The sequence below is a fragment of the Phytohabitans maris genome, assembly GCF_031085175.1.
In the GTDB taxonomy this organism is placed as follows: domain Bacteria; phylum Actinomycetota; class Actinomycetes; order Mycobacteriales; family Micromonosporaceae; genus Phytohabitans; species Phytohabitans maris.
The window spans coordinates 1-55,243 of sequence record NZ_JAVHUY010000062.1; the positions used below are offsets into that span (position 1 = coordinate 1).

Sequence of the window (55,243 nt, forward strand, 5' to 3'; positions counted from 1 at the left end):
CTAGACGAGTAGTTCCGATGTCGGTCAGTGGTCGTAGGCGATCAGTGACCGGGTGATCGGTGCGCCGGTCTTGTTGTTGTGCCAGATCGCGGCGGCCATGGCCAGTAGGCGTTGGGCGATGCGGACGGCGACTCCGGTGAAGGTCCGTCCGCCGTGTTGTTCGAGGTCGAGTTGACCTTTGAGGGTGTCGTTGACCGACTCGATCAGCTGCCGGACCTTCTTGAGCAGCGCCTCGCCGTAGCGGGCTTTGTCCCGCTTGCGAGAGGGCCGCAGCAACTGGATACCCTGCTCGGCCAGGTCCCGCTCGAGTGTCTTGGACGCGAAGCCCTTGTCGCTGATCATCAGGATGCCGGTGTGCTCGGCGACCACGCCGGCTTCGACCTCGAGCATCGCGGCGAGGACCTCCCGTTCGCCGATCTTCGGGTTGGCCAGGGCCCACATGATCGGCATCCCGGTCGGGGTGCACACCAGATACAGGCGCAGGCCCCAGAAGAACCGTGAGTGGGAGGCGCAGTAGCCGTATCCGGCCCACCCGGCCAGGTCCGAGCGTTTCACCGTCGGGCGGGACATGCCGCACGGGATCGGGGTGGAGTCGACGATCCAGTGGTTGTCGAACCAGAAGTCGCTGTCACGGGCCAGGTCCCGGATGGTCTTCTTGATCAGCGGCAGGGCGGCACGGAGCCGCTTGTTGTAGCCGGGGCGTTGTGGCAGGTAGGGGAACCAGGCGCGTAGATGGATCCGGGCGTAGCGGATCCAGTGCGCCTCCGACCGGGCGCCGAGCAGGACCTGGGCCACGGCCAGGCAGACCAGCTCGGAGTCGGTCAGCAGCGGCGGCCGGCCCAACCATCGCGGCGTCCGGATCGTGTCATCGATCTTCACGTAAAGTGCGGTCAAGAGGGTGTCGAGGTCTTGCGTCACAACATGATCATCGACACCCTCCCTCATGCCCTCGCATCGACCCCCGACATCGGAACTACTCGTCTAGAAGGTGTGCAACGGACGCGCTTGACGCATCCTCAGCTAGTGGAAGGAAGGCCCTCGGAGGCCGGAGCGAAAGTCCCGTGGCCGCCCGAGGTGACGCGTCGTGAAAGGTCTGGCAGGCTACTGTCCTTGTGGACGTGCTTGATCTCGAGCAGTGGCTCCGAGGGCAATGTCAGGACTATCGGTTCGACCTTCGTGGTGTGTTCCGGCGAGACAGCGAGATGGCGGTCTGGCCAGTCCATGCGGCCGACGCGGCCGAACTCGAAGCACGACTAGCTTCAGGCGGCCACATCCTGCCGCTTCCGAAGGAGCCGGCGGCTCTTGCCAATGTGCTTGAGGTCTCCATTGTGGATTTCGTCCTGACGAGACTCCGTCAGATCGACGGCGCGGAGGCGTCACGCGGCTCAGAGCGAGGCTACCCGGACTTAGAGATCAGCGGAGCTGCCTTTGGCGGCGGCTTCCACGCGATTGATGTCAAGTGCGCGCGGCGATCGGCGAGTGGGAATACGACGCAGAGTGCAATCACCCTATATACGGGAAATACCTACTTTAGGCACCCAACCCTGCACTGGCCTGGGGTACCGAGACCGTTCGATGACTATGTGTCACACCTTGACCTGATTGCGATCTACACGTTGCGACCGGACCTACCACATCGCGTTGATGACCTTGAGATCATCGTCCAAGAGCCCTGGCGTATCGCCAGTCGCAGCCGGTCATCGAAGACGCGCGAGTACATCGGGGCAGTAAAGAACATCGATGATCTTCGCTTGGGGAGAGGGGCCTTCGAGACGCCGGCGGCCTTCTACGGCTACTGGCGGAGGTTTCACTTCACCATCTCCCAGGAGGTTCAGCGACAGTACGAGCTTGCCTTGGAGGCGACCAGGCAAGAACTCGCTGCGTACAGGGCCGCTTCCGAGGGCACGTCTACCACGGAAGGTCGCAGCATATGAAGGACTCGCCAAACTCGGTTCCTCGCGTGGCAGGGCGGGTCTGGCATGATCATGCCGTGGGAACCAGAGGCGTGGCCATATCTTTGTTCTCCGGGGCCGGCGGCCTCGACCTTGGCGCTCAGCGAGCTGGGTACGAGGTCCGAGCCGCTGTGGAGTGGGACCGCGATGCTGCCGCGACGATGGAGAAGAATTTCCCGCACCTCGTCGCCCCTGTCATTCAGTCAGACATCCTGACCGTGTCCACCGAGGAGATCCTGACGGCCGCAGGTTTGGGCACAGGGGAGCGACCGGACCTGCTCATTGGTGGCCCCCCTTGCACGCCGTTCTCCAAGTCAGGGTTCTGGCTGGACTGGAAGCGCGACGGCCTAGACCCCACTGCCTCGCTTCTCCAGGAATACACACGGGTACTGCGTGAGGCCAAGCCTCGTCGATTTGTTCTCGAAAACGTGTACGCGTTGACTTACAACAACAAGGCTAGCAAGCCGGCCTTCGAGCGCCTAATGCGAGAAATTGACGAGGCAGGTTACCACTGCGCGTGGAAGGTGTTGTTCGCAGCCGACTATGGCGTGCCGCAGGCAAGACCGCGGCTATTTGTAGTTGGGGCTCCGAAGAGTGAGCCAGTCCCAACTCACCCTGAACCCACGCATGGCGGAAAGTGGGAGAGCACACTTACTGGCAAGCTCGATCGTCCTCATGTAACTGCGGGCGAGGTCCTGGAGAACCTAGTTACGGAGCCGGAGCCGAGCGAGATCGTTGGAGGCAAGTACGGACATCTTTTGAAGGATATACCCCCGGGCGACAACTACCTCTTCTATACCGAGAATCGTGGTCACCCTAACCCACAGTTCAAATGGCGTGGAAAGTATTGGTCCTTCCTCCTCAAGCTGTCGCCGGACCGTCCATCCCCCACGATTCAGGCACAGCCAGGTCCCTATATTGGCCCCTTTCATTGGGACAACCGCCGCCTGCGAGTGCCTGAACTTAAACGACTGTTCACGTTTCCCGACAACTTCGAGTTTGTTGGCACCCGCAACTCCGTCCAAGCCCAGATTGGCAACTCGGTCCCGCCACTGCTTGCCGAAAGAGTCATTGGGGCTCTTACCAGGGTTTCTGCCGCGTACTAGGATCGACCCGTGACGAAGAAGTGGGCGTCTACGGTTGCCGGTCAGCATCTTCGCCAGCGTTCGAAAAAGAACACTGAGCCGGAGCGGCTGCTTCGGAGCGCACTTCATAGGATAGGGGCCAGGTTCCGCCTACACCCCAATATCGCCCCAGGATGTACGCCCGATATCACGCTTCCTAGGCGGAGGATCGCGGTATTTGTTGACGGCGACTATTGGCACTCTTGCCCGGTGCACGGCCGTAAGACTCCCTTTACTGGACCAAACGCGGTGTTGTGGGAAGAAAAGATGCGCCGAAATCGCGAAAGGGACGAACGAAGCTCACGGATTGCTGAGGCTTCTGGATGGCTAGTGGTCCGCGTGTGGGAATGCACTATTAGATACAACTCGGCATCGGCAGCGCGCGCCGTCCTAGCCGGAGTCTCACCGGCCCCAGAGCCGAGCGCGCGGCCTTAACGACCGGATGGCTATGCTGACTCCGAGCCGTATGCGATGAGCGGGGCTATTAGAAACGCCACACTTCCTCGTACGCTAGGGTCGCTAGACGTTTAGCTCGCTCTTCGATTTCCTTCGCGGTCCATTGTGACTCTGCAGTGATATCCGGTTCCATCTTCGCTCTTGCCAGGATGGTCCTCTTTGAGGCGAACGGCTTGTCGCCAAGTTCGTCATTTAGCTCGTTGCTAACCAGGATTAGGTTTCCAATACGCGCTGCATCAGCCGGCCGCACATCGACCTTCTTCCCGCCTTGAGGCGCGATATGCTCAACGGTCATCTGGTCATAGTCGACGGGCGGGGCCGAAAGCGACTGAGCGATATGAAGCCTTATTAGCGCGTATCGCACCAGTGGCGCCTGAAGTGGGAACAGTTTGCTGCTCTTAAGTTCGAGGAACGACGCCTCGAACTCTGCGTACGATGGAAGCCGCGTGCGGAGCTTATCGAGCAGCTCGTCGATCGCTTGAACTCGGGCATCAGCGTTCTTCGCATTTACTAGTGCACGAGCAGCTGCTGAGTACATCCGGCTTACGCCGCCAGAGCTAGGCTGGTTTGCCACGGCCGTTGCGACGAAGTGGTATCCCTCGAGTGCTCGAACGGCCTTGATGAGAGTCTTAAGCTTGATCTCGTCGGCCTCATATGCCCGCAATAACGAGAGGATCATAGGTAGCGGCTGCCGCATTCGGAAGAGGCTCAACGCACCAAGCGCGTGCTTTACGGGAAGCTGGGGTTTCTTCCAATCGCGATAACTGGGTTCCTGTGCCTGCCGATATAGCTCACCGTCGGTGATGAGTGAGTCGAGGAATTCCTGGGCGTTGTTGGACTTTACCTGAGCCTTAACCGACCGAAAAAGCTGCTTTTCGCCAACATAGTCCTGGCGCGACAGCCAGCTGTGCAGAAGAAAGCGGTTCATGCTGATGTCCGCTGAACTCTTGGCGAAGCTGTCTAGGATGCCGTTCCACCTATCGCGAATTTGGTCGAGATCCACGTTGGTGGGCTTGAGCAGTGCGAAGACGTGCGACTTGACCAGGTCCGAGACCTCAAGGTCCTTGCCGCGACTATTCATCGTCTGGAAAATCATGGTTGCGTCGTCCTCGTTATCAACCTCCACAAGGACAACGGTCAGCCCAAGAATCTTGTCACGGAGCTTCTTAAGCTCCATGACCTTCGTCGCCTTCCTCTTAGCCTCCGCTATGGTCGGATTAGAATCAATCGAGGTTACGACCGCCCGTACGCGTGCTCGGAGGAGCTGGAAAGCCGACTCGATGGCTTTTTCTTCTGGCTTCGCCGGCTGTTCCTTGTGGGCAGAGCCTGGCATTGCTTGCACTCGTGCTTGAAGGAACGGGTGCGACGTTTCGGTCTGTAGTACGAAGCGGGTGTTGCCCTGCGCGTCCACCCGCTCAATCATGGTTTGAAGACCGGTGGCCTCCTTGTCGGCTTCCAGGTCACGGAACGCATTGCGCAGCGCGGCGAGTAGCAGGGTGATCGTTGTGAGGCGCTGCTGGCCGTCCACCAGCCCAAACGCGCCGCTTCCTCCACTAGTATAGACTACCATCGAACCGATGAAGTAGTCGCCCTCACTTTCGACGACGTCGGTCCAGAACTCCTCCACATTGCTGCGGTCCCAGGAATACGGACGCTGGAAGCGAGGGATCTTGTAGAAGGCTCCGCCCAGAAGGTTGGCCACTGTTCGACCGTTGCTGGCAACTTGCATGTGATCCGTCCCGCCTTAACGCTCCGAAGTCTGACGCCGTTGGTTGCACCTTAGTCTTCCGTTGACGTTAGATCGACGTGGTTATGCCCCATTGCGGTGCTCGTGTTCGCTGGCGGGCGGACCGACGGCGAACCCACGGCGGACGCTTGCTGGCGTATTCATCTGGGGCCACACGCCGATGGAGTCGGGCACGGTTCGCGAGTGGCGAACCGGTGCTCGCCAAGCTCGTGGCTGTAGGTTTCCAGGCGCCTGTGGGATCGTGGACCAGTGGTGTCCGGGTCGGTTGGGGAGCGAATCGCGGCGTACCGGCGTCGGCGCGGGCTGAGTCAGGCGGCACTCGCTGGGCTGGTCGGCCGGTCTGAGTTATGGTTGTCGCAGGTAGAGCGCGGTATCCGCTCCGTCGACCCGGCTCTCGGTACTGCTGGATATGGCGAAGGTGCTGCGGGTCGAGGTCGAGGCGTTGACCGGTGTGCCGTGGCAGTACGCGCCCAACGGCGGCACGGTCGCTGGCGGGCTGGGTGAGGTTCGCCGGTTCTTCTCGCAGTTCGACAACCTGTTCCCAGCCGCGTCGGTCGAGCCGGTCGACCTGGCCGTGATGCGTGCGGAGGTCGTGGGTGCGCACCAGGCGTACCAGGCGGCCCGGTATGACGAAGTCATCGCCGGCCTGCCGGGGTTACTGGGCGCGTCTGATGTCTTGCACCGGTCGGCGGTCGGCGACATCCGGCGCGATGCTCTGTTGGAGTATGTGTCGGCGTACGCGGTAGCGGCAAAGCTTCTCACGAAGATGGGCGCCGGTGATCTGGCGCTGCTAGCGGCGGATCGGTGCGCGACAGCTGCCGTCGACGCTGATTCGCTTGCCGCGCGTGGGATGGCGGCATACCAGGTGGTGTGCGCGTTGCTGCGGAGCGACCGGCCCGAGGACGCCGAGTCGCTAGCCGTGCGGATGGCCGTGGAGATCCAGCGCCATACCAAGCGGGACGCGCCAACGCTGGTTTCTGTCGCGGGTGCGTTGTGGCTGATCGCGGCGGTCATCGCGTCTCGCCGGACCGATCGAGCCGAGGCGCTCCGCCGGCTCGACCTGGCCGACCAGCTTGCGGACATGCTGGGTGAAGATGGCAACTTCGCGTGGACGGCGTTCGGCGCGACGAACGTTGCCATTCATCGTGTGTCGGTGGCGGCCGAGCTGGGCGATCCTGCCGAGGCGTTGCGTCTGGCCGAGCCGGTCGATCCGGAGCGTCTGCCGGCTGGGCTGAATAGCCGGCGGGCGCAGGTGCACCTTGATCTCGCCTGGGCGCATGCCCAGCGCAAGCGGGATGCCGAAGCGCTGTTGCAGCTGATGGAGGCCGAGCAGCTGGCGCCGGAGTCGGTCCGGTACAACGTCATCGTTCGGGAGCTGGTACGCGAGATGCTGGGCCGGCAGCGGCACGGCGTGAAGAGCAGCGCGCTGCATGGCCTTGCCGTGCAGGCCGGGGTGCTGGACTAGCTGGCGATGAGCGACACAGACATTACGGTCGTGGTTTCCGGCGCGCCGCTTACTGGGCGGACGCCGGATCTGGTTGCGGCGCTGGGTGCGGAGGGGTGGCGGCCGACCGTGGTTGCTACGCCTGCGGCGGCTGCCTGGCTGGACGCTGATGCGGTGGCGGCCGTGACGGGCGAGGCGCCGCGGTTCGAGTTCCGTTCGCCGGAGCAGGCCAAGCGTGGCGGGCCGCCGTCTGCGGTCGTCGTGTGTCCGGCCACCTTCAATACGATCAACAAGGCGGCGACTGGTGCCGCAGATACCTATGCCCTGGCAGTGGTCTGCGAGGCGCTGGGCACCGGATTGCCCATGCTGCTGGTGCCGATGGTCAATAACAAGCTCTGGGGACATCCAGCCTGGGCGGGAAACCTCATGTTGTTGAGGAACGCCGGCGCGGTCCTCGTTGATATCCACACCGGACTCTTGGAGCCGGCTGCGGTAGCGTCGGGTACCGGTGGCGAGGTGGTCGAGCGGTTCGAACCCGCCTGGGTGACCGCGCAGCTCAAGCGGCTTCTGTCGCGTTAGCGAGACGTAACCCGGACTTTGTGCGGGTGCTCGTCCGCAATCTCGTGCGGGTCACATCTCGGTACGTGGTTGGTTGCGCCAACGCCTTCACGATGCGTAGCACAACGAAATCCCACGCGACCCAAGTCGATGGCTGGAGCTATTGGCGACGTGGGGACGCATCGACCGGGAAGGCAGACCACCAGTGGGTACAGCAGCGGCAATCGCGGCGCCTTCATGCCCGTCGTGTCGGGGTAACGGCTGGAAGTTCGCGACGCATCGCGCGGAGCTGCGCGCTCTGGCAGCGTCGTGCGCTGGGCGGGTGGTGTCGCGGCGGTCCTGTGTGGACTGTTCTGGTTCTGGTCGGTCGTCGGCTGGGTCGTAAGCGGGGTGTCGGGGCGGGTGTCAAAATTACGGCCGGGTGTGGCGTGACGCGCGGGAGAAGGCGCTCACCGCCGAGCAGGTCGCCTCGCCGCTCGCCGGCCGGCCGTACGACCTGCGGCACGCGGCCGTGTCGCTCTGGCTGAACGGCGGCGTTCCGGCAACCGAGGTCGCACGTCGCGCCGGTCACGGAGTGGCCGTGCTGCTCAAGGTCTACGCCGGGTGCATCGACGGCGAAGAGGAGCAGATCAACCGGCGGATCGAGCGGGCGCTGCGGGCGAGTCGGGGGCGGGGGCGCAACGGGGGGAAGGGACGATGACCGGAGACGAGCGGAGGAAGAAACAGCAGGTCACAGAGGCCAGACATCCAAAAGAGCGAGTGGACTTGAAAACCGCTATGGGTGGTGACACTCATCGTGGGTTCGAATCCCACACCCTCCGCTCCCGGCGTCACCACGCAGCGGCGGCGCGGCGCGGTGACATGTATGAAGTTCCGTGTCATTTTATGCCCATGGCTTCGTACGGGCGGGCCCTGAGCGCCCTCCACCCCACCTTCGCCACGATCTTCCACAGCCTGGAAGAGGGGCTCGAAGAGGCCCAGCGATACCACACCGAGATGCTCTACCGGCGCTCCGACGACCCGCACCTCTTCCTGCACCTCGCCCGTCGCCGGGCTTGCGCTGTCCTTGAGCGGGAGGGTCTGTCTGCCAGGCAGGTCGACGAGACCGCGGCGCTCAACCTGTCCGGGATCCTGATCCACCATCAAGGCTTCGCCGTGCGCGTCCTGCACGCCCAGCATGAAGGCGGCCGCGAGGTGGAGATACCGGTGCCGGGCTCCTCCAAGCCGCGGCAGGACTTTTGGCGGCAGGCGTCGGCGATCCCGGATCTGGAGACCGACAACCTGCTGCTGCTTTGGGGCGACGACGGTGGCGTTCTCACCGATCCGCTGACTCTCGTCCGTCCGCTGGGCGGTGACAACCTGAAGGCCAACCTGCGGGTGGAGTGGCGCGGAAAGATCTCCCGGGAGATGGCTAAGCTGCGGGCGGAAGACCTGGTTGACCTTGAGCCCGATTGGCAGGCGGAAGAGCTGGCCTAGGAGACGAGATGATCTACGGCGAGCGCATCAGGCAGGTGCGGGAGATGCACCGGCTGACGCAAGCCGACCTCGTCAAGGAGGTGCCTTCGCTCAGCCAGTCGCGGCTGTCGCGGATCGAAAAGGACCTGGCGCCGATCGACGATGAGTCGTTGGCGCTGGTGGCTGCCGTTACGGGCGTTGCGGTCGGCTTCTTTTCGCGGACCCCGACGCCCGGTTTCTCGATCCTGTCTCCGCAGATGCGGTCGCGCAGCCGGCTGACCCAGGGCGAAAAGTCCGCCGCGCTGCAGTGGGCGCGACTTGTCGACGAGGAGTACCAGAACCTGCGCCACGGGGCGCGCGCCCTGCCGGTCCGGCTGCGGCCGACCCCGGGTGCCACACCGGAGGAGGCGGCGGCCGAGGCGAGGAGGACGTTGGGGTTTTCCCCGCACCAGCCGCTTCCCTACCTCATCCTGGCGGCAGAGCGGGCGGGCGTGACCGTCCTCGGCCTGCCGTACGCGATCGAGACGCTCGACGCCTTCTGCGCCTGGCGCCAGGACGAGCCGGTCATCGCACTGCTCGATGGGGTACCCGGGGACCGAGTGCGGTTCAGCGTCGCGCACGAGATCGGTCACCTGATGCTGCACCAGCCCGGGCAGACCGGCCCGGAGATCGAGGCCGAGGCCGACAGGTTCGCGGCGGAGCTTCTCACGCCCCTCGCGGCCTTGCGGGGCGCCATGCCGCACAACCCCACGTTGAGTGCGCTGGTGATGCTCAAGACCATCTGGGGTGTGTCGGTGAAGAGCCTGGTGCGCCGAGCCAAGGAGCTGGGCACGGTGGACGGCGACCGGGCGCTGAGCCTGTACAAGCAGATGAGCTCCCGCGGTTGGAACAGGCGCGAGCCGGGCTACGTGCCGCCCGAAAAGCCACGTGCCTTGCGGAAGATGGCGGAGATCGTGCACGGCGCCGGGGTACGGACGGAGCGTTTCGCCGCGATGGCCGCCTGGTCCGAGGAGCTCGCCCTCAACGTCTTGGCCCAGCACGCCACCGCCGACGAGCTTCCCCACGAGCCCGCACCGGAGAGGCCGGACCCGACGAACGTGATCCCCCTCCGCCCCCGCACTCTCAAAGCCGTGCGTTGACGGTCGTCATGCGTGTACTCGTCACGGGTGGTCAGGGGTATCTCGGCCATGCCGTCTGCCACGCCCTGGGCGCCGCCGGCCATCAGGTCGCCGTGCTCGGCCGCCGTACCGGCGTCGACGTCCGGGACCGCGGGACGGTCGCCGAGTTTGTGAGGGGGGTGCGGCCGGACGCTGTCTGCCACCTCGCCGCGCTGACGCGGGCCCGCGACTCGTTCGCCGACCCGCTCGCCTTTTTCGACGTCAACGTCGGCGGCACCCTCAACCTCCTGCTCGCCCTCGACCGTCCGGTCCCGTTCGTCCTGGCGTCCAGCAGCATCGTCTACGGCGGCCGGCAGACCGGCGCGCTCGGCGAAGACCTGCCACCTAATCCGGAGAGCCCTTACGCCGCCTCCAAGGTCGCCGCCGAGCAGATGGTCGCCGCCCATGCGGCTACCGGGGCGGTCGGCGGTGTCATCCTGCGCTGCTTCAACATCTCCGGCGCGGTCGCCGGCGTCGGTGACGCGGACCCGACGCGGATCATTCCCAACGTCTTCCGGGCGATCACGGGCGAGCTGCCGCACGTGACGCTCAACGGCGACGGCTCGGCGACGAGGGACTTCGTGCATATAACGGACGTCGCGCAAGCCGTGACCAGCGCCGTCGACCGCGCGCGGCCCGGGGAGAGCCAGACCTACAACATCGGGAGCGGCACCGGCACCAGCATGGCCGCGATCATCGAGGCGGCCGAGGTGGTCACGGGCCGGCGGGTACCGGTCAAGCACAACCCGCCCAAGCCGGAGCCGGCGCACCTCATCGCCGACATCGCGCGGGCCCGGGCGGGACTGGATTGGGAGCCGCGCCACTCGACCCCGGACCGTATCCTCAACGACGCATGGGCGGTATGGACGGCGCCATAGGGTGCGAAATATGCAGACTCCCGACGAGGTGCCGGCGTCCTCCTCGCGCATGTGGGAGCTTCCCAGCTGGCTGCTCACCCAGACGGCCACCCACGCCGGCCGGCTGGTGTCGGAGGGGTTGGCCACCCTCGACGCGCGGGGGTACCACTTCCGCGTGCTGACCACGCTGGAGGAGCTCGGGCCGGCCAGCCAGGCGACGCTCGGCCGGCGCGGCGGTGTCCACCTCAGCGACCTGGTGGCGACGATCAACGAGCTGGCCGAGCGGGGCTACGTCGAGCGGGCGCCGGACCCCGAGGACCGGCGGCGCAATGTCGTCACCATCACCGCCGCGGGCCGGCGGCAGCTGCGGCGGTTGGAAAAGCAGTTGGTACGGATCCAGGACGAGCTGCTCGCCCCGCTGTCGCCGCAGGAGCGGGACGAGTTCGCCCAGCTGCTGACTCGGCTTCTCCGCCACCACATGCGCCGAGTGCGAGGATGACGGTATGAGTCTTGACCGTCCTATCGCACCGGACCCGTACGAGCTGCTCCCGGCCGTACCGTCGTTCACGCTCACCAGCAGCGACCTCGACGAAGGTCAGCCGTTCGACGCGGCCTTCGCCCACGACAGCGTCGGTGGCCAGAATCTCTCGCCCCACCTGGCCTGGTCGGGCTTCCCCACCGAGACCCGCAGCTTCGTCGTGAGCTGCTTCGACCCGGACGCCCCGGTCGTCAGCGGCTTCTGGCACTGGAACCTGGTCAACCTGCCGGTCTCGGTCACCGAGCTGGCCCGCGGCGAGGGCGCCGCCGACGTGCACGGTGGCTTCCACGTGCGCAACGACTACGGGACGCGGGCGTACGGCGGCGCCGCCCCGCCCGCGGGTGACCGCCCGCACCGGTACTACTTCGCCGTCCACGCGGTCGACGTCGAGGCGCTCGACCTGACGCCGGACGTCTCGAACGCGGTGGTCGGCTTCAACCTCGTCTTCCACACGCTGGCGCGGGCCGTCCTGGTCGCCACGTACCAGGTCAAGGCTTGATGCAGCAGCCTGCGCAGATCTTGGGCTGAGGCAGGGTGAACGCGAGGCAGCAGGTCTTGCGCTGCACCGTCAGCTCGCCGTGCTGCCCGGGCACCAGGTCGATCAGGTCTTCGACGCCCAGCGTCGTGAGCAGCGTGCCGATGTGCTCCGCCGTCGAACCGGGGAGCACGTCGGCCGCGCGCAGGATGCCGTGCGCGATGCCGGAGCTGACCGAGCCGAGCAGGGTACGGGCGCCAACGCGCACCTCGGCGTGGATCGCGTCGAGCATCGGGGTGAGGTGGGCGTCGAGCAGCGCGGCCCGCAGCGCGCCGAGCAGGGCCTCCTCGTCGCGTACCACCCGCACCTGGGGGAGGCCGGAGAGGGCCAGCGGGTCGGAGGGGAGCACCGCGACCGCGACCGAGCGGCGGTAGGCGAGCGTGAGCAGCGGCCGCTGGTCTTCGAAGTGCATCAGCACGTCGTCGGGGTAGAGCAGGGGGACCCGCCGCGCCGAGGCCCAGCCGAGCACCACGGGCAGCGAGAGCCAGTACGTATACGCCTTCCACGCCAGCGCGGCCGCCGCGTGCGGGGACGCCTGCCACCGTCGCTTGGCCGAGCCGAGCAGGTCGGGCAGGCGGCTGCCGTCGACGAGGCGGGACGCGGTGATCCACTCGGCGTCGGAGAACTCGGGCACCACGAGGCCCGGCGTGAGGCCCGGCAGGTCATCGGTGCCGAACATCGCGCGCAGCGTAGACGTGATCGGCGCGAGGAGGTCAGCGCCTGCGATCCGATGGGGCACGACGGTGGTCACTTTGCGTCGCCTCCCTTACGGAGTGCGACGTACGCGGTCAGGCAGGGGAAGTGCCCCATCCAGTGCCGCGTAAACGTGTCCACCACGCTGCTTCCCTTTGGTCTCAAGCCGACGGATCAATCTAGCGTACTAAGGCTAGGCTAACCAGAGGATCCGGCGCGCGTCTCTCTTTCTCCTCACAACATGTCTACAGTCACACTCCGTATGAGATTACGGAACGTAGCTGTCCGATACGACTGAGTAGCTGAACTGCCCGTTTGTCAAGGCTTTTGTCGGTAACGCGCCAGTTCATGTTGGGCCGAGCGGCTCGGAAAGCAGACTGAAAGTCCCGGCCCGAGGTACCCAAGAGATGACGACATCGCCCATCGAGCGGGCTGCGGACACGTTCGCGGCTGAGCTGGCCCGATGGCGGGTCGAGCGCAGCATGAGCAAGAAGCAGCTCGCGGCCCGCATGGGCTTCGACCCGTCCTACGTCAGCCATGTCGAGGGACGCCGCCACCGCCCCACCGAGGACTTCGCCCGGCGTGCCGAGGCGGTGCTCGGCGCGGGCGGCGCGATCTGGCAGCGCTACCAGGAGTACGACGAGCTGCGCCACGCCCGCTCCGCGGCGAGTCACCGCGACCCGCCGGTGCCCGAGCAGTGGCTGCCGCCCGGCACCGGCCTGATCGTGGAGCAGGAGGTGGCCACCCTCTCCTACCGCGAGGGGTCGTACCGGTGCGTCATCCGCCGGGCCCTCTACAACGCCGGCACCGAGCCGGTCACCCGCTACCTGATCCGGGTGGCCGTCGACCGATACCCGCACGATCCGGAAAAGTCCAACCGCCACCACCGCGAGCACCCGCTCAGCTTCGCCGAGCTCGACCTCCAGGCGTGGTGCGGCGAGGAGCCGGCTCGAGAGGCGATGGAGTACCGCAAGAAGCACGACCGGGACGCGTTCAAGGAGGTCTGGCTCCTCTTCGAAAACTCCGAGGGGCGCTTCCCGCTCTACCCCGGGCAGCGCACCGTCATCGAGTACGCCTACACGGTCAGTCACGACAAGTGGGGACAGTGGTTTCAGCGCGCGGTGCGACTGCCGACCCGGCGCCTCACCGTGCGGCTCGACTTCCCGAACTGGCTCGACTCGCAGGTCTGGGGCGTGGAGACCTCGCTGTCCGCCGAGGAGGCCCCGCTGCGCACACCGGTCAGCCGGCGCGCGGAGGGCGAGCGGATGGTCTTCGAGTGGACGACCGAGTCGCCGCCGCTCAACGCCCGCTACCGGCTGGAGTGGCGCTTCCGCGGCCACAACGGACCGCCCCCGTCCGGCCTCGCGATCGCGGTCCGGGCCAGCGACCGCATGCGCGCGGTCGGCATCGTGCAGCGCGGCGCCGACTCGCTCCGCCAGGCCGCCCGCCAGTTCGACCTGCCACATGACGAGGCGGACGCGCGTGACGTCGTCGACCGGCTCGTGGGGGCGCTCGACCGGGTCGAGGAGCTGCACACGTTCACCAAGGGGGTGGGCCTGGCCGCGCCGCAGATCGGGCTGCCCTGGGCGGCCGCCGTGGTGCGCCCCGCCGATCGCACCGCCGAGCCGGTCGTGCTGCTCAACCCCCGGATCGTGGAGTCGTCGCCGGAGACCGACGAGCAGTACGAGGGGTGCATGTCCTTCTTCGACGTGCGCGGCAAGGTCTCCCGGCCACTCACGCTGCAGGTCGAGCACGCCAAGTGGGACGGCGGCCGGGTGATCACGGCGTTCGAGCAGGGCATGGCCCGGCTGGTCGCGCACGAGATCGACCACCTCGAAGGCCGCCTCTACGTCGACCGGATGCCGCCCGGGGTCCCGCTCGTGCCCGTCGAGGAGTACCGCGAGGCCGGAAACCCCTGGCGATACTGACGACCCAGGATCCGTTTCAGAATCTGAGCTACCGCGACGTCCGCGGTGGTCCGGACCGTTGCTCCCGCGGCCTCACCCTGCGCGATCGCGGGGGCCGGCGCGGAACGCGCCGACCCCCTGACCAACATCCGCCGACCGGCTCCCGCAGGCCGCAGTGGGTTGTGAACCGCGGAGGGCGAGGCCGCGGGAACGCACCCCAAGAAAACGCTCCGCTGCGCTCCACGTTTCCCCGGGGACCCCGCGCAACGGTCCGCACCCCGACGGACGTCGCGGTAGCACTATGTTTCTGTCAGTGCTCGCTAAGCGCGTCGTAGCGGATGCGCATCGGCGGCACCTGGAGCTCGGCCAGCGTGCGCAGCGTCGCCTTGACCATGGTGGGTGAGCCGGCGACGAAGAAATCGTGGTCGATCCAGGGGCCGTAGCGGGCGACCACCTCGCTGACGTTGCCCTGCTCGCCGGCGTAGCTCGCGTCCTCGCTGCACGCCGGCACCACCGAGAGCCAGGGGTGGCGGGTGGCGAGCTTCTCCAGGTCGGCGAGGTCGTAGAGGTCCTCGCGGTCCTTCGCGCCGTAGAAGATGTGCACCCAGCGGTTGCGGTTGTAGCGGGCCAGTTCCTCGACCAATGCCTTGATCGGTGCCAGACCGGTGCCACCGGCCACGCACACGATGTCGCGGTTGGATTTGCGGTCGAGCGTCATCGAGCCCATCGGCGCGGCGATGCGCAGCAGGTCGCCGGGCTGCACCCGGCGGACCAGCGCGCTGGAGACCCAGCCGGCGCCCAGCGCCCGCACGTGGAAGTCGAGCGTCCCGTCTTTTCGCGGCGCGTTGGCGATCGAGTACGTGCGCCACAGCCGCGGCCGGTAGCGCGGTGCCTCCACGCTCACGTACTGCCCGGCGCGGTAGGAGAGCGGGTGCTGCAGCGGCCGCAGCGTAAACACCGCGATGTCCCGCGAACGCCGCTCGTGCGACACCACCTCCGCGTGCCAGAAAGGCGGGTTCGTGTCCGCGTCGGCGCCGGCCATCATCTTCTTGGCGATCACCGCGTAGGCGTCGCTCCACGCCTGCTCGTACTCGACACCCCACTGCTCACCGGCGAACGTGCGCAACGCCTCCAGCAGCGCACCGCCCACCACCTGATAGTGCTCCGGGCCGACGTGGAACTTGCGGTGGTCCCGGCCGAGAGCCCGCAGGTAGTCGTCGAACCTTTCCGGATCGTCGAGTGTCTGCACGGCGGTGACGATCGCGCCGAGTAGTCTGGCTCGTTGCACGTCCATATGAACCGGAAAGAGGGACCGCAACTCGGGATTCGATAGGAACATGCGGGCGTAGAAGTAGCCGGCGACCTTGTCCTGGTGCTCCTCGACGATGGTCCAGCTCTCCTTCAGCAGTCGCGAAAGATTTCCCATAGACGCTCTTTCCGTTCTGCGACGCGGATAAGCGGTTACGCGGTTGCGGGATGACATGGAGGTTTGCGCGAGAGTGTTCAGACTGCGCACTGAGCGTTGCCAAAGGTCGCACATCTTGTGCGATTCGGTTGATCTTGGAGTGATAGCAGCCGCCTCGCGGGTGCGTCGGGCACAGTTATCGGGTGACGGTTGAGCTAGCCCCGCCGACCACCGGCCGCGCCCAGACCACCCGCCGAAACGAGGTGCTCCTCGTCCTCGGCGTCTCGCTCGGACAGTCGGCGATCTATGCGATGATCTCCATCACGGCTCGGCTCACGGCCAGCCGCCCGCTGTCGCAGCAGACCGCCACGCTCAACGCCTCGCAGTCGCCGCGCCCCTACCTCGACCTCACCTACCAGCTGCTCGGCATCTTCTTCGCGCTGGTCCCGGTGCTGCTGGCGATACACCTGCTCAACCGCGACCGCGACGCCCGCACGACCCTCGGCCTCGACCGCCGGCACCCCGTCTTCGACCTGCTGAGCGGCATGGGACTGGCGGCGCTGATCGGGCTTCCCGGCATCCTCCTCTACGTCGGCGCGCGCGAGATCGGCATCAACGCCAACGTGGTGCCGGCCGCACTCCCAGACCTCTGGTGGGCGGTGCCCGTGCTGATCCTGGCCGCCGCGCAGAACGCGATCCTCGAAGAGGTAATCGTTGTCGGATATCTGGTGACCCGCCTGGAAGAACTGGGATGGCGGATTCGCACCATCATTGCCGCGAGTGCCCTATTGCGAGGCTCTTATCACCTGTACCAGGGTTTCGGTGGCTTCATCGGCAATGCGGTAATGGGCGTGATCTTCGCGTTTTTCTACCTGCGCACGCGCCGCGTACTCCCGCTGGTGATCGCACACACGCTGCTCGATGTGGTCGCCTTCATCGGGTACACGCTGCTGAAGGACCACTGGAGTTGGCTGAGGTAGCCCGGCTCGCCGGGGCATGCCCCATTTCGGGCGCTCGCCCACCTGGCGCGGCTCGCCCACCTGGCGCGGCTTGCCCGCCTGGTGGGGCTTGCCCGCCTGGTGGGGCTTGCCCGCCTGGTGGGGCTTGCCCATCTGGTGGGCTCGCCCGCCTGGTGCGTCGCTCGCTTCGGTGAGGGTCTGGTTTTCAGGCGGCGCGGTAGCGGGCCCGCGCCCGGTAGCCGAGCCGCTCCACCGCCGCGGCCGCGCCCGCCGCGGCCGTCACCGGCACCACACCCGGCAGCCGCCGCGCGAACATCCGCACCGCCAACCACCCCCGCGACTGCCCGGACAGCGGCATTGCCAGCCGCCACGCCGCCTCCGCCGCCCGCAGCGCCGGCGGCCCGTCGTCCTCCAGGTCGGTCGCGGTCGCCTCGGCCAGCGCGGCCCGGGCCGCCTCCGCCGACGCGTGCACCCCCAACAACACCAGCAGGTCGACCGCCCGCTCGTCGTCGAGCGGGTCATGCTCGTACGCCGCCGCGAGGTGCAACACCAGCGCCGCCTGCGCCCACGCCGTCGCGGTGAGCTCGGCCACCGGCGTCAACAGCCCGAACGCCGCCGACACCGCCCCACCCGCCCCCGCCATCCGCACGAAGCGCCGCGTCGCCAGCCGCGCCAGCCCGTCGGCCGTCGCCGCCGGGTAGGTCGCCCGCGTCAGCGCGGCCCAGTCGCGCGCCTGCGGCCCGATCGCCCGCACTGCCGCAAGAGCCAAGAGCTCCGGGGCATGTCCCGGCCGATCGAAAAGCCGCGGCCTGGTCGCGGGTCCATCTTCCCCTCTGGTACGCGTGACGACCGGCCCATTCACCAGGGCGACCGCCTTCCGGGCCGAAGTGCTGGCCGCGGCCGCCGCCCGCGAGGCACCGGTCACCGCCGCCTTCCGGCCCGCTGCCTTGGCCGCCTTCTTCGCTGCGCCCTTCTTCCCAGCGGCCTTGGCGTCCGTTGCCTCCGCGTCCTGAGTGGCGGCGTCCCCCTCCGCCGAGATCCGCTGCCTCGGCGCGCCCCGCGCGGGCTCCTCAGTTGGCTCGTTCCGCGTGGTGCTCTTTGATGGTGCGGGTCTTTGGGCTGCTGGCGTGCTCTCGGCTGGCTCGTTCCGGGTGGTGCTCTTTGTTGCTGCGGGTCTTTGGGCTGCTGGCTGCGCCGGCGTGCTCTCGGCTCGCTCCTTTCGCGCGGCGGCATCGGCCGGCGGGGTCACCGTGCGTGCCTCGTCGGCCGGCCTTTCCGGGGAGGTCTTCTCGGCGGCGACCTTGGCGGGCTGGCTCAGCGCCGGTGTATCGGTGGCCGGCTCCTCCGGCGCCGCGCTCTTGGCGCGCCTCGCCCGCGTAGGCGTCTCGCCAGCGGTCGCCTTCTTCGCCGCCCGACCCCGCGCGGTGGCCTCCGCGGCCGGCTCGTCTGCGGTCCTGCGCCCGGCCGCCCGAGTGCGCGGCGCCGCCTCACCCTCGGACGACCCATCGGCGCCGGCCGTCTTGGCCCGCCGTGCGCGCGGTGGTGGTGTCTCCCCGGCCGCCGGCGCTGTCTCCGTAGCGGGCGCGCCCGGGCTGGCCCCGCCGCGAGGCCGTGCTGTCCCCGCTCCTGCTCTGTCCGCGCTGGTTCCCCTGGTGACCCGTGCAGGCGGCGCCGCGGTCTCCGCGACCGGCGCGTCGGTGCCAGCCCTCCGACCCGGTCGTGTGGTCTCCGCCTCCGCCGTGTCTGCGCCGGCCGGTCGTGTGCGCTCCCTGGCTGGGGTGTCTGGGCTGGTCTCCTCAGCGGCTCGTGGGCGCTCTCCGGCTGGCTCGTGTGCGCTGGTCGCCTCAGGGTCTCGTGCGCGCGTTGGGCGCGCCTCCGCGGCGCGTGCGTCCCGATCGGTCCGTCTGTCTGGCCGGGCGCGCCGGGGTGGCTCGTCAGGTGGCTCGTCCGGCACCGCGGGCGCCTGGAAGAGCACCGAAGGCGCGGGCCGACTGGCCGGCGGCCGGCGCGGCGGAGGCGCCGCTGCCGGATCCTCCTCGGGCGGCGTGAAGGCAGCCTTGGAGGGGCGCGACCGCTCCCGCCGGCCGCTCGGGCGCTGCTCCTCCTCCATGACGAGGGAGCCTAGTCCCGATGAGGCCGGCGCACCTCCCGTAAACCCCGCCGCCACGGCCCGCGCCGCTTTGCCGGCACGGACGACCGCACGGTATCCTCGGCGAGCGGTGGTCTACGACGGCCACCTGGGAGACTTCGCCTAGTCTGGTCTATGGCGCCGCACTGCTAATGCGGTTGGGGTCTTAACGCCCCTCCCGGGTTCGAATCCCGGAGTCTCCGCGCCCAGGCCGGTGTGTATGCTGGTCGAGCGCAAGCGCCCGTAGCTCAATGGATAGAGCATCTGACTACGGATCAGAAGGTTAGGGGTTCGAGTCCCTTCGGGCGCGCAGCACGACAGGCCCCGTGACCAGCCAAAACGGCAGGCGCGGGGCACTTTCGTTTCCTCGGCAAGATCGATATGTAGCGCCCGATGTAGCATCACGCACCCGCGATCTTCCGCAGCACGCCGTCCATCTTGTCGGCGGTCCCCTTCCGCACCGACTCGGCCACATGCACGTAGATGTCCGCCGTGGTCGCCTGCCGCGTGTGCCGCAGCATGGCCTGAACCTCCTTGATGGACGCACCCTCAGCGAACGCCAGGCTCGCCGCGAGGTGCCGGAGGTCGTGCAGCCGCATCTTGACCCCTGCTCGCTCGCACACCGCCGCCCAGGCCCGGTTGACGTTCCGCGGCTCCAGCGCAGTACCCACCGACGTCGTGAAGATCAGGTCAGGATCGACCCACACCCGAGCGGCCAGGCGTGCCGCGAGCTGCTCGCGCCGGTGCACGCGCAGCAGCTCGACCAGCGCAGCCGGCAGGCTGAGCGTCGCCCGCGAGGCGTCCGTCTTCAGGTCCTTCTCGACCAGACGTCCCCGGCGCCGCCCCGTCTCCGGGTCGACCTCGGTACCGCGCACACGGCGGATCTGCTTGCGCAGCTTGGTGTTCGCCGCGTCGAGGTCGGTCAGCGACCACCGCATGGCGAGCGCCTCGCCCCGCCGCGGACCGAACGCCAGCATCGTGAACCACAGCACCCGATGTGTGTCTGCGACCATCTCGGCGAAGACGCGCTCCGCCGCCTCCTCTGTCGGTGCTTCAGCCGGCTTGCTTTGCCCGGCGGGCAGGGGCACGAGGGCGAAGACGTTCCGCCCGATCATCTCGTCGCGCATTGCGTCGTTCAGCGCCCGCCGAACCGCGCCGTGCGCCATCCCGACCGACCGCGCGGAGTACGGCTTGCCCCGCGAGCTGGTGGTCTTCAGGCGCTCTCGCTGCCACGCACGTACATCCTCGGTGGATAGCCGCTCCCGCTTCACCTTGGCGATGCTGGTCGGGAGGATGTGAGTCTCGATCATCTGCCGATAGCTATCCGCTGTGGACTCGTCCAGGTGGCCGGCCTCAACCTGCCCAGCCACGTAGACGTCAAGCCACCATGTCAGGTGCTGGCCGAGCGTTGGATCGCGCCCGACTGTGACCGGCCGACCCGCCTCGATCTCCGCTAGCAGCTTCCGGCGAGCCCTGAGTGCCTCCTTCTCGTCATCGCCGTATACGACCTTGCGGCGGCCGCTCGGCAGCGTCACGGACGCGCACCACTTCCCGTCGCTCTTTCGCTGGTAGACCGACCCCTCGCCCTTCGGCGTCCGCTTCTTGGTGGTCAACCTGCCCTTCCCTTCCGCGCGGGTGGGAGATGCCCGCGCCGTCGCGCTTCAGCGATCCAGCGGTGCACCGTGGTCACCGGCACGCCAGCCTCCTCCGCTAGCACCATCGCCGGCTTCCTTGTGCTGACCACGGCTTCGTTGTAGGCGTCGGCTACACGACGTGAGAACCCATCCGGGTCTGAGCCGTCCGGCCGGGTGAGTGACGCTCGCGGCCGCCGGCGCTCGTTGCGGCCGACCGTGGGGGTCCTGTTTCCTGCCGTCGACAGGTACCGGTCGAGCGCTCTGTCGATCGCGGCGAACTCCTCGGGGAACAGCTCCCCACGCGCGGCCATCTCGGCGAGCACGTCATGCGGCAGCTCCGCGCGCAATGCTCCCGGGAATCCGTACCTCGGATGGTTGAGATCGGACTCAATACGTCCGATCGGGATCGCGCGGAGCATCGACGAATCGATGGCCTCGCCCACGATCACAAGACGCGTAATGACCGCGCGTCCGTCGCGCGGCTCGAACTTGAGGAGCGCCAAGGGTGGCCCGTCGCCCGAGAGGTGTGCGGCAAGCCAACCGGGCGCCCCGGTGATCTCCAGCATCACGACTTCCACCGGGTCACGGTAGGCCAGCGAGCTTGTGCGCGCAAGTGCGCACGGTCGGGCGCGCATGCTAGCGGACTTGTGCGGACACGCCGCATAGGGTATATCTGGCAATGGCCGCGCAAGCGCGCGGGCTTACGCACTGGAGGGGTGTGGGTCGATGGATGCCCTGCTACACAGCGATGCCCTGCTGCACACCGTGGACTCAGCGGGTCAGATGCTGCGCTGCGGCCGGACCACGATCTACGAGCTGATGGCCAGCGGCGAGCTGGAGAGCGTCACGATCGGCCGGGCCCGCCGCATCCCGCACGCCGCGCTCGTCGAGTACGTCGACCGGCTGCGCGAGCAGGCTCGGGCCGCGTAGCCCGTGGCCTACCAGCTCGTCGCCGAGGTGCTCGACCACGCGCCCCCGATGACACCGGCCGAGCGCCTACTCCTAGTGGCGATCGCCGAGCAGGTGCGCCTGCCGTCGCGCACGCGCCCGATCGCGACCGAGGACCTAGTCCGGCGCGTGGGCATCGAGGAGCGTGGCGTGCGCGCCGCGCTGCGTCGGCTCGCCGAGCGCGGACTCGACGTCCGCGTGGTACGGGGCACCGACTCACGCGGACTGCCCGTCTACGCGACACGAGGGACCCTCCCGCAGTACCGCCTCCCGGAGCTACCGGTGCCGCCGGGCTGCTCGTGCGCGGCGTGCGGGGATGGCGGCACCGTGGCGCCCCCTGCGCTCGCATATGGCGGCACTGTGGTGCCGCCATCGCGCCCGGATGGCGGCACGCCCATGCCAGATGGCGGCACTGTGGTTACCGATGGCGGCACTGTGGTGTACCCGATCGGTAACCACGGTGCCGCCCCTACCGTCCCTACCCCGGGTTCCGTACGCGCGCGCGCCCGCGCACGGGACTCGTCTGCTCCGCTGCCGGGGAGCCTGGTGCAGCGCGAGCTAGCAGCCCGTCGCGTGGAGGCGGCCGCTCAGCGATCGGTGCCGCCGTGGCAGGCCGAGCTGGCCGAGCGCGAGGTGCCCGCGCACATCGCCGCCGCGCGCGCTCGCCGCGGTGCCGAGGAGGCGCGCCGTGCGCTCGCGGCCGCCCGGGAGGAGCCGGCATGACCAAACCGGGTATGCGCCCCCACCCGTTCGAGCTGGACGACGACCTGTCGACTGAATACGTCACCTCGGACCGGCGCGAGGCCGGCCCGCGTGGTTGGTGCCGTCGCTGTGGTCTGCCGGGCGAGCCGGGAGACGCACGCCACTCCGCACGCGAGGTACAGCGCCTTGCCGACGCTGCCGAGCTGGACCGTCGCCGGCTCGGCGAGCGCGTCGACGACGAGGACCAGGACGTGATGCGCGGGAGGGCAGCCGCATGAGGCTCCGTGTGCTCGCCGGCGTAGTGCGCCGGTGCCCGGTCTGCGGGTCGGTGCTGCTGTGCATCGGCCGCGGCCGGCTTGCGACCACGTGGTGTCGGCCGTGTGCCGGCCCGGCTTCGCCGCCGAGGTCGTTCGCGTGAGGGTCCTGGTGGCCTCGCGTGGAGACCTGGCCGAGGACTACTGCTGGACGGTCGCCGGCGAACTGGTTGCCGTCGTCTCCCGATGCGAAGACGTCCAGTGCTCACTGTGCGACCTGTGTGTGGCGTTCGTAGGCGTGGGCAGCGCGCGAGCTACGACCGTTGCCCGGGTTGCCGATGTGGCGATCACGAGGGACGCGTACGTGGAGGCGCTGCACGAGCTGTACGTGCGCGAGGGCGTTGAGTGCACTGTGGACGAAGCGCGGGAGGAGGCAGAGCAGCTACTCGCGTTGGCCTCCACCCTGGCCCCTGGCGCGCTCGTGCGTCGACATGGCGACGAGCTGAGGCAGGCGTCGTGACAGGTCCTAACGCTGGGCGACATGGGCCACGCTGGCGCAAGCTGCGCAGGCAGGTATTCGCCGTCTGGGGCTACACCTGCTGGTGGTGTGGGCACGCGCTGACCCCCTCAGCAGACATTGACCACGTGTTACGTAGGGCTGATGGTGGGCACCCCTGGGACCCTGCCAACCTGCGCCCTGCACATGGGGCACGCGATCGCTGCTACGCGTGCGCTCCAACGCGAGGCAGGTGCTGCAACCAAGAGCGCAACAGGCGCGAGCCCACCCCTGGACCACTCACGGACGTGCCCTCTGTGGTCATCAGCGTGCGCGTGCAGGACCTGTGACAAGGGGGGTGGGGGTGAAAAGTTCGCGAGTCGCGCGCGTACACCCCACGCACACCGTGGTCTGTCTCTCTCCCCGCGCCGCATCTCGCGCGCGGGCCGGCGACAGCCGCGACTGACAGCCTTCTATACCTCTGGGGGATCGATGTGAATGAGCACCAGCTCGGCCGGCTGGCCGAGGTCATCCGCTTCTGCGTGGCGAACCTGCCCGAGCAGGACCGGGCCGCCCGGATCGCGTACTGCCGGGCCACTGGCGAGCACGGCGTGCGCGTGCTGCGTGACGCCGGCGACGTCGAGGTCCGGTGGGGTGGACAGCGCCTGGCCGTCGTGCCGCTGGACGCGCTCGACGCGACCGGCGACCTGATCGCCGGCCAGTACATCCCGGTCCAGGTGCCGGACTCGCCCGCCGCGGCCGCCGCGTTCGAGGCGCTCGTGACGCCGCTGCGTCAGGCAGACCCGGCCGCGCTGCTGCGCGTGCGGGAGCAGCTCGTCGACGACCTGAACGGCGCCCTGGACGACGCCGCAGCGACACCCGCGGCCGCGCTGGTCCGGGCTACGCGTCCGCTGGGCCGTGAGGGTCAGGTGGCGCTGCTGGGCTGGATCGATCGGCGGCTGACCGACACGCCGCCGGACGGCGGTCCGCCGGCCGCTGCGTGATCTACCTTGGGAACCAGCCACCGGGCCGCGTCCGGTGGTGGCCCGGCGGGCCGCCGACCAGCCTCTCGCCCTGCCACCGCGCTACACCCGACGCGAGCATCCGACCAGGGCCGCCCCGCGTGGGCCTCCCAGGAGCAACGGCAGTTCCCTTTGCCATGCCTTCCTGAGGAGACGAATCCCTTATGCCACGCCCGATTCCCACCATCAAGGCCGACCTAAGCGAGGCGAAGTCCGCGCTGGCCCGGCTGGAAAGCGACGCTGAGGAGGTCGTCCGGTCCGCCGGCGACGCCGAGCTGACCGACGGCCAGCAGACCCGGCTGGAGCGGATCGAGACCGGCGCGCGCCGCAAGCGTGAGCTGATCCGCGCCCTGGAGGGCGAGCTGCGCGACTCTGCGGTGGACGGTGTCACCAGCGGCCGCCTGCGCGGCGAGAACGGCGCCGGCGTCCGGCCAGGCAACGGCCCGGAGATCATGCGCCGCGTCGAGCCGTACCAGGACGACCTGCCCGCCCTGCGCGACGGCCGGTACAACGACGGCGACGTCATCTCGCGGGCGCTCAAGGCCGTCGAGGTCGCACCGGCGCACATGGACGACAAGGCGCGCGAGCACGTGCAGCGCCTGGTCGACGTCGACGACAGCGACGAGAACCGGCAGGCCGCGCTGATCGCCCGGCACATGCTGATGACCGGCAGCCCTGGCTACCACGAGCAGTTCCGGGAGTACATGCGCACCCGCGGCGCGTACGCCGGCGAGCTGCTGCGCGCGTCGATGACGCTGACCGACGCCAACGGCGGCTTCCTGGTGCCGTTCACGCTGGACCCGACGATCATCCTCACCAACGCCGGGATCATGGACCCGCTGCGGCAGATCTCGACGATCAAGCAGATCGCGACCGACTCGTGGAACGGCGTCACCAGCTCGGGCGTCACGGCGAGCTGGACCGCGGAGGGCGCCGAGGCCTCGGACGGTACGCCGACGTTCGCTCAGCCGACCATCACGCCGAAGCGCGCTGACGCGTGGGTGGAAGGCACGTACGAGGTCCTGGCCGACTCCGGTTTCGCGAACCAGCTCGGCCGGCTGCTCGCCGACGCCAAGGCCCGGCACGAGGGTGCCGCGTTCGCCACCGCCAACGTCGGCGCCACCCGTCCGCGCGGTGTGGTCGCCGCGGTGGCCGCCGTGACCGCGTCCATCGTGGCGTCGGCGGCGACCAACGCGCTCGCGATCGGGGACGTCTACAACGTCTCGGACGCGCTGCGGCCACGCGACGCCGCTCAGGCGTCGTGGCTGGCCAACAAGAAGATCTACAGCCGGGTACGGCAGTTCGACACCTCGGGCGGTGGCTCGTTCTGGGCGAACCTCGGCATGGGCCGGCCGCGGATGCTGCTGGACGCCCCGGCCTACGAAGCGTCCACGATGCAGTCGGCGGTGACCACCGGCGGCCTGGTGCTGTTGGCCGGCAACTTCGCCGAGTACTACATCGTGGACCGGATCGGCATGTCCGTGCAGTACAACCCCATGTTGATGGGGCTGACCACGGGCCGGCCGACCGGCAAGGCCGGCTGGCTGGCGCTGTGGCGGGTCGGCGCCGACGTCGTCGACGTCGACGCGTTCCGCCTGCTCCAGCTCAACGCCGTCGCCTCGAACGTGCCGCTGGCCTGAGGCACAGCCGTGGCGACCATCACCCGCGCCTGGCCGCTGGACGACATCACCGTCCGGCGGTCAGGCGACGGCCGCACCGTCGAGGCGTACTGCGCGCTGTTCGACGACGAGTACGAGGTCCAAGACACGCACGGCCACTACATGGAGATCATCGACCGGGCCGCGTTCGACCACGCTCTGTCGCAGGGCCTGACGCGGACGTCGGTGCTGTTCAACCACGGCATGACCGTGCACGGCACCCCGGACGCGATCGCGTCGGTACCGCTGGGCACACCGATCGAGGTGCGCCCAGACAGCCGCGGCCTGCTCACCGTCACCCGCTACAACCGCAGCGCGTTGGCCGACGCGACGCTGGAGGCGATCCGGCACGGCGACATCACCGGCCAGTCCTTCCGCGGCCGCGTCTACCGCTCCTCGCCCACGCGGGTGCCGAAGGTACGGCCGGGCGCCGCGCTGCCCACCGTCGTGCGGTACGAGCTCGGCCTGACCGACTACGGGCCCACCCCCGTGCCGGTCAACGCCGAGCCCATGATGGTGGCCGTTCGCTCCAGCGGCGTGCGGTCCGGTGCCGAGTGGCTGGAGCGGATCCGCGCGCTCTGCGTTGACGGGTAGCCGCTGTGGGCGATACGTCGCTGGTCTTCAACCTGATCGGCCGGGACCGCGGCGTCTCGGGCACGCTGGCGCGTACCGCCATGTCGGTACGCGCGGCCAGCTCGTCGACGCGCGTCACCGGTCTTGCGGTGGGCGTGGCTGCGGCGTCGGCGGCCGCGCACGCGGTCGCGCTCGGTGCCGCCAGCGCCGGCGTTGTCGGCGCCGCCGGGTTGCTGCCCGCCATCCTCGGCGGTGCCGGCCTGCAAATGGTCGCGCTGCGGGTGGTGACGTTCGGGCTGTCCGACGCGTGGACCGCCACCGGTGCGGCCGCGACCGGGGGAGGCTCGTCGACGGCGGCCGCCGGCAAGGCGGTGGCGGCCGCGCACCGCGAGCTGGCCGCCGCTGGGCAGGCGTTCGAGGAGGCGCAGCGCGACGCCATCGCCGCGCAGGCCGTGGTGACCACCGCCCGCACTGGTGGGCGGGAGCGGCTGGAGGACCTCGGCCGTGCGGTCGCCGGCGTCGCCCTGGACGTCGAGGCCGCCGAGCAGGCGGTGCAGCGCGCGGACAAGGACCTGCAGGTGGCTCGCCGCACCGGCAAGCCAGCCGACATCGCCGCCGCTGACCTGGCCTACCGGCAGGCCCTGCACAGCCTCGGCGAGGTACGTGACCGCAGTCAGGACCTGGCCGCCGAGCAGGCCGAAAGCCAACGCCGCGGCGTCGACGGCTCTACCGCCGTGCTGGACGCCGAACGCCGGCGAGAAGACGCGCAGCGGGACCTGGCCCAGGCTGCCCGGCGGCTCGCCGACGCCCAGCAGGCCGTACGGGACGCCTCCACGGGCGCGGCCGCCGCAGGCGTCGACCGGGCCACCGAAGCCCTGGCGCGGCTGGCGCCGAACGCCCGCGCCGTGGTGCTCACCGCCCGGGCGCTCGCGCCGGCGTGGCAGGCCGCTGGCCGGGCCGGGCAGCAGGCCACCTGGGAGGGCACGGCCGCCGGGCTACGCCGCCTGTCCGGCCTGTACCTGCCCGCCGTGCGCGGCTGGCTGCCCCGCATGGGCAGGTCGTTCAACACCGCCATCCGGAGCACCCTCGGCCTGGCCGCTACCGGACGCACCGTCCGCGACGTGGGCCAGCTCGCCGACGCCACCGCGGCGTCGACCGGCCGGCTCGCCGCCGGCGTACGCCCCGTGCTGAACGGCCTCATGCAGTTCGCCGCCGTGGGCGCCGGGTTCCTGCCCGGCCTCGCCGGACACACGCTGACCCTGGCCGGCCGGTTCGAACGCTGGGCGATCGCCGCCCGCGAGTCCGGGCGCATGCAGCAGTGGATCGGTAACGCCCTCGGCCTGATCCGCCTACACAGATGCGTTCCGCCGCGTGATCCACCTGTGGAACGGCTTCGAGCTGGGCGCACCCGCCGTAACCATCGCCGGCATCCACATCCCCGCCATGCGCCTGCCCCTGCCGAACATCCCCGACATCCCCAGCCTGGCCGAGGGCGGCATCGTCAAGGCCAACCGCGGCGGCGTGCCCGAAGTGGTCCCGCTCCCACCCGAACTCAGGCGCCGGGTACGCCGGAACCAGACCGGCCTCGCCGGCGTACCGGCCGACACTGACACCGGTTCGAACGTGGGAGGCGTCGACGACCGCAAGCGCGCGATGGCCTCCTGGTTCCACGAGGCGGTACGTACCGGCAAGCTCCGCCTCTACGTCGAAGGCGAACGCGTCACGACTGCCCGGCTGGCCTGAGCGCACGCCCGGGGGACACCGCGTGGAGATCCAGCCGCGCAGGCGTACCGTCGACAGTGGCGGCCGCCGGGGTAGTGGCCTGGCGCGCCGCCGCCCAGCCACTACCTGGGAGCCTGATATGAGTCCCACCATCGGTGACAACATCGCCCAGCGTCGACGCCAGACCGGCCAGACTCAGGAGCAGCTCGCGGAAGCCGCTCAGGTCAGCGTCGAGACGATCCGGAAGCTGGAGCAGAACGAGCGCACCACTGCGCGCATGGCCACGCTGAACCGCATCGCCCGCGCGCTGCGGGTGCCGACGTCGACGCTCATCGGCAACGCCGCCGAGTCCGCCGCACGCCGCGAGCCGGACCACGATCAGGTCGCCCTGCTGGAGGTGCGCCGCGCGCTCACCCCGGCCCGTGGCCTGCGCGGGGTGGTCGTCGGCGGGCCAGCGGTAGAGCCGCCCACACTGGACGGTGTGCGCGCCCGCATCCGCGCCATCGACCGGGTGTACCACGCGGACGACTACGCGGCCACGCTCGCCGGCCTGCCCGCGCTGCTCGCCGAGGCCCGAAGCGCCGTCGACGTCACCAGCGGCGCCGAGCAGGCCGCCGCCTATGAACTGCTCGCGCAGGCGTACCAGGTCGCCGGCACCGCCCTGATCCAGCTCCGCACGTTCGACCTGGCCTACAGGGCGTTGAGCCTCGCGCTGGACGCCGCCGACGCGTCCGGTAACGAGCTGGTAGGCGCGTCGGCCGTGACCACGATGTGCTGGTTGCTGCTGCGCCAAGGCCGGTTCGCCGAGGCTGAGCAGCTCGCCGTGACCACGGCGGACGCGATCGAACCGCGGTTCTCGCGCGCCGAGCCGGCTCAGTTCTCGTCGTGGGGGTGGCTGCTGCTGCGCGCCTCGGCGGCCGCCGTGCGCGACAACCGGGACGACGACGCACAGACCATGCTGGACGCCGCGGCCGCCGCCGCGGTCCGGATCGGCGACCGGGTGCCCGAGCACGTGATCTCACCCGGTCCCGCCACCATCGGCGCGTTCTGCCACACCACCGTGGAGATGAAGCGGGTGGAGTCCGCCGTGATCGCCGGCGACGTCGGCCGCGCCCTGGCGCTCGCTGAGCGTGTGCCGCCCAGCGACCGGCCCACGTCCAACAATCGCAACCGGCACCGGCTCGACGTCGCGTGGGCACACGCGCAGGCCGGCCAACACGCCGAGGCGACAGAGGTCCTGCTCGACGTCCGTGAGCATGCGCCCGCGTGGCTGCGGCACCAGCGGTTCGCCCGCGACATCGTGGGTACCCTCGCCGCGTCGCGCCGGCGAGCGATGAGCCGTGAGCTGGCCGAGCTAGCCGATCTGGTCGGCGCCGACGCGAACTAGTACGCCATGTACCAGTTACCGGCTGGCCCGGTCGTAGTGGTACGCCTCGTACCTTCACCTTCCGTAGAGGTCACGGCAGCATCCGGTGAAGAGAGAGCGGCTGGCCCGGCGCACGTGGCATCGACGCCGCTCCTCGCGGACCGGGGCGTGACCGTGCCCGGGAGCCTCAGGCGAGCCCCCCGCACGCCTGAAGGTCAACGAGCGGTCACGCCCCCCGGAAGGGGGCGGTGGCGATGGGGATGCGCGGAACGTGGCTGCGCTGGCCGTGGAAGCGGCGGCCGCGCCCCGTCGTGGACCGCACCGGCCCGGCCACGCCGTACGTGCACCAGTCCGGCGGCCACGCCCCGGGCGCACCACCGTGGAACCAGCCGACCCCGCCCCCTGCACGGGTGCTGACTCCTCGCCCCGCCCACCGTAGCTGCCACCTGGACAACGCGTCGTGAGCGAGCAGCACGTCCCGAGGCGTCCGGAGTGGACATGCCAGGTCTGCGGGCAGGAGTGGCCGTGCCCACCGGCCCGCACCATGCTGGCCGAGGAGCACGTGCGCGACCGGGTGAGCCTCGGCGTCTACATGGCTGTCCAGCTCGGCCACGCCGCCGGCGAGTTGAACTGCGCCTCCTCCAGCGAGCTGTACCGGCGGTTCGTCGAGTGGACCCGCCCGTGATCGGACCGGAGGACGACCCGCTGCGCGCGTACGAGCCGACCGGCGTGCCGCTCGTCGACGCGGTGATCGCCGCCGCGATGGCCGCGTTCGAGCACGGCAAGGCGGTCCAACGTGGCGACCGGCCAGCCTGCGCGGTCGCGTACGACCGCACGATGCAAGCGCTGACCGAAGTGCAGCGGCTGTGGACCGAGGCCGGCCGCCCCGGTATGCCGGCTGTTGCCCGGCACGGCGCCCCAGACGGCGGGTGAGGAACCCCGCCGGGTCGCCCCACCGTCCCGCCTCGGCGACGGTGGGGCGTTCCCATCTACGCGGCGGCCGCCAGCTCGCGGGCGAGCCGGCCCGCCCGGGTAGTGGCCACCCGGTGACCGCGGGCGCGTAGCTCAGCGGCGAGCGCGTCCCGGGTCACCCTGCGGCCGGCCGCGGCCATCTCGCCGGCCACCGTCCGCGCCGCGAGTATCAGCGGGTCGCCGTGCTCGGCCTGCCGGTCGGCAGGCCCGACCTCCTCGACCTCGGGGACCTCGGGTGCCGGCTCGTCGTCCGGCTGCTCGACCTGTTCGACCTCGGGCACGGCCGGCTCGTCGACCTCCGCGCGGACATCGTCCGCATCGCTGCTCGGCGCGGGTACCGGTTCTGGAGCCTCGGGCGCAGGGGGCACTGTGGTGCCGCCTTCAGCCGATGGGGGAACCGTGGTGCCGCCTTCCTCGGCGTCCGTACGCGGCCGCCCGGACCGGGACAGCACCTCGACCGCGAGCAGCAGCGCGATCGGGGCGACGACCGCGACGAGGCGGCCACCCGCGGTCGGTCGGGCGCTGGCCAGGTTCGCGGCGAGCGAGGCGGCCACACCGAACGCGAACGCGACCCGCGCCGAGGTGCGCGGGTGCCGCCCGGCGCGCTTGTCCTCGATCATGGCGGCGGTGGCCACGAGCATCAGGCCGTCGATGCTGAACGGCAGCGCGTACGCGACGGCCAGGTCCTCGCCGTGCTCGCGGGCCACGTCGACGATGTGCCGGAAGCTCGCGAACCCCGCGATCAACGCGACGAGCACGGCGCTGGCCCGGGCGGTGACCTTCGCCCCGGTCATGCCGCACCCCCGGCGCGGCGGGCGCGGCGGGTGGCCTGCCGGGCGCGGTCGAACCGGTCGCTGCCGGCGTGCAGGTACCGCTGCACTGAGCGCAGGCTCTCGTGGCCCATCAGCGCGGCGATCTCGTGTGCCGGCACGCCCTGCTCGGCCAACCGGGTGCCGTACGTGTGGCGCAGGTCGTGCGCGGTCGGCCACGGGTGCTCGAGTCCGGCGCCCGGCATCGGCAGCCGCGCGGCGCGGCCGCGCTTGGCCTCGAGGGCGGGCGTGCCGGTCAGCGCCCGGCGCCAGATCCGCTCACGCCAGTTCGGGTAGTGCAGAACCTGCCCGCCCCCGGCGGTGAACAGCAGCCCGCCCGGCGCGGTCGCGAGCGCGTGCGCACGCAGCCGCGGCCACAGCTCGTCGTCGACCGGCACGTCCCGCACCCCGGCCGGCGTCTTCGGGTACGGCCGGATCGTGCCGTCGCGCTCGACGACCGGGCCTACCTGGATCAGTGCCCGGCGCATCACGACGTGCTCGCGGTCGATCGCGGCGGCTTCCTCCCACCGCAGCCCGCAGTACACCAGCACCTCGACGAACAGCCGCGCGGCGGGCAGGCCGGGGTGGTGCCGGTCCAGCGCGGAGAGCAGCTGCTCATCCTCGCCGGGTTCGAGTACCCGGTCCAGGTGCGTCGCCCGCGGGGGCACGCTCACCCCACGGGCCGCGTTCAGCCGCAACACCTTGGCGTCGACGGCCAGGTCCAGCAGCGCGCGCAGCACCCCGACCGCACCCTCGATCGTCGCCCCGCCAACCCCAGCGCGCTGCATCTTGACCACCCACGCGGACACGTCCGGGCGCAGGATCGACCCGATCCGCACCTCGGCCCAATGCGGGGCGACGTGGCAGCGCCAGTGCGACGCGTCTCGCCGGCGAGAGGCCAGCTCCAGCCGCCGCGACTCCTGGCACCGGTCCCACCACTCGCCGACCGTGACCGACCCGGCGCGCGGGTCGATCCAGTCACCGTGCCGGATGTCGGCCTCAAGGTCAGCCGCCCACCCGGCGATGATGCTCTTCAGGTCGTGCGTACGGGTCACCCGCTTGCCGTTGGGCAGGTACACCGTCGCCGCCCACTTCTTCGACGGCAGTTGCCGAATCCACGCCACAGCTCACGCACCCGCCAGCGCGCGGCCGCGCAGCTCGGCGGCCGCCAGCCGCACCGTCTCATCCGACAGCGCGTCGACCAGCCGCCCGGACAGGCCGGCGTCGACCAGCTCGCCGGCGAGGTCGTCGACCGGCACGCCGGCGATGAGCTCCGCGTCGGCCGCCATCACGAGCTCGCCGAGCTCGGCCAGCATCACCCGGGCACGGCCAGCGTGCACCGGCACCATGAGCCACATCGGGCGGGTGAAAGTTGGCGCCCCAGACGCCGTAGGGTCGGACATAGCCCCTCCTCGTTAGGGGTCAGGCCCGGGATCACGGTGTTGGCGCACCGCCCGGGCCGCTTTAGTTGATCGATCTTCCGTCGTCCACTTTGGACGCTGGTGTAGCGGAGCATGTAGCGTATTCAGTTCGTCCGCAGAAGTACGCTAGCTTACGCGGACGTCCGTTGACAAGGGTATCCATACGATGGCGAACGCCGGCGGACGCTACGCCCAGACCTACGGATCAGAAGGTTAGGGGTTCGAGTCCCTTCGGGCGCGCCACGGTTTAGCAGGGCGTTCTCTCCATCGGAGGGAGCGCCCTTCATCATTTCCGGGCCATCGGGGACCAAGCGGAGACCAGCAGGATCGGGCAACCTTCCAACGACCGCCCGCGGCACGATCCCCACGACCGCCTCGGCGGCCTCCTTGGCGACCTCCACGAACACCGACGTGTACGTGTCGTCGGTGATCTTCCGGCTGCTGTGGCCGAGCATCTCCGAGATCACCTTGGTATCGATGCCCGCGGCCTTCGCCAACGTGGCGGCGCCGTGGCGGAGGTCGTGCAGTCGGATCGGTGGCAGGCCCGCCTCCTCGACCAGCGAGTTGAACATGTCGGTCACGGACGCCGGGTGGAGCTCACTGCCGTCCTCGCGGGTGAAGACGCGGCCGGAGTCGATCCAGGCGCTTCCCCAGCGGAGACGGTCCTCAAGTTGTTGGCGCCGGTGTGCACGGATCACCTGCACGGTGCCGGCGTCGAGCGCCACGTCGCGGTTGCCCGCCTCGGACTTGGGCTCCCCCTCCTCGACCTCCCAGCCGACCGTGACGAGCTGCTCGGCGATGGTCGCGATGCCCTCGTCGAGATCAAGGTCGATCCAGCGCAGGCCGCACGACTCACCGCGGCGCAGGCCGCGGAACGTGATCAGGTGGAACATCGCGTACAGGCGGTGGCCGCTTACGAAGTCGAGGAAGCGGCCGGTCTGCGCGGGCGTCCACACCATGACCTTGGACGGCCGCTCCTTCTCGCGCAGCGCCTCGATCTCGGCCGCGAGGCGCCGGGCCTCCGTCCAGTCGCAACGGTCGAGCGCGCCCGTACGGTCGGTCTCCAGCGCCGCGATCTGCGTCCGGATCTCCTGCCAGCGGGCGACCCGTTCCTTCGTCCACACGAGGGCCTTCGGCTTCTTCGCGGACTCCATCTTGATCAACTTGCCGCCGGCGACGTTGACCTCGACCAGGCCCTCCGCGCGGGCGTCGTTCAGCGCCGAACGCAAGCATGCCCGGATCCGCTGCTTAGTCGCAGGCCCGGCGATCTTTCGGTACCGCAGGGCGGCGCGCTGCTCCGCCGTGCCGTCCTTCCGCACCTGGCGGATACGCTCGTTCTCCGCGTCGATCTCGTCGAACATCGCGGAGATGTGCGCCGCTCGCAGCTTCTCGATCGGAATGCGGCCGAGGTGCGGCACCAGGTAGACGCGGATGTGCGTCTCGTAGCCCCTGCGGGTGGTGCTGCGGATGTCCTTCTTTCCCGCGAGCCACGTCGTCAGGAAGTCGCCAACGAGCACGTCCGTGCTCACGGAGAGGCCGGTCTTCACGCGGCGCCGGATCACGTCGGCGGATGGCAGCGGCGCGCCAGCCTTCAGCGCGCGGTCGACCAGCGCCATGATCTCGCCGCGCTCCTTCTCACCCAGGCGGCCGGCCTCCGGGATGGCAAGCAGTGCGGCGACCGCAGTGCCTTCCTTGGCGGCCTCGTCCTGCGTCTTGCGGTTGCCGCGCTTTGGGCGGTTGCGTTTCTGGCCTCGCTCGACTGGGATGTCGACCATCCAAGACCAGTAGCCGTGGCGCGGGTTGTACGAGCCGTCCGCCCGGCGCAGCTTCGGGCACTTGGCGCCGAGCTCCTTGCCATCGGCCCGGCACCGGCACCGCTTGAAGGTGGAAACGTTCATGGTCGAGTTCCTCCGTCGATACCGCTGCTGCCACCAGCGGGCTTCTGTCTGCGCCGTCGGGCGGCGGTGCGCAGTTCTGCGATCCGCTCCCGGGTAAGGCGCTCATACCGGCGGTCGTCAACGTGCTGCAGGTCGTTCGGCAGTTCGGGCGGGATCAGGCCATGTCTGCGGATCTCGGCGCGTGTGGTGCGCAGCTTCTGCATCGCGTCCTCAGTCCGACGGCGCAGCTCCGAATCTTCTAGGGCGTCGTCTTCCGCCAGCATGTCGTGGAGCGCCACGGTGTAGTGCTCCGCTTGTTCGGTGTGCTGGGCATACAGGGTGATCGGCGCCGCGCCAGCGGGATCGTCGCCGTAGAAGACCCAGCGTGCGCCTGTCCAGGTCGACACCACGAGGCCGGGCAGGAACTCCGTTTCCTGTGAGAGACCAACGGGGAAGATCAGGAGCACCGGCGGGACCTCGAAGACCTCTGCGAGGGTCAGCAGCTCCTGTACGGTCACCGATGCGCGCCTGGCAGCCTCGACGTTGGCGATGATCGATCGATCCCAGTCTAGGCCCAGCCTCTGGCAGCGTTCGGCGAGTTGTGGCTGGGTCCAGCCCCGCGTGGTTCGGTACCGCTTCACACTCTGCGCGAAGTGGCGCGTCGGGGTCAGGACTTCGTCGGTCATGCTTCCTCCGGCCGGCGACGTGTTGTGAGAGCACGCTCCGCCAGATTGTTGCACGTGTCCACGGCCAATGCCATGATGTCCACAGTCATCCACGGTCGCGATCAGTAGATCACGATCATGGTCCGTGCTTTAAGGACACGATCATGGTGATGAAGGAACGACTGATGACTTCAGTCGAGGTCGCTGAGCACCTACGGGTGCCGCTGGAGACGCTGTACGCCTGGCGAGCCCGAGGAACCGCGCCGCGAGGTGTGCGAGTCGGTAGGCATACCCACTACCGGCCCGAAGATGTCGAGGCCTGGATTGAGGCCCGTGCTGACGCCGAGGCGGCGGCGTGAGTGGCAATCGGGCCGAGCCGGGCAAACGTTGGACCGCCGAGGCGGTGAGGGAACTCGGGCTCCGGATGGACGCCCGGACCTATTTCTCCGTGATCGGCGTCAGCGACAGGACCGGCTACGAGCTGATCCGCCAGGGCCGTACTCCGACTACCCCGCTGAGGCTCGGCAATAAGTGGGTGTTCGCCACGCAGCCGGTGCTGGAGTGGCTCGGCGTCGTCGACGAGCCCTCCCATCCGACGCGCACGCCGCTGGCGGCGGTTCCCGATCCGCCGGAGGCAGCTTGATGTTCGCTCGCGGCGATCCCCAGACGCACAGCGGCCCGGGAGTCCCCACTCCCGGGCCCGCTACCGATAACCCGCCCTCACCAAAGGATTCAGGTCTAGCCGTGACTCTACAGCCGCAGCCTGACGGTGGTACTCCACCGGCCAGACGACCCGGCGACGGTGACCAGCATGTTGAGCACGAGCAGCTCGACCTCGTCGACCTGCTCGATGAGGATCCGCCCTCCCTCAAGGAGCGGTTCTGGGCCTTCCACGAGGCGAACCCGCTGGTCTACCAGGTGCTGGTCAGGCTGGCGCGCGAGTGGGTGGTGAGGACGGGGCGGCGCAAGATCGGCATCGCCGCGCTGTTCGAGCGCGCCCGCTGGGAGATCGCCTTGCAGACCACGGAGACGCCGCGCTGGAACAACTCGTATCGCGCGGCGTACGCGCGGCTGATCCTGAAGCAGGAGGCCGACCTCGCCGACCTGTTCGACTTGCGGAGGTCGGCTGCGGACGAGTGGCTGAGCGAGGTTGACGATGCTGCCTAGCCTGCCCGCGCCCGCGCTCTCGCTCGTCGCCGCCGGCCGGCGGGTCTTCCCATGCGCGCCTGGGGCGAAGGTGCCGCTGTACGCCAACCCGCACTCGCGTGGAAGCGAGGAGCGCGACACGTGCCGCGGTGAGTGCGGGGCGTGGGGACACGGCGTGCTCGACGCCACCACCGACCCGGAAGTCATCGCCGTCTGGTGGACGCGCACACCGGCCGCCAACATCGGCGTTGCCTGCGGGAGGCCTGGCGGTCCGGATGTCCTCGACGTCGACGTGAAGGACGGCCAGCCGGGGGTGGCCAGTCTCGCGAAGCTCCGCGACGCCGGGTACGTCTCGGGCGCCGAGGCGACGGTACGCACGCCGAGCGGCGGGCTTCACGTTTGGTTCGCCGGGACGGATCAGGGCAACGGGCGCATCCCACGGCACGGCGTCGACTTCCGATCGACAGGCGGCTACGTCGTGGCGCCTCCGTCCGTCGTCAACGGCAACCCGTACGAGCTGATCGCCTTCAGGGAGCCGACCGGCGTCACGTTGAACTTCGCCGCGGTCCGGGAGTTCCTGGCGCCACCCCGGCCGGTACGACTCCTCCCAGCCACCGCGAGCGCCACCTTCGACGGGCTGATCCGGCACATCGCCGAGCAGGGGGCGTCCTCGCACAACAGGAACGAGGCGCTGCACTGGGCCGCGTCCAGGGCGGCCGAGCAGGGCGCTGGTGAGGCCGTGTTCGCGGCACTCGCGGCCGCAGCTGTTTCCAACGGGCTGTCGCTGGCCGAGGCGGAACGCACCGTCCACTCCGCACGACGGCGCACAGGGGCGAATCTGTGACCAACGACCTGACGCCCGGCAGCCTCGACCACGTGTGGGAGGAACCGCTCCCCCTGGGCTGGCGCACCGACCTGCCACCCTTCCCGGGGCTCCCCGGCCTTCCCGGCGAGTACACCGAGGCCCTGGCAACTGCCACGCAGACGCCCCTCGACCTTCCGGGCAGTGTGGCGCTGGGCGTGCTCTGCGCGTGCATCGGTGGCCGGGTCCGGGTCCGGGCGCGGGCCGGCTGGGTTGAGCCAACCAATGCGTGGATCGTGCCCGTCCTGCTTCCTGGCGCCCGCAAAAGCCCAGTCGTAGAGGCGTGCACCTCGTCGCTGATGGACGCCGAGGACGTGCTCCGCGAGTCCATCGCGGACAAGCGCCGCAACGACCTGGTGGAGAAGGAAGCCGGCGAGAAGCGTGCCCAGCAGCTCCTGGCCGTCGCCGCGAAGAAAGGCGACCGGGACGCACTCGATGCGGCGCAGGAGGCCGCGAAGAAGGCCGAAGAGATCCAGATTCCCGTCTGGCCGCAGCTCACGATCGACGACTCGACGCCCGAGGCGCTCGTATCGGTCCTCGCCGAGCAGGGCGGGCGAGTGGCGGCGATCTCCGCCGAGGCAGGCGTGTTCGAGGCGCTGACCGGTCGGTACGCGAAGAAGGCGAACCTCGACGCGGTGCTGAAGGCGCACGCCGGGGACACCATCCGGGTGACGCGCCAGCTCCGGGAGCCGCAGCTCGTACGCCGGCCGGCGCTGACGTTGGTCGCTTCCATCCAGCCGTATGCGCTGCGGGAGATGGTGGATCGGGCCGACTTCGCCGGCCGTGGCCTGCTCGCCCGGTGTCTCTGGGCGCTCCCAACAGACAACGTCGGGTGGCGAGAGATCGGCGCGCCTCCGGTGCCCGACGAACTCGCCGAACAGTGGGGCGACCTGGTCCGCCGCCTGGCGATCGCGATGGCGACCGCAACGGCGCCCGTGGTCGTCTCCTTGTCGGGAGAGGCCGTCGCCGCGCACATCGCGTACGAGCGTCGGATCGAGGCAATGCTGCGGCCCAACGGGCCGATGGGCGCACCGCTGATGCGCGGCTGGGGTTCCAAGCTCGCCGGTGCGACGCTGCGGATCGCTGGCGCGATCCACGCTGCGACGGCAAAGGACATCGCAGCGCCGATCTCCGGCGAGACGATGGCTGCGGCCGTCAATCTCGCAGAGTACTACCGGGCGCACGCAGCGGTCGCGCTGCGGCCAGGCGAGGATGCGGAGACCACCAACGCCCGATCGCTGATCGAGTGGTTAATCACGCACTCCGAGGCAGGCCGGTTCCGGTCACGAGACATCCAGCGTGGCGGACCCTCGCAGCTTCGGCAGAAGGCTGCGCTGGCGCCGGTCCTGGCCAGGCTCCTCGACCTGGGCTGGATCCGACCGGCTACGACGGTGGACAGCCGCGCAGATACATATGAGCTCCACCCGGAGGCGCAGAAGCATCTGGATGCCTGCGACACCGGCGACAGTTGCGACAGTGACGAAGAAACCGCAGGTCAAGGCCTGTTCGACGGGCCTACGACAGTGTCGCGACAGCTTGCGACACCTGCGACAGATCAGCCGAGTGTCGCTAACCGTCGCAGCAACCTGCGACACGCCCGAAAGCGATCGAACCTGCCTCTGACCAGCGAAGACACGGTGACTGTCGCAGCAGTCGCGGGTGTCGCGACGGAATGCCCCGTATGCAGCTGGCCATTCGGCTCGACCGGCCACGAGATCAACTGTGGAGGCGTCGGATAGTGGCACGCCGCAAGAAGACGAAGCTGAAGGCCCGCCGCCCCGACACGGCGGCGGTGGACGCCGGCGCGGTTGACGCAACCGGTGGAGACAGCACGACGTGCCCGGACTGCGGCTGGCTCGCCAGCAACGTGCGCGATGACGGCGCGGTGGTGTGGCTGATCTGCCGCCGCTGCCAGGCCGTCCGCGAGTACGAGCCGCCCGACGACGACGGCTGGCGACGCGTGGAGCGGCGGTGGACGCCATGAGCCGCGAGTCGGCCGCGAGCAAGGCCGCTCGCTACCTCGCCGAGGGCCGGCTTGTCGTGCTCCGCGTCGTGCCAGGCGAGGTCGACGCCACCTGCCGCGGCGACGGGGCGGTGTACCAGGTGACCTACCGGCGCGGCCTGTGGCACTGCACCTGCGACGCGCGTGGACGCTGCAGCCACAAGCTCGCGCTCGGCTTGGTCGTCGCGCCCAGCACGGAGCGATACCGATGAGCGCCCGGTTCCCGCCTGGTCTCCGCAACGCCGTGACCAGCACAGCAGCTAGTCCGCATCGGATCGGCAATCCGAAGGCGCTACCCAGCCGAAGGGAGTCGTGATGGACGTCGACGCCGAACTCGCCGCCGCGATCGAGCGATACAACCGCGTCCGTATCGCCGAGGTGGAGACCGAGTCCGGCCTGCGCTGGCTCGGTGAGCAGGCACCGATCTATCGCCTCGGCACGGTCGCGGTCCGCGGCCTCCTCCTCGGCCGCGACGGCCGGTACTGGGGCGATGTCGGCCTGGTCGTTGAGTCCGGCTGGCCGCCTGGTGACCTCCGCGACTGGTGCTGGGAGCAGTTCACGTTCGGCGACGTCACCACGTACGAGACGCTGCTCATGTCGCCGGCCCGCGGCCGGGTCAACGCGCTGTTCGTCGCCCTCGACGACATCGCCGCCGTACTCGACCTGGAGCCGCCGCAGCGATCGACCGACGGCTGGGCGCGCGGCTGGGGCTGCCAGCCCGACATCTCCGACGACCTCGAGCGAGGGCTGATCGCTCACGGCGCCGGCGTCATCGCAGGGAGACTCTGGTGAGCAGCTTTCCTGGGGCCGCCGGCAGGATCCTCGACGTCGATGCGATGGCCCCCTGCGACGGCCTACTCGTAGTCCTCCAACGTGAAGATGAGGGGCGCATCGTCGTCGACCCCGGCCAGGTTCCGCTCCGGCTGGCTGCGCCCGTCGCGGCTCCATCGGCGACCGTGCACGTCCGTGAAGCTCACGACCGCCCTCGACCCGTTGAGGACTCGAACCCTCTCCGTCGCTTGCAGCACCCAGTCCTGCGGCCACGGTTCTCCCGGGCCGAGGACGTCGGCACGTTCAACCAGGTACCGGTATCCCGAGGGCGTGTGGAGGTGCAGCCTGACGTCCAGGATTGGGGCGGTGCCGTAGTTGGCCATGTGCACACGAACCACGTAGACGGAACGCTCGTCGTGGACTTCGTCGCCGCCACGGAAGTTGCCGACCACTACGGCCCGCGCTTGGGCGGCCTCGGCGTCACGGCGCTCCTCGGCGAGCAGTTCGCGGTCCCGGCGACCTTGCTCGCGTTCCTCCGCCGCGTCGGCGCGCGCGAGGCGCGCCTCGCGCATCTCGTGTACCAGCAGACCGGCAGTGAAGACGGCCGCGAGCAGCCCGGCCACCACGCCCACGACGCTGCCCCAGCCCTGCATCCAATCGGTGATCTTTGGTGGCTCAGTACCCTGCGGCGGCTGGTAGTCGACCGCAGCGAAGGCGAGCGCGGTTCCTGCGACGGCCAACGCCAGGACCGACACGGACACCGCTGCCACCGCCGGCCACCGCGAGGGCCTCGGCTCGTCTGTCGTCACCTACAGATTCTCGCCGGTCCGCTACTCGGCGGCCGGCAACAGGTCCTCGTCCGCATGCCGCGGCTGCGGTGCAACACCCGAGGGCTCGAGATTCTGGCGGCCGTGGGCAACCCCGCTGGGGTGTCCCTCCGCAGGACCGCCCAACCAGGCGGGCTGGTACGTGTAACCGTGGCCATGAGAAACCGTGGTTGGCTGGGACGAACTGTCCCGTTCTTCGGCGCGTCCATAGGTCCCCGTCTTGGGGTCGGTTCTGTGAGGTGCGGAGGCTGCCGTGGCTGAGAATCGGCGGCCGGTGCGTGTGCCAGATGGTCATTACGCCGTTCCGGATCCCGACGACCCGGCCCGGCTGACGTTGTGGTCGGTGTGTGCCGGCGTGGCGCGCGACTACCCCGAGACGGCTCGGTGGCGTCCGACGCCGCCCCCGATCGAGGGCCCGTCGAAGGATGCGCGTCAGGCGATCCGGCAGGACTGGTACGACCGGGTCTACTTTCCCTGGCGTGCTGCGGTGGCGGTGGCGATCGAGCGGGATCCGGAGGGTGCAGCGGCCGCGTTCGTGGCCGCGCAGGGGTACGTGCCTGTCCCGGTCCGTCCGGCAAGGAGGCGGTCGGCTCAGCCAGCGTGGGCGAAGCGGATGCGGGCGGGGCCTACGGCGGCGCAGCGGCGGCGTGAGGAGCTCGGTCTGCTGGCGCTGGCGTTGCGGGGTGCGGGGCGGTCGGTGCGGGAGACGGCGGACCTGTTGGGCGAGCCCAGGTCGACGATCCAGCGGTTGTCGGCCGACTGCGCGGGGTTCGAGGCCGCTGACGTGGCGACGCGCGCGGTCACGTTGTTGCGGATCGATCAGCTGGAGCAGCAGCTGCTGGTGGCGCGGGTGACGGCGTCTGGTGAGTTGGCGGCGGAGCTTGACCGGCAGTTGGGTCAGGTGGCCGAGATGCGGGCCGCGTTGAGGGCGTTGATCGTGCCGCCGCGGGGGCGGGACGGAGGCATTGGTGGCCGCTGAGGTTCACATTTCTCGTGGGTTCACGTTATGGCGTCGGACTGGCTGTCGGGCGGGGTCGCGGTGACCGGCGGATCCGAGCGGCCGTTGCTGGCCGCCCCCGTCAGCGGGGTCGCGGCTTTCGTGATCGCTCGCGTGCTGGATGCGGCGATGCCTGGCCGGATGGTGACGTTGCACCGGCTGGTGGAGCTTGGCCGGCTGCGGCCCGAGCAGCTCGGCGAGGTTCGGCGGGCGTGGGCGGCGATCGACGCGGCGGGGCGGGAGTGGGATACAGCCCGGCGTATGTCCGCTGGCGGACATGCGGACGTCGATTCTGCGGACGTGGCGGCAGGCTCGGATCAGGACGAGGTGAACACCGAGACCGCGGCGGCCCTGCTCGGCATGAGTACGCGCCAGGTACGCCGGCTCTGCGCCGACGGCGGGTTGAACGCTCGATACGTCGGGCGGTCGTGGTTGGTGGACCGGGCGTCCGTCGATTTGAGGAGGGGCACGTGAGCCAGTCGGTGCAGCTGCGGCTGTACGAGCACTACTGCGACCGATTCGAGGAAGGTGGCATGGACGCTGGCCGTGCCCGGGCGGCCGCCCTGATCGCTGTGAATCGGCACGGCATCGTGCTGACGGAGGCCGACGTCCGGGCCGCCGAGCAGCACGTCGCCGGGAACGCGGTCCAGGCGCAGCTGGCCGAGGCGTACGCCGCGCACGGTATGCCGGCGACGGCCGCGAGGTTGGCCGCGTCGGGCCGCCCGGGGGCGACAGGCGAGACACCGCCCCGCGAGGCGGTGGCGGTGTCGGCAACCAGGACGACTGAAACAGCGCGGCGGCTGGTCGAGGTGACCGGCCAGGTCGAACAGATCGCCCGGCAGGCGCTGCGGAAGCCACCCGCGGAGGCGCGGCAGTACGCACTTCAGATGCGGGACTCCGCCCGGCTGCGCGGCGGAGACAGGAACGCCGTGGACTTCCTGACTCACTTCGTGGAAGCCATGCGGACACGTGGTCTCGCTCAGGGGGTGACGCGCTGATGGAGCCGATCACACTGGTGCGCCGGCCGGCACCGGAGCCACCAAAGCCACCGTCGTTGGAGTCCACTCTGGAGCTCCTCGCGAGCGCGGAGGCTGCGGTCAGCCAGTCGGCGGCGATGGCGGAGTCGAAGACGCACGAGGCGGAGAGGCTGGCGCTCCAGCTCGCCGAGGCGCAGGCCCTCGCGGCGGAGGACGCGCTGGCGAACCCGGAGGCCATCGGCCAGATCACGCAGCAGCTCCGGCAGTTGCAGGCTGAGCAGGATCTCGCACACCAGGCGGCCGAGTTGGCCATGGTCAAGGTGGATGACGCCCGCCGCGGTGTGGTGGCGGCGAAGGTGGAGGCGATTCGGGCTCGGGGCCGCCGCCTGCGCGAGGTCGCCGAGATTCGGCGGGCCCGGACCGCGGAGCTGCTGGCCGGGGTCCAGGCGTTCGAGGGCTGCCTGTACGCGCCCGCGGTGACCTGGACGGGCGGCGGAGAGCACCGGGCGGTGTCGATCTCGCAGAAGATCGAGAATCGTGCCGGCTGGCTCGATCGGGAGGCCCGGGATCTTGAGCAGAAGCTGCAGCGGGCGGAGAGTGCCCAGCAGCTGGCGAAGCTCGCCTCGAAGGGCATGCCGGAGGAGACCGACGCCGAACGAATCGCGCTGGCCAGCGTCGCTGCCGAGGCTCCAGACGCCTTGGACGGCTAGTCCAAAGAGGTGGCGTGAACGGCACTGGCGGGGAACGATTTCGGCGCCCCTGGCAGACCGAAGGCGGCGAGTGGGGCCCTCCTCCACGAAGACCCGCCTGCGCCCCCTGGTGTTGGGTGGTGGTGCGTCCCGGCGGCCGGGCCGCCACCCAACACCAAGTTGATCTCTTTAGGAGCGAGGTGAGCGCGATGCGACGGCCTAGTGATCGAATGTTCATGATCATCAACGGTGAGCCGATCTTGAGCGTGGACGGGTTGAGCTTGCTGATCGACGTGCCGGTCGCCGAGATCAAGGCGGAGGCGGCGCGTCAAGGCATCGATGTGCAGGTAATGGTGCTTCCGGCGGCCTGGGAGCGGCAGGGCCGGCGAATCGCGGTCCGGCTCGCCGTACGGGGTATCGGGCGGGGCGACATCCCTGCCGCGTTGGACTTCCTCGCCGCGGAGCGGGCGCGGCGGGACGGCTCGACGGTGGCCCGGGCCGGGTAGAGCCGGCTGGCGGCGCCATCCCGTCCCCGGCGCCGCCAGCCTTACCGCCGTTGAGGGGACGGCAAAGACCGTGATCACCGTGGGGACGGGAGATCGGGGAACGCCGGATGGTCCGCCGTCGCGTTGCTGTCGAGTTCACGGCGGAGATGCGCGCGTTCCTGCGCCGCATGAGGGACGGCGAGCGGGCCACCGGCGACCTTAACCAGTCCACGCAGGACGCGCGGGAAGAGGTCCGCAAGTTCGGGCAGGAGTCGGACAAGGCTGCCCGGCAGGTCGCCGACTCGGCGCGCCGGTCGGCGCACGAATGGCGGTCGGCGGCCGGGCGGATGCGGTCCGCCCGCCGCGACTTCGAAGCCGCCGGGGCCGAGGCCGGGCGGGCGACCGGCGACAAGTTCGTGTCCGAGTCGCAGCGCACGATGCGCGACGCCCGGGGCCGGCTCGTCGCCGCCGGCCACGCCGCCGGCCGGGCGATCGGCGACGGTCTCGACCGGGCGGTCCTGGCCCGGCTCCGCGACGTGCGAGCCCGGCTCGCCGCCCTCCGGGCTGAAGGAATCGGCCCGATCCACACCCCCACCATCGGCGGTGGCGGCGGGGACGGCGGCGGGGGTCCGATTGGTGACGCCGCCGGCGCGATCGCCGAGCTCGCCGACGAGGTGCTCGAAGTCGGCGAACGGGCCCGCACGATCACCGCCGCCACCCGCGCCGCGACACGGCAGATCGAGGCTGCGAACCGGATCGCCCTGAACCGGATCGGGCAGCCGTACTACACCGACTCCGGCCGCTACGCACCCCATGCGGAGGCCCGCGCGGCCGGGCTCATGGGCGACGCCGCCGACTCGGTACGCCGCCTGCGGGACGAAACCCAGCGCGCCCGGACCGAGGTCGCCGAGCTGGCGGCAGCGTCCAACCAGGCCGCTACCGAGGTAGCCCGCTCGGCGGAACGGGCAGCCGGGTACTGGCGGGACGCCGCCGGCCGGCTCCGCGACACGCGCGGCAAGTTCGCGAAGGCCGGCGCCGACGCCGGCCAGGCCCTCGCCGACGGGTTCGAGCGAGAGGCCGGCAGCCGGCTCCGCGCGGCCGCCGGGCGCGGGTTTGGGGCCGGGGACGCGGTCCGGGCGGCACTGCGGCGTGCCGGGAACATCGACGTGTCCGGGCCGCTGTCCGCGCGCTCCATGGCGATCCTCGCCGCCGGTGGTGTCGCCGCGGTCGCCGCCCTGCAGGGTGTGCCGCCGGTGCTGGCCGCGATCGGCGGCGGCCTCGGCTCCATCCCCTCCCTGGCCGCCGGCGCCACCGGCTCCATCCTCACCTTGGTCGCATCGCTGTCCGGCGTGGGCGACTCGATTGGCGAGATCTTCGACCCACCCGCCGGCGGCGGAAGCGGCGGCATCGATCGGACCGCCGCAGCGACCAGGCAGTTGGAGTCGGCCGAACGCGGGCTGGCCAGGGCGCAGCGCGACAGCCGGCTGGCCCAGCACGAGGTCAACCGGGCCCGGCAGCAGGCCACCCGCGAAATCCGGGACATGGGTATCGCGTTGGGCCGGGTCGCGTTGGACGAACGCGACGCCGCCCTGTCCGTGCGCGAGGCCGCCGAGGAGTTGGCCCGGCTGCAACGCGACCGCGCCCTCGACCCGACCGGCGTGTCCGAACTGGAGCTCGAACGCGCTCAGTTGGCGTACGACCAGGCCATCCAGTCGCAGATCGAGGTCGCCGCCCGCGCCCAGGACGCCCGCGAGGATCAGGCCGCCGCCGCCCGGGCGGGAGTGGAAGGGTCAGAGCAGGTGCAGGCCGCTCTGCGCCGGCAAGCGGACGCCGCTGACCAGGTCCTCGACGCAACGAACGCCGTGATCGACGCGCAGGAGGCCCTCGCCCAGGCGGGTGCCGGCGCCGGTGGCGGCGGCGCAGCAACCGCCTACAGCAAGCTGTCCCGGGAGGGCAAGCAGTTCGTCGACTCCATCCGGGCGCAGAAGGACGCGATCTTCGACCTGAAGAACCTCGGCCAGGACACGATCCTGGACGGCCTGGACCGCGAGTTCACGCAGACGTTCGAGCACACCCTGCCGTTCGCGCGCAAACAGGTCGTCCGGTTCGGCGACACCTGGAACGACACCTTCAAGGCGCTGTTCCGGCTCGGCCGGGATGATGAGTTCCTCGCCGGCCTCGACGTTGCCTTCGGTGCCACCGACCGGTTCTTCGACAAGGTCAACACCCGCATCCCGACCACCGGTCGCGCGTTCGCGAAACTGTTCACCGGTTCCGAGGTTTTCGTCGACCGGTTCGGCGACAGCCTCCTGTCCTATGTGGACGACTTCAACGAGTGGATCGACGAAGCGTCCTCATCCGGGCGGCTGGAAGAGATCTTCGAAGGGGCCGCCGAGCAGGCCGACGCCCTCCTCGACATCGGCAAGGAGATCATCCGCCTCGTCGCGCGGATCTCCGGGCAGGGCATCGACTCGCCACTGCTGCGTGACGCCGCCGACGGCCTCAAACGCTTCAACGACGAAGCCCGCCGCGCCGAGGACCTCGACGGGATCATCGCCACCGGCAACGCCGCGATCCGCGGCCTCGTCGACGTGCTCCTCATCCTCGGCGACACCGCCTCCGACGTGCTCGCCGACCCGGCCACCCGCGACGCCGTCGAGATCTTCTTCGACGTACTCACCCTCGGCGCCGGCGTCGTCCACGACCTCGTCGGCCTGTTCCAACTGCTGCCCGGCCCTATCCAGTCCACCGTGCTGGCCGGCGCCGCCCTCGCGCTCGTCGGCGGCCGCCTGTTCCGGGTCTTCGAACGGGTCGAGGGCGTCGCCGGCCGGGTCAACAACCGGATCGGGCAAATGGGGCCGCTCGGCGCGCAGGCCGCGGTCGGCCTCGAACGTGCCGGCCGTGGCGCCCGCGTCGCCGGTGCGGCGCTACTCACCGCGCAGGTCGCCTCGGCCGCGTTGGGCGAGGACCTGCGGGCCCAGGTCGGCCCGCTTTCGCGGAACCTCGAAGAGTTCGCCCGCGGCGGCCAGGTCGGAGGGGAAGCGGCCCGCCTCTTCGGTGACGACCTAGGCAAGCTGGATCAGGCACTCAAGGACATCGCCGACACCGGCGCGTGGTCCAGTTTCGTGCGCGGGACGACCGGCATGGTGGAGTCGCTGACCGGGTTGGGTAACGCGTACGACCTGAGCCTTCTCCACAGTCGTGAGCGGCTCGAGGCCCTCGACGCGGCGTTGGCTCAGATGGTCAACTCCGGCAACGCTACCGGCGCCCAGGCGGCGTTCAACAAGCTCGCCGCCTCGGCCGCCGAGCAGGGCATCAGCGTCCGGGAGCTCAACAGCGTGCTACCGACCTACGCGAACGCGATCGAGGAGGCCGGCGGCGCCAACGCGATCGCTGCCGAGCAGATCGACGCGTTCGCCGAGGCGCAGCGGACCGCGCAGGACGCCACCACTGATTGGCTGGACGCCGAGCTCGGTGTGGAGGAGGCGCTCGCCCGCGCCTCCGACACGATCTCCGAGAACGGCGAGGCATGGAACCTCAACACGGAGGAGGGCCGCGAGAACCGGCGCGCCCTGATGGACGCGGCCTCGGCCGCGAACGACGCGGTGACCGCGAAGCTGCGCGAGACCGGCAGTGTCGAGCAGGCCAACGTGGTCTACCGGGAGAACTACAACCGGATCTACAACCTGGCCCGGCAGGCCGGCGCGACGAAGGACGAGGCGAAGAAGCTCGCCGACCAGCTGCTGAAGACCCCCGACGTGAACGTCGCATTCGAGACACCTGGCCTGGCCACCGCGGTCCGGCTGGCCGAGGAGTACAACGAGATGCTCAACCGCATCCGCCGCAACGTGAAAGCAGGCGGGTTTGGTGTCAACGGCAACTACCTCGGGATCGGCGGTAACCGGTGGGGCGGCGTCTACGAACACGCCCAGGTCGGGCTGCTACGCGAGGCGCGCATATACTCAGCGGTCAACCCAGCCCGATACGCCTTCGCCGAGCCCGGAACGGGCGGGGAAGCGTTCATCCCGCGCAACGGCGACCGGGAGCGGTCCGTGTCGATCGGCCGGCACGCGATGAACTGGTACGGCTTCGACGTAGTGCCGAAGCCGGCGGTCACGGCTACCGGTGGGACCCGGCCGGCATCCGTCAACTACGGCCAGCTGGCCAGCTACGTGCGGGGCACGTCCGCCGCCGCCCCTGCGATCGACTACGACCAGCTGGGCGCCGCAGTGGCACGCCACCAGCGGGGCGACCTCGCTGCCGTCGCAAGCGCGGTCGGGTCCAGCGAGACCGTCGTCCAGGTCGACGGGGTGGAACTCGCCCGGGCCGCCCGAGCTGGACAGCGAGATCTCGACCGCCGCGCCTAGCCGTTCCCCAGCGAGATCGAGATGGGCGACGCGGCGTCCCGCTCGGCGTACTTGACCGCGCCGCGGCGCGCGACCTCGACCCCGTAGAAGCCCAGTCCAGCCGGCACGCCAGGAACGCCAAACCCGAACCTGCACACGCCTACGGATGAGACGACGCCGGGGCCCAGCTCGCCGACGGCCACGATGTCACCGTTTGCGCCGGTGACGGTTATCTGCGCCCCGTAACGGATGTCGCTGTAGCCACCTCGGCCGTCGCAACTACCGTCACCGACGGCCGAGTCCACGTCCTTGAGGAGCAGGTCGCCGGTGATCGCGAACGTGGTCGGCGTGGTGGGCGCCGAGGAGCCGCTTGGACTGTCGTCGGGAGAGGTGCCGGACTCGTCAGCGGAGCAAGCCGCTGCGGCCAGGGCAACAGCGCCAACGACAGCGAGACGCAGAGCGCGCCCAATGGGGAGAGCCACCGCGGCACCGTAGCCGCATGCCATCGCTGGCCGCTGTCAGGCAGGTGACGGAACGGGGTCGCCCGGTCGGGCGATTTCGTATCGCCTGCGTGATGGCGCTTCGGTCCGGGGGTCTAAGGAGTATGACCGAGCCAGACCACAAAACGCTGCGCAGACGACCGGCGAGACGGAGTCTGCTCGGGGTAGGCCCTTGCGTGTCACGCGTATTTGGTCGCCCAGCGGACGATCGGGCGGCCTGGTGTGCCGGGCGTGGCGGGTGGACGACCCGGACGACGTCGGCACGGCCGTCGGCGAGGACTGGTGGGCTACCGCGAGGTTCCGGCTCCGGGCCCGCAGGCCGCCGGCGGCGTGAGCGGGAGCACCAGCAGATCCATCGCCGGCCCCCACGACAGTTTCGACCGGCCGACCTGCTGCCAGCCCGCCCGAGCGTAGATGCTGCGGGCGGCCGCGCGCGGATCAGAGGCCAATGTCGCCCACCGCTCCGGCCGGTCGGCGAGCAGCATCGCCATCAGCGTCCGGCCGACGCCCTCCCTACGGTGGCTGGGTCGGACCATCCACTCCATCACCGCGAACTTCGGTACGTCCCGCACCTCGGCGGCCGGGGCGGCGTCGGTGTTCTGCCACCAGCGGCCCGCCGGCATCGTCCAGCCGTACGCCGCTCCCACCAACTGCTCATCCACCGTGGCGGCCACCGTCGCAAAACTCTCGGTGGCGAGCTCGGCGGGAAACGTGTCGGCGAACCTGGCGACCTGCTCGGGGCCCTCTTCGTACGGCGGCTCGGCGTAGACGACGGCGTACAAGGCGACGATCTGGTCGACGAGCGGGCGGGCGCCGGCCGCGTCGAGAACGAGGTACTCCACGGGCGGGAGCCTAGACGGGCCGGGCCTGCGATCGGCCGCTGGCGGAGGTCGCCGGACGGCCCGATGAGCGGCGAGCCGCTCTACACGCTGCGCGAGGTCGCTGCGATCACCGGGTTCAGCCTCAATTCGATTGAGCTGGACTGCCGAGAAGGCCGAGTCCGATATACCAAACGTGGCGGCCGGGAGCGCGTCCACAAGCGTATGACTGCGGAGCAGGTGGAGGAGCTTCGCCGGTTCCGGGTAAAGGAGCCCGAGCCGCAGCCGCTCAGTGACATCGAGGCCGTGATCGCCGCGACCCGTGCTGTACAGCGGCGCTCTCCCCGCCGGTCTCGTACAGGACGCGACAGCTAGTTGCCGCCCCTCAAGCGGGCATGCATGCCCTGATCTCTTGGTACTCGCGCAGGTGACCGATCACAACAGAGGTGACGGATGCCCTTCCCGGTAGACGGCGACAGGGGCGCCAGGCGAGGTGCGCGTCCGGTTGACCTCGATGTCCAGCTGGCGCCAAAGCCGCTGCACTTCGGCCAGCGCCGTGAGCACCCGGGCGTGCAGCGCCTCGGCCTGGTCGGTGTCGCCGCGGCCGTACGCCTCGCCCTGCTCATAGCTGGCCTTCGCCACGTCGAGGACCGCGTCGAGCAGTGGGATACCGGTGCGGGACGGCGGATCCGCGGTCACCGTGTCCACGACAGCCGCTCCGCGTCCAGTGGCAGCGGCCGGGTCCAGACGATGAACCGGCGGTACAGGTCGCGGGCGGTGGCCTCGGGCATGTCCCCGGCGGCGTGGCCGAGCTGGACGGCCATGTACACGCCCAGGGCTACCGGGTCGGCGGCATGCTCGGCGGTCAGCGCCTCCCGTGCGGGCGGGCACGGCCAGTCGCCGCCGCACGTGTCGCATGCCCACGTCGGCCGGATGGGCTGGTGTCCGGTCACCGGGGCCTCGCCGGGCTGGGGGTGCGCCCCGCCAAGCTGGGGGGTTTGGCGGGGCGCACCGGTTGCGGCCGGCGGTGGGCGACGAGAGCCGCGGCCGCGGCGGAGGAGGGCGCTGCGGACGCTGTGCCGTACGGGTCGGCGAACCAGCGGATCGCGCCGTCCTGCGCCACGTCGCCCCCTCCGATTCCGGCGGCGTGACACCCCGTGCGGGATGCCTCGCCGGTCTGGGAGCGGGTGCGGCGGCTCACGGGAGGTGTATGCCATCGCACCCGCACTCCCCGTAGCGTCACCGCCGACAGCGGCGAGGTCGAGTAGGAGAGCGTCCGGGATCTGTCCGCCGGTGTCCGCGGACAGGCTGGCCGCTAGCCTCAGGCGCGTGACGGACTACCTGGTGGTGGCGACGGCCACCGAGACGAGAGAGCAGGCGGTGACGCTGGCCGGGTCGGCGGTAGCCGCGCGGCTGGCTGGGAACGCGCAGGTGATCGGGCCCGTGGTGTCGGTGTTCTGGCACCTGGGCGAGCAGGGCACCGGCGAGGAGTACCAGCTGCTGCTCTACACGACCGCTGACCGGTACCCGGACCTTGAAGCGCGCCTACTGCGGGAGCATCCGTGGGACAACCCGCAGGTGACCGCTACGCCGATCGTGGCGGGGGCGGCGGGGTGTCTGGAGTGGCTGCGGAAGTCAACCGCCGACCCGTCCTAGCCCACTCGACCGCGCGGGCCCGCAGGTCGACCACGCAGGGCAGGGAGCCGTAGGGGTCGAGGCGGCCGAGGAACCCGTCGATCCGCTGCCCTGGCCGGATGGAGCCGACGCCGGCGGACAGCTCCACGGCGCGGCCGGCGGTCTCGCACGCCTGCTCGACCTCGTGCGCGTCGAGGTACGCGTCGGCCAGCCACGACAGATACAGCGCCTTGTCGCGGGCGTGGGTGTCGTCGTACGCGGCGAGGACCTGCTCCAACACCGTGATCGCGCGCAGCGGCCGGCGCAGTACTGTCCAACACCTGCCGGTCATGATCTCCACTTCGGACCGGTCCACCCAATACACCCAGTCCGGCTCGGGCCGGTCGTCGTGCTCGGTGAGCGCGGTCGCCCCCAACGCAAGGTGCCGCTCCGCGTCGGCAGCCTGCCCCATGACGGCGTGCGCCCAGGCGCGGCGGCAGTGCAGCAGCGCCCGCACCCCCGGCGTCACGCCCGGGCCAGCGGTCTCCACCGCAGCCACCGCCTCGTCGACGCCGGGCTGGCCCAGACCAAGCCGCAGGTACGCGATGAACGCCCATGCGTTGCCGGCGAGGGCCGGGTCGGCGGCGTCCTGGGCGGCGGCCAGAGACGTGCGGTAGAGCCGGTCTGCGTCGCCGTGTAGGCCGGCGTCGAACGCGGCCCAGCCGGCCAGCTGCGCCTGCTCGGCGAGCACCGCTAGGAGGCCGAGGCCGGTCGCCTCTGTGTACGACCCGTCGCGGATCAACGTTTTGGTGGACTCCACCTCGGCGGCGTACAGCCGGTAGGTGTCGGCGCCGCCGAGGTAGTCGTCGAGGCGTCGGAGCCGGGCAGCACGAGTGACGAGCTGGGCGGGCAGGTCGGCGCCGACTCGACGGCCGAACGCAAGCCGCTGGTGCGGCAGCGCGGCGGCGATACCAGCGGCAGCAACGAAGGTGCGGCGCCGCACGCCGCCGGTGTCCACAGAGACCATTCGCGCGAGCTCACCGCCCGCGTCGAGGACGACGTCGAGGGCCTGCGCGGTCTCGACCGTGGGTGTCTTGACGCCAGTCTCCAGTTCGTGCAGGTAGGTCTTGGAGTGGTGGACGCGGCGGCCCAGTTCGCGCAACGACAGACCGCGCTCGTCGCGCAGACGCCGGAGCGTCGGCGGAAAGCGCGGGTCCGAGATCGACCGGGCCATGTGCTGCTCCCTGCTAGCGGACAGGGGTGGCGGCGCCGGCCGCTAGACACGGCGCCTGCCAGGTTCACCGTAGCGGATGGCCCGGATCAGATCGCTTGATCGAGGTATATCTGGCGTATGCGGGCGGCGATGCCGTTCAGCGCCTCTCGATAGGCATCGATGGCAGTGAGCATGGCGGCCTTAGCCCGATCGGGCGTGGTCTTCGTCATCGACTCCACGTCGGACAGCAACTCGTACGCCTGGTTTACCTTCGCCCGCAGTTCGTCGTCCAGGGCCAGGTTCATCGACCCCAGCACGTCCCGCCCCGTCTCGTGCGCCTCTTGGCTGATGTCCTCGGGCAGCAGGTGGCTGGCATAGACGCTGGACGTCTTCGCGACCATCGAATCGTGATGGTGCATGCGTCCGACTGCCCGGGCGTACCGCATCAGCGCCTCGTTCAGCCGGAGCAGGTGCTCGAGCTCGAAGGTTTCACGCCGCTCCTGTCGACGGTAGGCCCGGTCGGTCTCCAGCGCCTGCCGCGCCGCCTGATGCTGCCGCCGATCAGTCCCCCACTGGCTGAAGTACGTGAGTAGGCCGCCGATGATCAGCGTGATCACGGGGAGGACGCTGTTCCACATAGGCGATCACGCTACGTGCCGTGGGAGCTCACCCGCGTCGGACGTACCGGTCGCCGAGGTCGTCGATCAATGCCTTGGCGAGGTCCGACCAGGCGCTCTCGGGGATGCCGTGGAGCTCCGCCAGGTGCTCGGTGACGTCGTCGGGCGTCCAGTCGCTCTGGGTGATGTATGGCGCCCACCAGGCGCGATCTTGCTGCCATCCGGCGACGTGCCCTCGACGACGGGCTGACGCGGCCAAGATCAACCGGATGGTCTCCCTACCCAGGGTCGTACGAACCGCAGGGAAGTGGCCGGCCATCGGGAATGCACTCCACGCCCTCCGGAACGCCCCGTCGAGAACGATCGAGCTGCTCGTGATGCCAGTGACGCCGTGCTTGAGACAGCCGGCGGCGAGGCCCTCCCCGACCACGGTCTCCTGCGTGGCCTTGGTCATCGTCATGTCCGAAACGTACCGCGTCGCGGACGTCGTCGACGGCCATCAGGCCGCCCGCGGCCGACGCCCACGGCAGCGGGTGGCACAGTGTAACGGCGTGTCACTCGATCCCATGATCGTTCGCCGCTTGGCGTTCATCCGCTACCTGCACGGCCTCGGCATCGACCAGGCCCGGCTCCCGGAGCCGCAGTCCCACGCGTCGCTGCTCATGCTCCACGACGCGGTCGAGAGCCTCCTCGTCTTGGCCGCCGATCACTACGGCAAGGCAGCGCCGAAGTTCATGGACTACTGGAAGACCTTGAAGGACGACGTCCCGGGTGGACTCACCAGTATGCGGGGGATGGACCGGCTCAACCGCGCGCGGAACGACCTCAAGCACAACGGGGTGGCGCCATCCGCGTCCACGATCGAGCTCGCCGTCGCAGACACGGCGACGTTCATGGTGGCCACCACACAGGCGGTCTTCGGCGTCGAGTACGCCGAGGTGTCGATGGTGGACGTCGTCGGCCAATCCAGGGTCCGCGAGGCGCTTCGTGACGCCGAGACCGCGTACGCTGGCGGCGACGCGATCCAGGCAATGATCAACGTGTTCGTTGCGTCCGAACTTCTGTTCAGCCCGCACGATCCGAAGGCATACGCCCTTCGCGGGTTCCGCCCCGAATCGCCTTTCGCGTTCGGGGCGGATGCTGGACGATTCTTCGATGTAAATCACCTCGTTACGCGCCTGAAGTCGTTCTTCGCACCCGCTGCGAGCCGGCAAGGCACCTTCCTGCACACCCCCGCGGTCCATAGGGACATCAACGACGCCCTGAGAGACCGGGATGCTCACGAGGCGGCCGAGATGGTTGCCGTCGCCGCCGAGGTCGCTTTCGAGACGCGTCGAGCTGTGCGAATCATGGCACTTGGCATCGAGTTTCCCGCATATCTGCGGTTCGACCGGCTGATGCCTAAGGCAGCCGATAGGTCGAGCAGGCGGCGCATATACCGTGCGCCGAAGGGCTACGCGCCAACGGAGGACGAATTCCGGTTCTGCCTCCAGTTCGTGGTGACCGCCGCGCTGCGGCTCGCGGCCGCCGAGGCTCAGCAGACCGACCCGGAGTGGGTCGTCCGCGACCAGCGCGGCAGGGTGCAGTGGGAGGACATCGCCGAAGGGCGCTGGGATCACCTCGTCGACGAGTCGGAGCCCGGCCCGCGCCCTCCGGCGCCCTAGTCCGTCGCGGCGACCGCCTGGGCGGCTGCCGTCCCGTCGAGGTACGGCGCGGCCGCGGTCACTGCGGTGTCTGCGGCGTCCGCGAGCCGATCGGGGTGGACGTCGGGTAGCACAGCGGCGAGGGCACGCTCACGGCGGCTACAGCGGTCGCGTGGAGGTCGTCAGCGAGAGTCATGCGGGTGAGCGTGCCGCAGCGCCAGGCGTGGTGCCAGACGCCCAACTCAGCTGTCACCTACCCGACGTCGGCGGATACCCGCAGCCGCCACTCAGTCGCGGCGCACGCGCTCCTCGCCCAGCTTGGCGACGAACGGCTCGGCGAGTTCCATCCAGATCGAGGGGAGGATCCCGTGGCTGCGTCGCATGAGGTCGGCGACCTCCTGGTAGCTGTCGGCGTACCGCAGGTGTGGCTCCCACCAGCCATTTTTGATGTGCCACGCCACGTCGCTGCTCCGCCGACGCGGGCTGTGGTCCAGGATCTCCGGCAGGTTGCACCGCTCGAACGACGCTTTGATCGCCCGGAACATCGTCGACGCCAGCGGGAAGGTCGGCCAGGCGTGGTTGAACGCCATTTCTACCTCGCTGCCCTTGGCGGTGAACGCCGCCACGTCGATGGCGTGGAGCCCGACCGCGAGGCCATCGCCGACGAGGGTCTTCTGGGACGTCGGAGACAGTTGCTGTCGC

At 69.9% G+C, this 55,243-nt stretch carries 62 protein-coding genes, 2 tRNA genes and 1 pseudogene (1 of these 65 cut by a window edge); 44 read left to right on the top strand and 21 right to left on the bottom strand.

Annotated features, from left to right (window positions below):
* Positions 1 to 24: 24 nt before the first annotated feature.
* Positions 25 to 918, bottom strand: a complete 894-nt coding sequence (locus tag RB614_RS40225; protein ID WP_308717983.1) for an IS982 family transposase — start codon at positions 916 to 918, stop codon at positions 25 to 27.
* 200 nt (positions 919 to 1,118) lie between these two features.
* Between RB614_RS40225 and RB614_RS40230 the strand changes: the two genes are divergently transcribed.
* The 3 genes from RB614_RS40230 to RB614_RS44540 all read left to right on the top strand — a co-directional run bounded on the left by RB614_RS40230 (position 1,119) and on the right by RB614_RS44540 (position 3,511).
* On the top strand, positions 1,119 to 1,934 hold the full coding sequence (locus tag RB614_RS40230) for a type II restriction endonuclease (RefSeq protein WP_308717984.1): 816 nt from the start codon (positions 1,119 to 1,121) through the stop codon (positions 1,932 to 1,934).
* 71 nt (positions 1,935 to 2,005) lie between these two features.
* The gene (locus RB614_RS40235; RefSeq protein ID WP_428983210.1) at positions 2,006 to 3,058 is read left to right on the top strand and encodes a DNA cytosine methyltransferase; all 1,053 of its coding nucleotides are present in this window, start codon (positions 2,006 to 2,008) and stop codon (positions 3,056 to 3,058) included.
* A 9-nt stretch (positions 3,059 to 3,067) separates the two neighbouring features.
* Entirely contained in the window at positions 3,068 to 3,511 is a 444-nt protein-coding gene (locus tag RB614_RS44540) for a very short patch repair endonuclease (RefSeq protein WP_428983208.1), read from the top strand.
* A 49-nt stretch (positions 3,512 to 3,560) separates the two neighbouring features.
* Here the strand turns inward: RB614_RS44540 and RB614_RS40240 are convergent, their stop codons facing one another.
* The gene (locus tag RB614_RS40240; RefSeq protein WP_308717986.1) at positions 3,561 to 5,234 is read right to left on the bottom strand and encodes a DUF262 domain-containing protein; all 1,674 of its coding nucleotides are present in this window, start codon (positions 5,232 to 5,234) and stop codon (positions 3,561 to 3,563) included.
* 297 nt (positions 5,235 to 5,531) lie between these two features.
* Between RB614_RS40240 and RB614_RS44545 the strand changes: the two genes are divergently transcribed.
* The 9 genes and pseudogenes from RB614_RS44545 to RB614_RS40280 all read left to right on the top strand — a co-directional run bounded on the left by RB614_RS44545 (position 5,532) and on the right by RB614_RS40280 (position 11,787).
* A complete protein-coding gene (locus RB614_RS44545; protein ID WP_428983209.1) occupies positions 5,532 to 5,783 on the top strand; it encodes a helix-turn-helix transcriptional regulator in 252 nt (83 codons plus the stop codon).
* Positions 5,689 to 6,744 (top strand): tetratricopeptide repeat protein, encoded by a 1,056-nt coding sequence (locus RB614_RS40245; RefSeq protein ID WP_308717987.1) that lies wholly within the window; start codon positions 5,689 to 5,691, stop codon positions 6,742 to 6,744. Before RB614_RS44545 ends, RB614_RS40245 begins: the two co-directional genes overlap by 95 nt.
* Before the next feature lie 6 nt (positions 6,745 to 6,750).
* A complete protein-coding gene (locus tag RB614_RS40250) occupies positions 6,751 to 7,302 on the top strand; it encodes a flavoprotein (protein ID WP_308717988.1) in 552 nt (183 codons plus the stop codon).
* Positions 7,303 to 7,693: 391 nt separating this feature from the next.
* Positions 7,694 to 7,981: pseudogene (locus RB614_RS40255) on the top strand (hypothetical protein); the annotation flags it as partial.
* Positions 7,982 to 8,172: 191 nt separating this feature from the next.
* On the top strand, positions 8,173 to 8,757 hold the full coding sequence (locus RB614_RS40260; RefSeq protein ID WP_308717989.1) for a hypothetical protein: 585 nt from the start codon (positions 8,173 to 8,175) through the stop codon (positions 8,755 to 8,757).
* 8 nt (positions 8,758 to 8,765) lie between these two features.
* The gene (locus RB614_RS40265; protein WP_308717990.1) at positions 8,766 to 9,875 is read left to right on the top strand and encodes an XRE family transcriptional regulator; all 1,110 of its coding nucleotides are present in this window, start codon (positions 8,766 to 8,768) and stop codon (positions 9,873 to 9,875) included.
* Positions 9,876 to 9,883: 8 nt separating this feature from the next.
* Positions 9,884 to 10,771, top strand: a complete 888-nt coding sequence (locus tag RB614_RS40270; RefSeq protein WP_308717991.1) for an NAD-dependent epimerase/dehydratase family protein — start codon at positions 9,884 to 9,886, stop codon at positions 10,769 to 10,771.
* Positions 10,772 to 10,781: 10 nt separating this feature from the next.
* Positions 10,782 to 11,249 carry a MarR family winged helix-turn-helix transcriptional regulator gene (locus tag RB614_RS40275; RefSeq protein ID WP_308717992.1) on the top strand — a complete coding sequence of 156 codons (468 nt, stop codon included), beginning with the start codon at positions 10,782 to 10,784 and terminating at the stop codon, positions 11,247 to 11,249.
* Positions 11,250 to 11,253: 4 nt separating this feature from the next.
* A complete protein-coding gene (locus RB614_RS40280; RefSeq protein WP_308717993.1) occupies positions 11,254 to 11,787 on the top strand; it encodes a YbhB/YbcL family Raf kinase inhibitor-like protein in 534 nt (177 codons plus the stop codon).
* On the opposite strand, the gene RB614_RS40285 is transcribed toward RB614_RS40280, so the two are convergent.
* The gene (locus tag RB614_RS40285; RefSeq protein WP_308718047.1) at positions 11,777 to 12,562 is read right to left on the bottom strand and encodes an IucA/IucC family C-terminal-domain containing protein; all 786 of its coding nucleotides are present in this window, start codon (positions 12,560 to 12,562) and stop codon (positions 11,777 to 11,779) included. The genes RB614_RS40280 and RB614_RS40285 overlap by 11 nt on opposite strands.
* Before the next feature lie 361 nt (positions 12,563 to 12,923).
* Between RB614_RS40285 and RB614_RS40290 the strand changes: the two genes are divergently transcribed.
* Positions 12,924 to 14,444 (top strand): peptide deformylase, encoded by a 1,521-nt coding sequence (locus RB614_RS40290; protein WP_308717994.1) that lies wholly within the window; start codon positions 12,924 to 12,926, stop codon positions 14,442 to 14,444.
* Between the two features lie 289 nt (positions 14,445 to 14,733).
* Here the strand turns inward: RB614_RS40290 and RB614_RS40295 are convergent, their stop codons facing one another.
* The gene (locus RB614_RS40295; protein ID WP_308717995.1) at positions 14,734 to 15,849 is read right to left on the bottom strand and encodes a globin domain-containing protein; all 1,116 of its coding nucleotides are present in this window, start codon (positions 15,847 to 15,849) and stop codon (positions 14,734 to 14,736) included.
* A 182-nt stretch (positions 15,850 to 16,031) separates the two neighbouring features.
* Between RB614_RS40295 and RB614_RS40300 the strand changes: the two genes are divergently transcribed.
* Positions 16,032 to 16,808 (top strand): CPBP family intramembrane glutamic endopeptidase, encoded by a 777-nt coding sequence (locus RB614_RS40300; RefSeq protein WP_308717996.1) that lies wholly within the window; start codon positions 16,032 to 16,034, stop codon positions 16,806 to 16,808.
* 184 nt (positions 16,809 to 16,992) lie between these two features.
* Here RB614_RS40300 and RB614_RS40305 read toward each other — a convergent pair whose 3' ends face one another.
* Positions 16,993 to 17,556 (bottom strand): hypothetical protein, encoded by a 564-nt coding sequence (locus tag RB614_RS40305; RefSeq protein WP_308717997.1) that lies wholly within the window; start codon positions 17,554 to 17,556, stop codon positions 16,993 to 16,995.
* A 1,471-nt stretch (positions 17,557 to 19,027) separates the two neighbouring features.
* On the opposite strand from RB614_RS40305, the gene RB614_RS40310 reads away from it, so the two are divergent.
* Both RB614_RS40310 and RB614_RS40315 read left to right on the top strand, forming a co-directional pair.
* Positions 19,028 to 19,118: transfer RNA gene (locus RB614_RS40310), tRNA-Ser, on the top strand.
* Positions 19,119 to 19,152: 34 nt separating this feature from the next.
* Positions 19,153 to 19,225: transfer RNA gene (locus RB614_RS40315), tRNA-Arg, on the top strand.
* Positions 19,226 to 19,316: 91 nt separating this feature from the next.
* Here RB614_RS40315 and RB614_RS40320 read toward each other — a convergent pair.
* On the bottom strand, positions 19,317 to 20,528 hold the full coding sequence (locus RB614_RS40320) for a tyrosine-type recombinase/integrase (RefSeq protein WP_308717998.1): 1,212 nt from the start codon (positions 20,526 to 20,528) through the stop codon (positions 19,317 to 19,319).
* The gene (locus tag RB614_RS40325) at positions 20,525 to 21,127 is read right to left on the bottom strand and encodes a hypothetical protein (protein WP_308717999.1); all 603 of its coding nucleotides are present in this window, start codon (positions 21,125 to 21,127) and stop codon (positions 20,525 to 20,527) included. Before RB614_RS40325 ends, RB614_RS40320 begins: the two co-directional genes overlap by 4 nt.
* A gap of 148 nt (positions 21,128 to 21,275) precedes the next feature.
* Here RB614_RS40325 and RB614_RS40330 point away from each other — a divergent pair, with 148 nt between their 5' ends.
* The 11 genes from RB614_RS40330 (at position 21,276) to RB614_RS40380 (ending at position 30,223) form a co-directional block, all read left to right on the top strand.
* Complete coding sequence (locus RB614_RS40330) at positions 21,276 to 21,479, top strand: helix-turn-helix domain-containing protein (protein ID WP_308718000.1); 204 nt, start codon at positions 21,276 to 21,278, stop codon at positions 21,477 to 21,479.
* A 3-nt stretch (positions 21,480 to 21,482) separates the two neighbouring features.
* The gene (locus RB614_RS40335) at positions 21,483 to 22,220 is read left to right on the top strand and encodes a hypothetical protein (RefSeq protein WP_308718001.1); all 738 of its coding nucleotides are present in this window, start codon (positions 21,483 to 21,485) and stop codon (positions 22,218 to 22,220) included.
* A complete protein-coding gene (locus RB614_RS40340) occupies positions 22,217 to 22,477 on the top strand; it encodes a hypothetical protein (protein ID WP_308718002.1) in 261 nt (86 codons plus the stop codon). Before RB614_RS40335 ends, RB614_RS40340 begins: the two co-directional genes overlap by 4 nt.
* 136 nt (positions 22,478 to 22,613) lie before the next feature.
* Complete coding sequence (locus tag RB614_RS40345; RefSeq protein ID WP_308718003.1) at positions 22,614 to 22,973, top strand: DUF7715 family protein; 360 nt, start codon at positions 22,614 to 22,616, stop codon at positions 22,971 to 22,973.
* A gap of 470 nt (positions 22,974 to 23,443) precedes the next feature.
* On the top strand, positions 23,444 to 23,953 hold the full coding sequence (locus tag RB614_RS40350) for a hypothetical protein (protein WP_308718004.1): 510 nt from the start codon (positions 23,444 to 23,446) through the stop codon (positions 23,951 to 23,953).
* 182 nt (positions 23,954 to 24,135) lie between these two features.
* Positions 24,136 to 25,611 carry a phage major capsid protein gene (locus tag RB614_RS40355; RefSeq protein WP_308718005.1) on the top strand — a complete coding sequence of 492 codons (1,476 nt, stop codon included), beginning with the start codon at positions 24,136 to 24,138 and terminating at the stop codon, positions 25,609 to 25,611.
* 9 nt (positions 25,612 to 25,620) lie between these two features.
* Entirely contained in the window at positions 25,621 to 26,223 is a 603-nt protein-coding gene (locus tag RB614_RS40360; protein WP_308718006.1) for an HK97 family phage prohead protease, read from the top strand.
* 5 nt (positions 26,224 to 26,228) lie between these two features.
* On the top strand, positions 26,229 to 27,812 hold the full coding sequence (locus RB614_RS40365) for a hypothetical protein (protein ID WP_308718007.1): 1,584 nt from the start codon (positions 26,229 to 26,231) through the stop codon (positions 27,810 to 27,812).
* Positions 27,813 to 28,063: 251 nt separating this feature from the next.
* Positions 28,064 to 29,311, top strand: a complete 1,248-nt coding sequence (locus RB614_RS40370; protein ID WP_308718008.1) for a helix-turn-helix domain-containing protein — start codon at positions 28,064 to 28,066, stop codon at positions 29,309 to 29,311.
* A gap of 439 nt (positions 29,312 to 29,750) precedes the next feature.
* Entirely contained in the window at positions 29,751 to 29,975 is a 225-nt protein-coding gene (locus RB614_RS40375; protein ID WP_308718009.1) for a flavin reductase, read from the top strand.
* Positions 29,972 to 30,223 carry a hypothetical protein gene (locus RB614_RS40380; RefSeq protein ID WP_308718010.1) on the top strand — a complete coding sequence of 84 codons (252 nt, stop codon included), beginning with the start codon at positions 29,972 to 29,974 and terminating at the stop codon, positions 30,221 to 30,223. The genes RB614_RS40375 and RB614_RS40380 overlap by 4 nt, the downstream gene beginning before the upstream one ends.
* 56 nt (positions 30,224 to 30,279) lie before the next feature.
* Here the strand turns inward: RB614_RS40380 and RB614_RS40385 are convergent, their stop codons facing one another.
* The 5 genes from RB614_RS40385 to RB614_RS40405 form a co-directional block, all read right to left on the bottom strand.
* Positions 30,280 to 31,056: a DUF2637 domain-containing protein gene (locus RB614_RS40385; protein WP_308718011.1), complete on the bottom strand. Its 777-nt coding sequence runs from the start codon at positions 31,054 to 31,056 to the stop codon at positions 30,280 to 30,282.
* Entirely contained in the window at positions 31,053 to 32,195 is a 1,143-nt protein-coding gene (locus tag RB614_RS40390; RefSeq protein WP_308718012.1) for a tyrosine-type recombinase/integrase, read from the bottom strand. The genes RB614_RS40385 and RB614_RS40390 overlap by 4 nt, the downstream gene beginning before the upstream one ends.
* A 3-nt stretch (positions 32,196 to 32,198) precedes the next feature.
* Positions 32,199 to 32,417, bottom strand: a complete 219-nt coding sequence (locus RB614_RS40395; protein ID WP_308718013.1) for a hypothetical protein — start codon at positions 32,415 to 32,417, stop codon at positions 32,199 to 32,201.
* A 206-nt stretch (positions 32,418 to 32,623) separates the two neighbouring features.
* On the bottom strand, positions 32,624 to 34,390 hold the full coding sequence (locus RB614_RS40400) for a tyrosine-type recombinase/integrase (protein ID WP_308718014.1): 1,767 nt from the start codon (positions 34,388 to 34,390) through the stop codon (positions 32,624 to 32,626).
* Entirely contained in the window at positions 34,387 to 35,055 is a 669-nt protein-coding gene (locus tag RB614_RS40405) for a helix-turn-helix transcriptional regulator (protein WP_308718015.1), read from the bottom strand. Before RB614_RS40405 ends, RB614_RS40400 begins: the two co-directional genes overlap by 4 nt.
* Positions 35,056 to 35,219: 164 nt before the next feature.
* On the opposite strand from RB614_RS40405, the gene RB614_RS40410 reads away from it, so the two are divergent.
* From RB614_RS40410 to RB614_RS40445, 8 genes are all read left to right on the top strand, one after another.
* Positions 35,220 to 35,393, top strand: coding sequence for a helix-turn-helix transcriptional regulator (locus tag RB614_RS40410; RefSeq protein ID WP_308718048.1), 174 nt, complete (start codon positions 35,220 to 35,222; stop codon positions 35,391 to 35,393).
* Complete coding sequence (locus RB614_RS40415) at positions 35,390 to 35,677, top strand: hypothetical protein (protein WP_308718016.1); 288 nt, start codon at positions 35,390 to 35,392, stop codon at positions 35,675 to 35,677. Before RB614_RS40410 ends, RB614_RS40415 begins: the two co-directional genes overlap by 4 nt.
* A gap of 101 nt (positions 35,678 to 35,778) precedes the next feature.
* Positions 35,779 to 36,201 (top strand): hypothetical protein, encoded by a 423-nt coding sequence (locus tag RB614_RS40420; RefSeq protein WP_308718017.1) that lies wholly within the window; start codon positions 35,779 to 35,781, stop codon positions 36,199 to 36,201.
* The gene (locus tag RB614_RS40425; protein WP_308718018.1) at positions 36,191 to 37,024 is read left to right on the top strand and encodes a bifunctional DNA primase/polymerase; all 834 of its coding nucleotides are present in this window, start codon (positions 36,191 to 36,193) and stop codon (positions 37,022 to 37,024) included. Before RB614_RS40420 ends, RB614_RS40425 begins: the two co-directional genes overlap by 11 nt.
* Positions 37,021 to 38,781, top strand: coding sequence for a YfjI family protein (locus RB614_RS40430; protein ID WP_308718019.1), 1,761 nt, complete (start codon positions 37,021 to 37,023; stop codon positions 38,779 to 38,781). The genes RB614_RS40425 and RB614_RS40430 overlap by 4 nt, the downstream gene beginning before the upstream one ends.
* The gene (locus RB614_RS40435; protein ID WP_308718020.1) at positions 38,781 to 39,026 is read left to right on the top strand and encodes a hypothetical protein; all 246 of its coding nucleotides are present in this window, start codon (positions 38,781 to 38,783) and stop codon (positions 39,024 to 39,026) included. Before RB614_RS40430 ends, RB614_RS40435 begins: the two co-directional genes overlap by 1 nt.
* Positions 39,023 to 39,256, top strand: coding sequence for a hypothetical protein (locus tag RB614_RS40440; RefSeq protein ID WP_308718021.1), 234 nt, complete (start codon positions 39,023 to 39,025; stop codon positions 39,254 to 39,256). The genes RB614_RS40435 and RB614_RS40440 overlap by 4 nt, the downstream gene beginning before the upstream one ends.
* 103 nt (positions 39,257 to 39,359) lie before the next feature.
* Entirely contained in the window at positions 39,360 to 39,836 is a 477-nt protein-coding gene (locus RB614_RS40445; protein ID WP_308718022.1) for a hypothetical protein, read from the top strand.
* Positions 39,837 to 39,898: 62 nt separating this feature from the next.
* Here the strand turns inward: RB614_RS40445 and RB614_RS40450 are convergent, their stop codons facing one another.
* Positions 39,899 to 40,624, bottom strand: coding sequence for a hypothetical protein (locus tag RB614_RS40450; protein WP_308718023.1), 726 nt, complete (start codon positions 40,622 to 40,624; stop codon positions 39,899 to 39,901).
* 271 nt (positions 40,625 to 40,895) lie between these two features.
* On the opposite strand from RB614_RS40450, the gene RB614_RS40455 reads away from it, so the two are divergent.
* From RB614_RS40455 to RB614_RS40480, 6 genes are all read left to right on the top strand, one after another.
* Positions 40,896 to 41,621 (top strand): hypothetical protein, encoded by a 726-nt coding sequence (locus RB614_RS40455; protein WP_308718024.1) that lies wholly within the window; start codon positions 40,896 to 40,898, stop codon positions 41,619 to 41,621.
* 27 nt (positions 41,622 to 41,648) lie between these two features.
* Positions 41,649 to 42,113 (top strand): helix-turn-helix domain-containing protein, encoded by a 465-nt coding sequence (locus RB614_RS40460; protein WP_308718025.1) that lies wholly within the window; start codon positions 41,649 to 41,651, stop codon positions 42,111 to 42,113.
* Entirely contained in the window at positions 42,110 to 42,637 is a 528-nt protein-coding gene (locus RB614_RS40465; RefSeq protein WP_308718026.1) for a hypothetical protein, read from the top strand. The genes RB614_RS40460 and RB614_RS40465 overlap by 4 nt, the downstream gene beginning before the upstream one ends.
* Positions 42,637 to 43,326: a hypothetical protein gene (locus RB614_RS40470; RefSeq protein ID WP_308718027.1), complete on the top strand. Its 690-nt coding sequence runs from the start codon at positions 42,637 to 42,639 to the stop codon at positions 43,324 to 43,326. Before RB614_RS40465 ends, RB614_RS40470 begins: the two co-directional genes overlap by 1 nt.
* 188 nt (positions 43,327 to 43,514) lie before the next feature.
* Entirely contained in the window at positions 43,515 to 43,811 is a 297-nt protein-coding gene (locus RB614_RS40475; protein WP_308718028.1) for a hypothetical protein, read from the top strand.
* Positions 43,812 to 43,918: 107 nt separating this feature from the next.
* On the top strand, positions 43,919 to 48,157 hold the full coding sequence (locus RB614_RS40480) for a hypothetical protein (protein ID WP_308718029.1): 4,239 nt from the start codon (positions 43,919 to 43,921) through the stop codon (positions 48,155 to 48,157).
* Here the strand turns inward: RB614_RS40480 and RB614_RS40485 are convergent.
* Complete coding sequence (locus RB614_RS40485) at positions 48,154 to 48,618, bottom strand: hypothetical protein (RefSeq protein ID WP_308718030.1); 465 nt, start codon at positions 48,616 to 48,618, stop codon at positions 48,154 to 48,156. The genes RB614_RS40480 and RB614_RS40485 overlap by 4 nt on opposite strands.
* Before the next feature lie 305 nt (positions 48,619 to 48,923).
* The gene (locus RB614_RS40490; RefSeq protein ID WP_308718031.1) at positions 48,924 to 49,478 is read right to left on the bottom strand and encodes a GNAT family N-acetyltransferase; all 555 of its coding nucleotides are present in this window, start codon (positions 49,476 to 49,478) and stop codon (positions 48,924 to 48,926) included.
* 63 nt (positions 49,479 to 49,541) lie between these two features.
* Here RB614_RS40490 and RB614_RS40495 point away from each other — a divergent pair, with 63 nt between their 5' ends.
* Positions 49,542 to 49,829, top strand: a complete 288-nt coding sequence (locus RB614_RS40495; RefSeq protein WP_308718032.1) for a hypothetical protein — start codon at positions 49,542 to 49,544, stop codon at positions 49,827 to 49,829.
* 60 nt (positions 49,830 to 49,889) lie between these two features.
* Here the strand turns inward: RB614_RS40495 and RB614_RS40500 are convergent, their stop codons facing one another.
* Positions 49,890 to 50,162, bottom strand: a complete 273-nt coding sequence (locus RB614_RS40500; RefSeq protein ID WP_308718033.1) for a hypothetical protein — start codon at positions 50,160 to 50,162, stop codon at positions 49,890 to 49,892.
* Positions 50,150 to 50,407, bottom strand: coding sequence for a hypothetical protein (locus RB614_RS40505; RefSeq protein WP_308718034.1), 258 nt, complete (start codon positions 50,405 to 50,407; stop codon positions 50,150 to 50,152). The genes RB614_RS40500 and RB614_RS40505 overlap by 13 nt, the downstream gene beginning before the upstream one ends.
* 376 nt (positions 50,408 to 50,783) lie before the next feature.
* On the opposite strand from RB614_RS40505, the gene cutA reads away from it, so the two are divergent.
* Positions 50,784 to 51,110: a divalent-cation tolerance protein CutA gene (gene cutA, locus RB614_RS40510; protein WP_308718035.1), complete on the top strand. Its 327-nt coding sequence runs from the start codon at positions 50,784 to 50,786 to the stop codon at positions 51,108 to 51,110.
* On the opposite strand, the gene RB614_RS40515 is transcribed toward cutA, so the two are convergent.
* From RB614_RS40515 to RB614_RS40525, 3 genes are all read right to left on the bottom strand, one after another.
* Positions 51,040 to 52,302: a helix-turn-helix domain-containing protein gene (locus RB614_RS40515; protein ID WP_308718036.1), complete on the bottom strand. Its 1,263-nt coding sequence runs from the start codon at positions 52,300 to 52,302 to the stop codon at positions 51,040 to 51,042. The genes cutA and RB614_RS40515 overlap by 71 nt on opposite strands.
* Positions 52,303 to 52,388: 86 nt before the next feature.
* Positions 52,389 to 52,898: a hypothetical protein gene (locus RB614_RS40520; RefSeq protein WP_308718037.1), complete on the bottom strand. Its 510-nt coding sequence runs from the start codon at positions 52,896 to 52,898 to the stop codon at positions 52,389 to 52,391.
* Positions 52,899 to 52,947: 49 nt separating this feature from the next.
* Complete coding sequence (locus RB614_RS40525; RefSeq protein ID WP_308718038.1) at positions 52,948 to 53,358, bottom strand: hypothetical protein; 411 nt, start codon at positions 53,356 to 53,358, stop codon at positions 52,948 to 52,950.
* Between RB614_RS40525 and RB614_RS40530 the strand changes: the two genes are divergently transcribed.
* A complete protein-coding gene (locus RB614_RS40530; RefSeq protein WP_308718039.1) occupies positions 53,339 to 54,562 on the top strand; it encodes a hypothetical protein in 1,224 nt (407 codons plus the stop codon). The genes RB614_RS40525 and RB614_RS40530 overlap by 20 nt on opposite strands.
* Positions 54,563 to 54,828: 266 nt before the next feature.
* On the opposite strand, the gene RB614_RS40535 is transcribed toward RB614_RS40530, so the two are convergent.
* Positions 54,829 to 55,243: the 3' portion of a hypothetical protein gene (locus RB614_RS40535; RefSeq protein ID WP_308718040.1), read on the bottom strand. The gene runs 8 nt beyond the window's last position; only the last 415 of its 423 coding nucleotides appear in the window; its start codon lies beyond the right edge, outside the window; the stop codon is at positions 54,829 to 54,831.

Excerpts from the sequence above, each read along its gene's own strand:
- RB614_RS40245 (WP_308717987.1), top strand. The coding sequence starts at position 5,689 with ATGGCGAAGGTGCTGCGGGTCGAGGTCGAGGCGTTGACCGGTGTGCCG.
- RB614_RS40250 (WP_308717988.1), top strand. The coding sequence starts at position 6,751 with ATGAGCGACACAGACATTACGGTCGTGGTTTCCGGCGCGCCGCTTACT.
- RB614_RS40260 (WP_308717989.1), top strand. The coding sequence starts at position 8,173 with ATGGCTTCGTACGGGCGGGCCCTGAGCGCCCTCCACCCCACCTTCGCC.
- RB614_RS40265 (WP_308717990.1), top strand. The coding sequence starts at position 8,766 with ATGATCTACGGCGAGCGCATCAGGCAGGTGCGGGAGATGCACCGGCTG.
- RB614_RS40270 (WP_308717991.1), top strand. The coding sequence starts at position 9,884 with ATGCGTGTACTCGTCACGGGTGGTCAGGGGTATCTCGGCCATGCCGTC.
- RB614_RS40275 (WP_308717992.1), top strand. The coding sequence starts at position 10,782 with ATGCAGACTCCCGACGAGGTGCCGGCGTCCTCCTCGCGCATGTGGGAG.
- RB614_RS40280 (WP_308717993.1), top strand. The coding sequence starts at position 11,254 with ATGAGTCTTGACCGTCCTATCGCACCGGACCCGTACGAGCTGCTCCCG.
- RB614_RS40290 (WP_308717994.1), top strand. The coding sequence starts at position 12,924 with ATGACGACATCGCCCATCGAGCGGGCTGCGGACACGTTCGCGGCTGAG.
- RB614_RS40295 (WP_308717995.1), bottom strand. The coding sequence starts at position 15,849 with ATGGGAAATCTTTCGCGACTGCTGAAGGAGAGCTGGACCATCGTCGAG.
- RB614_RS40330 (WP_308718000.1), top strand. The coding sequence starts at position 21,276 with ATGGATGCCCTGCTACACAGCGATGCCCTGCTGCACACCGTGGACTCA.
- RB614_RS40340 (WP_308718002.1), top strand. The coding sequence starts at position 22,217 with ATGACCAAACCGGGTATGCGCCCCCACCCGTTCGAGCTGGACGACGAC.
- RB614_RS40355 (WP_308718005.1), top strand. The coding sequence starts at position 24,136 with ATGCCACGCCCGATTCCCACCATCAAGGCCGACCTAAGCGAGGCGAAG.
- RB614_RS40370 (WP_308718008.1), top strand. The coding sequence starts at position 28,064 with ATGAGTCCCACCATCGGTGACAACATCGCCCAGCGTCGACGCCAGACC.
- RB614_RS40385 (WP_308718011.1), bottom strand. The coding sequence starts at position 31,056 with ATGACCGGGGCGAAGGTCACCGCCCGGGCCAGCGCCGTGCTCGTCGCG.
- RB614_RS40400 (WP_308718014.1), bottom strand. The coding sequence starts at position 34,390 with ATGAACGTTTCCACCTTCAAGCGGTGCCGGTGCCGGGCCGATGGCAAG.
- RB614_RS40405 (WP_308718015.1), bottom strand. The coding sequence starts at position 35,055 with ATGACCGACGAAGTCCTGACCCCGACGCGCCACTTCGCGCAGAGTGTG.
- RB614_RS40410 (WP_308718048.1), top strand. The coding sequence starts at position 35,220 with ATGACTTCAGTCGAGGTCGCTGAGCACCTACGGGTGCCGCTGGAGACG.
- RB614_RS40425 (WP_308718018.1), top strand. The coding sequence starts at position 36,191 with ATGCTGCCTAGCCTGCCCGCGCCCGCGCTCTCGCTCGTCGCCGCCGGC.
- RB614_RS40440 (WP_308718021.1), top strand. The coding sequence starts at position 39,023 with ATGAGCCGCGAGTCGGCCGCGAGCAAGGCCGCTCGCTACCTCGCCGAG.
- RB614_RS40445 (WP_308718022.1), top strand. The coding sequence starts at position 39,360 with ATGGACGTCGACGCCGAACTCGCCGCCGCGATCGAGCGATACAACCGC.
- RB614_RS40460 (WP_308718025.1), top strand. The coding sequence starts at position 41,649 with ATGGCGTCGGACTGGCTGTCGGGCGGGGTCGCGGTGACCGGCGGATCC.
- RB614_RS40470 (WP_308718027.1), top strand. The coding sequence starts at position 42,637 with ATGGAGCCGATCACACTGGTGCGCCGGCCGGCACCGGAGCCACCAAAG.
- RB614_RS40475 (WP_308718028.1), top strand. The coding sequence starts at position 43,515 with ATGCGACGGCCTAGTGATCGAATGTTCATGATCATCAACGGTGAGCCG.
- RB614_RS40480 (WP_308718029.1), top strand. The coding sequence starts at position 43,919 with ATGGTCCGCCGTCGCGTTGCTGTCGAGTTCACGGCGGAGATGCGCGCG.
- RB614_RS40495 (WP_308718032.1), top strand. The coding sequence starts at position 49,542 with ATGAGCGGCGAGCCGCTCTACACGCTGCGCGAGGTCGCTGCGATCACC.
- RB614_RS40515 (WP_308718036.1), bottom strand. The coding sequence starts at position 52,302 with ATGGCCCGGTCGATCTCGGACCCGCGCTTTCCGCCGACGCTCCGGCGT.
- RB614_RS40525 (WP_308718038.1), bottom strand. The coding sequence starts at position 53,358 with ATGACGATGACCAAGGCCACGCAGGAGACCGTGGTCGGGGAGGGCCTC.